37 protein-coding genes (1 of these 37 running past the window's edge) are annotated in these 57,671 nt (G+C 66.0%); 9 read left to right on the top strand and 28 right to left on the bottom strand.

The window, feature by feature from the left end; genetic code table 11:
• The 4 genes in view from RBA41_RS04015 to galT are tightly spaced (at most 2 nt apart) and all read right to left on the bottom strand, a layout consistent with a single transcriptional unit that may run on beyond the window.
• Positions 1-554, bottom strand: partial view of an NAD(P)-binding protein gene (locus RBA41_RS04015; protein WP_306621270.1) — the start only. Its footprint begins 2,110 nt before the window's first position; the window shows 554 of its 2,664 coding nt (coding positions 1-554); it begins with the start codon at positions 552-554; its stop codon lies beyond the left edge, outside the window.
• A 2-nt stretch (positions 555-556) separates the two neighbouring features.
• Positions 557-2,323 (bottom strand): glycoside hydrolase family 2 protein, encoded by a 1,767-nt coding sequence (locus RBA41_RS04010; RefSeq protein ID WP_306621268.1) that lies wholly within the window; start codon positions 2,321-2,323, stop codon positions 557-559.
• Positions 2,320-3,417 (bottom strand): galactokinase, encoded by a 1,098-nt coding sequence (gene galK, locus RBA41_RS04005; protein WP_306621266.1) that lies wholly within the window; start codon positions 3,415-3,417, stop codon positions 2,320-2,322. Before galK ends, RBA41_RS04010 begins: the two co-directional genes overlap by 4 nt.
• A 1-nt stretch (position 3,418) precedes the next feature.
• Positions 3,419-4,519, bottom strand: a complete 1,101-nt coding sequence (gene galT, locus RBA41_RS04000; RefSeq protein WP_306621265.1) for a galactose-1-phosphate uridylyltransferase — start codon at positions 4,517-4,519, stop codon at positions 3,419-3,421.
• A 968-nt stretch (positions 4,520-5,487) separates the two neighbouring features.
• On the opposite strand from galT, the gene RBA41_RS03995 reads away from it, so the two are divergent.
• The 6 genes from RBA41_RS03995 (at position 5,488) to RBA41_RS03970 (ending at position 9,901) form a co-directional block, all read left to right on the top strand.
• Entirely contained in the window at positions 5,488-5,886 is a 399-nt protein-coding gene (locus RBA41_RS03995) for a hypothetical protein (protein ID WP_306621263.1), read from the top strand.
• A gap of 98 nt (positions 5,887-5,984) precedes the next feature.
• Positions 5,985-7,175, top strand: a complete 1,191-nt coding sequence (locus RBA41_RS03990) for a PAS domain S-box protein (protein WP_306621260.1) — start codon at positions 5,985-5,987, stop codon at positions 7,173-7,175.
• Positions 7,070-7,999: a GGDEF domain-containing protein gene (locus RBA41_RS03985; RefSeq protein ID WP_306621353.1), complete on the top strand. Its 930-nt coding sequence runs from the start codon at positions 7,070-7,072 to the stop codon at positions 7,997-7,999. Before RBA41_RS03990 ends, RBA41_RS03985 begins: the two co-directional genes overlap by 106 nt.
• Positions 7,959-8,438 (top strand): iron chaperone, encoded by a 480-nt coding sequence (locus RBA41_RS03980; RefSeq protein WP_306621258.1) that lies wholly within the window; start codon positions 7,959-7,961, stop codon positions 8,436-8,438. Before RBA41_RS03985 ends, RBA41_RS03980 begins: the two co-directional genes overlap by 41 nt.
• 95 nt (positions 8,439-8,533) lie before the next feature.
• Entirely contained in the window at positions 8,534-9,583 is a 1,050-nt protein-coding gene (locus RBA41_RS03975; RefSeq protein ID WP_306621257.1) for a TonB family protein, read from the top strand.
• A 171-nt stretch (positions 9,584-9,754) separates the two neighbouring features.
• A complete protein-coding gene (locus RBA41_RS03970; protein WP_306621255.1) occupies positions 9,755-9,901 on the top strand; it encodes a hypothetical protein in 147 nt (48 codons plus the stop codon).
• 104 nt (positions 9,902-10,005) lie between these two features.
• Here RBA41_RS03970 and RBA41_RS03965 read toward each other — a convergent pair whose 3' ends face one another.
• Positions 10,006-10,905, bottom strand: a complete 900-nt coding sequence (locus RBA41_RS03965) for a LysR family transcriptional regulator (protein WP_306621351.1) — start codon at positions 10,903-10,905, stop codon at positions 10,006-10,008.
• A gap of 101 nt (positions 10,906-11,006) precedes the next feature.
• Here RBA41_RS03965 and RBA41_RS03960 point away from each other — a divergent pair, with 101 nt between their 5' ends.
• Positions 11,007-11,843, top strand: coding sequence for a type 1 glutamine amidotransferase domain-containing protein (locus tag RBA41_RS03960; RefSeq protein ID WP_306621253.1), 837 nt, complete (start codon positions 11,007-11,009; stop codon positions 11,841-11,843).
• On the opposite strand, the gene RBA41_RS03955 is transcribed toward RBA41_RS03960, so the two are convergent.
• The 6 genes from RBA41_RS03955 to RBA41_RS03930 are packed head-to-tail and all read right to left on the bottom strand — an operon-like array spanning position 11,779 to position 16,734.
• Positions 11,779-12,777 carry a LysR family transcriptional regulator gene (locus tag RBA41_RS03955; RefSeq protein ID WP_306621251.1) on the bottom strand — a complete coding sequence of 333 codons (999 nt, stop codon included), beginning with the start codon at positions 12,775-12,777 and terminating at the stop codon, positions 11,779-11,781. The genes RBA41_RS03960 and RBA41_RS03955 overlap by 65 nt on opposite strands.
• Before the next feature lie 60 nt (positions 12,778-12,837).
• Positions 12,838-13,923, bottom strand: a complete 1,086-nt coding sequence (locus RBA41_RS03950) for a radical SAM protein (RefSeq protein WP_306621249.1) — start codon at positions 13,921-13,923, stop codon at positions 12,838-12,840.
• Positions 13,920-14,234 (bottom strand): hypothetical protein, encoded by a 315-nt coding sequence (locus tag RBA41_RS03945; RefSeq protein ID WP_306621247.1) that lies wholly within the window; start codon positions 14,232-14,234, stop codon positions 13,920-13,922. The genes RBA41_RS03950 and RBA41_RS03945 overlap by 4 nt, the downstream gene beginning before the upstream one ends.
• Positions 14,227-14,583 (bottom strand): hypothetical protein, encoded by a 357-nt coding sequence (locus tag RBA41_RS03940; RefSeq protein ID WP_306621246.1) that lies wholly within the window; start codon positions 14,581-14,583, stop codon positions 14,227-14,229. The genes RBA41_RS03945 and RBA41_RS03940 overlap by 8 nt, the downstream gene beginning before the upstream one ends.
• A gap of 40 nt (positions 14,584-14,623) precedes the next feature.
• Positions 14,624-15,208: a hypothetical protein gene (locus RBA41_RS03935; protein ID WP_306621244.1), complete on the bottom strand. Its 585-nt coding sequence runs from the start codon at positions 15,206-15,208 to the stop codon at positions 14,624-14,626.
• Positions 15,205-16,734 carry a hypothetical protein gene (locus RBA41_RS03930; RefSeq protein WP_306621243.1) on the bottom strand — a complete coding sequence of 510 codons (1,530 nt, stop codon included), beginning with the start codon at positions 16,732-16,734 and terminating at the stop codon, positions 15,205-15,207. Before RBA41_RS03930 ends, RBA41_RS03935 begins: the two co-directional genes overlap by 4 nt.
• 233 nt (positions 16,735-16,967) lie before the next feature.
• Between RBA41_RS03930 and RBA41_RS03925 the strand changes: the two genes are divergently transcribed.
• Entirely contained in the window at positions 16,968-17,672 is a 705-nt protein-coding gene (locus RBA41_RS03925) for a response regulator transcription factor (protein ID WP_306621240.1), read from the top strand.
• On the opposite strand, the gene RBA41_RS03920 is transcribed toward RBA41_RS03925, so the two are convergent.
• The 4 genes from RBA41_RS03920 to RBA41_RS03905 form a co-directional block, all read right to left on the bottom strand.
• Positions 17,669-23,368 (bottom strand): alkaline phosphatase D family protein, encoded by a 5,700-nt coding sequence (locus tag RBA41_RS03920; RefSeq protein ID WP_306621238.1) that lies wholly within the window; start codon positions 23,366-23,368, stop codon positions 17,669-17,671. The genes RBA41_RS03925 and RBA41_RS03920 overlap by 4 nt on opposite strands.
• Positions 23,346-25,112, bottom strand: coding sequence for an ATP-binding response regulator (locus RBA41_RS03915; RefSeq protein WP_306621236.1), 1,767 nt, complete (start codon positions 25,110-25,112; stop codon positions 23,346-23,348). Before RBA41_RS03915 ends, RBA41_RS03920 begins: the two co-directional genes overlap by 23 nt.
• A 119-nt stretch (positions 25,113-25,231) precedes the next feature.
• Positions 25,232-27,010 (bottom strand): alpha/beta hydrolase, encoded by a 1,779-nt coding sequence (locus tag RBA41_RS03910; protein WP_306621234.1) that lies wholly within the window; start codon positions 27,008-27,010, stop codon positions 25,232-25,234.
• 39 nt (positions 27,011-27,049) lie between these two features.
• Positions 27,050-30,469: a CHAT domain-containing protein gene (locus RBA41_RS03905; protein ID WP_306621232.1), complete on the bottom strand. Its 3,420-nt coding sequence runs from the start codon at positions 30,467-30,469 to the stop codon at positions 27,050-27,052.
• 289 nt (positions 30,470-30,758) lie between these two features.
• On the opposite strand from RBA41_RS03905, the gene RBA41_RS03900 reads away from it, so the two are divergent.
• Positions 30,759-32,564 carry a DUF4394 domain-containing protein gene (locus RBA41_RS03900; protein ID WP_306621229.1) on the top strand — a complete coding sequence of 602 codons (1,806 nt, stop codon included), beginning with the start codon at positions 30,759-30,761 and terminating at the stop codon, positions 32,562-32,564.
• A 105-nt stretch (positions 32,565-32,669) separates the two neighbouring features.
• Here the strand turns inward: RBA41_RS03900 and RBA41_RS03895 are convergent, their stop codons facing one another.
• The 13 genes from RBA41_RS03895 to RBA41_RS03835 form a co-directional block, all read right to left on the bottom strand.
• On the bottom strand, positions 32,670-33,227 hold the full coding sequence (locus tag RBA41_RS03895) for a cohesin domain-containing protein (RefSeq protein WP_306621227.1): 558 nt from the start codon (positions 33,225-33,227) through the stop codon (positions 32,670-32,672).
• Positions 33,228-33,307: 80 nt separating this feature from the next.
• Positions 33,308-36,100 carry a reprolysin-like metallopeptidase gene (locus RBA41_RS03890; protein ID WP_306621225.1) on the bottom strand — a complete coding sequence of 931 codons (2,793 nt, stop codon included), beginning with the start codon at positions 36,098-36,100 and terminating at the stop codon, positions 33,308-33,310.
• A gap of 511 nt (positions 36,101-36,611) precedes the next feature.
• Positions 36,612-37,832 (bottom strand): DUF1302 domain-containing protein, encoded by a 1,221-nt coding sequence (locus RBA41_RS03885; protein WP_306621223.1) that lies wholly within the window; start codon positions 37,830-37,832, stop codon positions 36,612-36,614.
• Positions 37,829-38,635, bottom strand: a complete 807-nt coding sequence (locus RBA41_RS03880; protein WP_306621221.1) for an outer membrane lipoprotein-sorting protein — start codon at positions 38,633-38,635, stop codon at positions 37,829-37,831. Before RBA41_RS03880 ends, RBA41_RS03885 begins: the two co-directional genes overlap by 4 nt.
• Entirely contained in the window at positions 38,632-41,058 is a 2,427-nt protein-coding gene (locus RBA41_RS03875) for an efflux RND transporter permease subunit (RefSeq protein WP_306621219.1), read from the bottom strand. The genes RBA41_RS03880 and RBA41_RS03875 overlap by 4 nt, the downstream gene beginning before the upstream one ends.
• A gap of 28 nt (positions 41,059-41,086) precedes the next feature.
• Positions 41,087-41,617, bottom strand: coding sequence for an NADPH-dependent FMN reductase (locus RBA41_RS03870; RefSeq protein WP_306621217.1), 531 nt, complete (start codon positions 41,615-41,617; stop codon positions 41,087-41,089).
• Positions 41,614-42,840 (bottom strand): cytochrome P450, encoded by a 1,227-nt coding sequence (locus RBA41_RS03865; RefSeq protein ID WP_306621215.1) that lies wholly within the window; start codon positions 42,838-42,840, stop codon positions 41,614-41,616. The genes RBA41_RS03870 and RBA41_RS03865 overlap by 4 nt, the downstream gene beginning before the upstream one ends.
• Positions 42,841-42,872: 32 nt before the next feature.
• A complete protein-coding gene (locus RBA41_RS03860; protein ID WP_306621213.1) occupies positions 42,873-43,151 on the bottom strand; it encodes an acyl carrier protein in 279 nt (92 codons plus the stop codon).
• 1 nt (position 43,152) lies between these two features.
• Positions 43,153-44,898, bottom strand: coding sequence for an acyl-CoA dehydrogenase family protein (locus RBA41_RS03855; protein WP_306621212.1), 1,746 nt, complete (start codon positions 44,896-44,898; stop codon positions 43,153-43,155).
• A complete protein-coding gene (locus tag RBA41_RS03850) occupies positions 44,895-46,607 on the bottom strand; it encodes an acyl-CoA dehydrogenase family protein (RefSeq protein WP_306621209.1) in 1,713 nt (570 codons plus the stop codon). The genes RBA41_RS03855 and RBA41_RS03850 overlap by 4 nt, the downstream gene beginning before the upstream one ends.
• The gene (locus RBA41_RS03845; RefSeq protein ID WP_306621207.1) at positions 46,604-48,367 is read right to left on the bottom strand and encodes a fatty acyl-AMP ligase; all 1,764 of its coding nucleotides are present in this window, start codon (positions 48,365-48,367) and stop codon (positions 46,604-46,606) included. The genes RBA41_RS03850 and RBA41_RS03845 overlap by 4 nt, the downstream gene beginning before the upstream one ends.
• On the bottom strand, positions 48,364-50,055 hold the full coding sequence (locus RBA41_RS03840) for a thioester reductase domain-containing protein (RefSeq protein WP_306621205.1): 1,692 nt from the start codon (positions 50,053-50,055) through the stop codon (positions 48,364-48,366). Before RBA41_RS03840 ends, RBA41_RS03845 begins: the two co-directional genes overlap by 4 nt.
• Positions 50,052-57,647, bottom strand: a complete 7,596-nt coding sequence (locus RBA41_RS03835) for a non-ribosomal peptide synthetase (protein ID WP_306621203.1) — start codon at positions 57,645-57,647, stop codon at positions 50,052-50,054. The genes RBA41_RS03840 and RBA41_RS03835 overlap by 4 nt, the downstream gene beginning before the upstream one ends.
• Positions 57,648-57,671 lie beyond the last annotated feature (24 nt).

Raw genomic sequence — 57,671 nt, 5'->3', positions numbered from 1 at the left:
GGGAAGCAGTGCGTGTTCGGATTGCGGTCGCGCTTGGCTTCATACAGGCTCGGCCCGCCGGTGAAGACGACGTCGGCCAGGTTCAGCAGCGCCGTTTCACGTTGCAGCAACTGCTTCGGCGCGTTCCTGAACGCCGACAGCTCGTCCATGCAGTCGTACACCACCACGCGCGGGTGCACCGATTGCAGCAGCGGCAGCGCCATCGGCGTGTAGCACCAGGCGATCGGGTCTTCGCCGGCGCTCACCAGTTCGGCCAGCAGCGGCTGCAGCAGCGGGATCTGGTCGTCGTGAAAGCCCTGCGCCGCCACCGGCGTGTGCGGCTGGTACAGCGTCAGGTTCGGCGCCACCTGGCGGCTCTTGAGAAAACTGTCCCCCTCGTGGAAGACCGGCTCCTCGACCACCAGCACCTTGAAATGCTCGGCCAGGCGCGAGAGCAGGTGTTGCGGGCGTTGATACACGAAGTCCCAGCGCAAATGGCAGAACACGATGATGGTTTCAAGGGCGCTTCCCTTGGGGGCGTGGGCGGGAGCCCCGTTTTGTAGTTGGTCGTTCATGCTTACTCTCCTGGTTGAATATTGCGCGTTGCCGCATTGATTTGTTCGATTGGCACCTTGGGGGTGCGGTCCGCGCACAGCAGCCCGTTCGTCTCCTGGAACGTGTCGGCGAACTGGGTGTAGCAAAATCCGCTGAACAGCAAGGTGGTGTTGACCACTTCCAGCAGGCGCCGGTAGTGGTCGATGAAGCCGGCTTCCGAGTCGGCGCGCGAGTAGCCCCAGGTATGCTGCGCGGTTGCGCTCTTGTCGAAGGCGATGCCGCCGAACTCGGTGAGCACGATCGGCTGGCCGCGGTGCGGAAAGCCGTCCAGCGTCAAAATGCGTCCGGCCGGGCGGCGCTGGTCGAACAGGGTGCGCGCCGGTTCGGTCGTCTCGTAGCGCGAGCGCAGTTTCTCCGGATCGGCGTCGTAGTCGTGGATGCCCAGGATATCGGTGGCCGAGGCTTCCCAGCCATCGTTGCCGATCACCGGGCGCGTGCCGTCCAGGGTGCGGGTCAGGTGGTACAGCGCCTCGACGGCGTTGCGGTGGGCCTGGGTCGAGGTCAGGTTCGGCACGCCCCAGGACTCGTTGAACGGCACCCAGACGATCACGCACGGGTGGCTGTAATCGCGCTCGATGGCCTCGGTCCACTCGTGCACGATGCGGGTGATCGCCTTGGAACTGAAGCGGTAGGCCGACGGCATTTCTTCCCACACCAGCAGGCCAAGCCGGTCGGCCCAGTACAGGTAGCGCGGGTCTTCGATCTTCTGGTGCTTGCGCACGCCGTTAAAGCCCATCGCCTTGGCCAGTTCGACGTCGCGCCGGAGGGCATCGTCGGACGGCGCGGTCATCAGGGTCTCGGGCCAGTAGCCCTGGTCGAGCACCATGCGCAAGGGATACGGGCGGCCATTGAGCATGAAGCGGTCGCGCGTGATCGCCACCGAGCGCAGCGCCGTGTAGGAACGCACGGTGTCCAAGACCTTGCCGTCGTGGTGCAGGGTCAGTTCGGCCGTCAGCAGGGTCGGACGCTCGGGGCTCCACAGCAGTTCGTTGCGCGAATCGTCGATGCCGGGATCGGACAGGGCGATCTTGCGGTTCGCTTCATGGCCGATCAATTTATAGTGGTCGTCGGCCAGCAGGTTCTCGCCGTGCCACAGCTTCACCTCGACGAACAGGTCGTCCAGGATGTCCCCGCAGGCAAAAATCTCGCAGCCGATTTCGTAGCCGTCGAAGATCGGGGTCCAGCGCAGCTTCTGGATGTAGGTGCTGGCCACCCGTTCCACCCACACGGTCTGCCAGATGCCGGTGGTGCGCGGATACCAGATCGAGTGCGGATCGACCAGCCAGTCCTGCTTGCCGCGCGGCTTGGCCAGGTCGTGCGGATCGTCGATCGCGTGCACCACCACCGTTTGCGGACCCTGCTCCATCAGCGAGCCGCTGATGTCGGCCGAAAACGGCGTGTGCCCGCCTTCATGCTCGACCACCAGGTGGCCGTTGACCCAGACCCGCGCGGCGTAGTCGACGGCGCCGAAGTGCAGGATCACGCGGCCTTCGCCGGGCGCCATGTCGAAGTCGCGCCGGTACCAGCAAGAACGGTGAAAGCCGGTGTGGCCGATCCCGCTGGCCGCCGCCTCGGGCGCGAACGGCACCGTGATCGACATGTCCCAGCCGATCGGGTCGGACGGCAGGTGGAACTGAAGGTCGTCGTCGAAAGCGAATTGCCATTGGCCGTTGAGCGATAACCAGTTATCGCGTTCAAGCTGGGGACGTGGGTACAGAAAATCGCTCAAAGCTGCGCTCCTTGATGTGATGCGGCCGGCATCAGGACCCGCCCTGCCCGGCCGCTTGCGTTGTTGTAGTGGGTGAGAACCGCTTCCCCGGCCGCCGCCGCCGTGCCGGCGTCGCACAGCGCCACGCAGGCGCCGCCGAAGCCGGCCCCGGTCAGGCGCGCGCCATGCACCTGCGGCTGCGCGCGCATCAGGTCGCACAAGATGTCCAGTTCGACCGTGGACACTTCGTAGTCGTCGCGCAGGCTGGCGTGCGATGCGTTCATCAGCTGGCCGAATTCGGACGCGCCGACACCCTGGACCGCGCGCGCGACGCGGGCGTTTTCGGTGAACACATGGCGCGCGCGCCGGCGGAACGGTTCGTCCACGCGGGCCAGCTGGTCAAGGCTGGCCAGGTCGCGCAGCGATGGCACGCCGGCCGCCAGCGCCGCCGTGCCGCACTCGGCGCGCCGCTCGTTGTATTTGGTGGCCGCGAGCGTGCGCGCGACGCCGCTGTCGATGACCAGCACTTCCGCATCCGCAGGCAGCGGCAGCACTTCGCGCACCAGCGAGCGGGTGTCGAGAAACAGCATGTGCGCTTCGTCGCACAGGCTGGCCGCCATCTGGTCCATGATCCCGCACTGCACGCCGGCGTAGGCCACTTCCGCCTTTTGCGCCAGTTGCGCAATCTCGACATCGGTCAGCGCCAGGTCGAGAAAGGTGCGCAAGGCGCGCAGGGTGGCCACTTCCAGCGCCGCGCTCGACGACAGCCCCGCGCCCATCGGCACGCTGGAGCGCACATGCACGCGCAGCGGCGGCACCTCGTGGCCGCGCTGCTCCAGCAGGCGGATGCAGCCTTCGATATAACGCCCGTAGCCCGACGCCAGGCGCGCCTGCCTGGCCAGCACCACCTCCTTGCCGGTTTGCGCCGAGTAGAAGTGAAAGGCGTCGTCCCTGCTCGGCGCCAGCGCGACATGGGTGCGCATGGGCGTGGCGACCGGCAGCACGAAGCCGTCGTTGTAATCGGTGTGCTCGCCGAGCAGGTTCACGCGGCCCGGCGCGGACTCCTCGACCGGCGCCGCATCGTCAAAAAACGTCTCGAAAGTCATCATGGCCATGTCATTCATCCAGTGTGATTGGCACCATCTGCAGCTCTTTTGCCTTTTCCTCGGGCAGCACGTCCATCGCGAACATGCCGGCGCCCAGTTCCGTCCCGGCCAGGAACTTGAGGCGCTCGCGGGTGCGGTACGGCGGGTAGAACTCGGCGTGCAGCTGGGTTTCCGGATGCGCCTTGCCGTCGAGCGGGGCCTGGTACCACGTCATCAGGTAGGGAAAAGGCCGCTGCCACAGCCCTTCGTACTTGAGCAGCACCGCCTTGACGGCGAGCGCCAGGGACCGGCGCTGCTCGTCGCCAAGCGCGGCGAAGTTTTCGACCGGATCGAGCGGCATGACCCACACCTCGTAGGGGTAGCGCGCACACGGCGGCACGAAGGCGAGCGCATGCTCGTTGCGGTAGACGATGCGCAGGGCGTCCTCGATTTCGGTGCGCGCCATCCGGCACAGCAGGCTTTGTCCGTGCTCGGCGAAGTACGCCTGCTCGCGTTCGAGCATGCGCTGCGGGATGGGCGGCACGAAGGGGTAGGAATAGATCTGGCCGTGCGGGTGGTGCAGGGTCACGCCCACCTCCGCGCCGCGGTTCTCGAACGGCAGCACGTAGCGGATCGTGCCGCTGCGCGCGGCGCGCGTGGTGCGGTCGGCCCAGACCTGCAGCAGCAGGCCGATGCGCGACACGCTCAGGCTGTGCAGGGGCGCGCCGGGGTCCTGGGTGAACACCACCACTTCGCAGCGTCCGTTGGCCGGCGCGCTGGCCACGTGCAAGGCCGGCGGATCGTGCGAATCCGGGGCCAGCGAGGGGAAGCGGTTGTCGAAAACGGCGATCTCGTAATCGCCCCGGGGCAGCTCGGTGGGATTGGCCGGATCGGCATTGACGGCCAGCGGGTTATATTCCGGCGGCGGCAGAAAGGGGCGATTCTGGCGGAATGCGGCATAAGCGACCCATTCACCACGCAGGGGATGCCAGCGTAAATGCGGATTGGCCTGGATCGACTCCGTCGATGGACTCGGCGCCGGGTCGTGCGCGGTAATTGGCGCACTGCTGTATAAGGTCAGCGAGCGCCCGTCAGGTTTTGTCAATTCGATGAAATGCATAGGCAGCCGCATTAACTTGCGCCTCTGATAAAGGTGTTTTAAAAATGTAAGGAAATGTTAGCATGCGTCTCTTCCGTATTATTTTTAACACAACGAAACATTTCCGATTGGAATCGCAGATAAGTAACTTACAGTTATCTTTACGCCTGTCAGATTGAGGTTTGCAAGAGTGAAATCGGAATGAACGTTCTGCGACCTCATTTCACAATAAGCAGCAAAATGTGAGATTTGTCTTACACTAAAACGAGGATTCTTCTGGCAAGCACGATTCGCACCAGGGGTCCGGTAGATGTGCCGATGTCACATTTTTTCCCTTGACCGGGCGCCCAGGCGGATCGAAAAAATCTTGCAACCTAACCAAGAATGACTATTTTGAACGAAAACGCTTATTTACTTTCGCATAGCATTTTTTCAATATCTTAAATGAAATAGCGAATGTGGAATAACTCTGCGCTTGAGCTGTCATGGTTTGCGGTGAACTGGTTTTTTAATGCCGTGGCGGGCGTCGCAACACGATGCTCCATGGAAATACAAAGTCGTCTTTTTGAAATGTCCGTGAATCTCTCCCGGAGATAGCATGCTGGATGCACCAGCAATCGGGATCTCCATATTTCCGCATCGTCACACTGCTTATCCGTTGGAGAATAATCGACTGAATGTGGAGGCACTGTGGGGGGATAGTGAAGTTCGGAGCCAGCAAAATCGCCCGGTCTCCGGGTCGCCATCGCGGTGCTGGCGTATCTTATCGGCGTGCTGTCCCGCCGTTGCCACCAGATGGCCGCAACGGCCGGGCATGACCTTATAACGATTTCTCAGGAGAATCCTATGACCACGACAAACAATGCACAACGCAGACTGCTGCTACAGGCCGCCAGCTCGGGCTCGGTAGCGCCAGTGCAGCCGCGCTTGCGCCGGCGGCAAGCGGCAAGCCCGGCGATTTCGATTTCCTGTCGGGCGAATGGACCATCCGGCACAAGCAATTGAAGGAGAAGAACTGGGAGTCGTTCGAGGGCGAAGCGACTGTGATCGGCATGCTGGGCGACCTGGCCAGCGTCGAAGAATTGCGCATTCCGGCGCGAAACTTCAGCGGCATGGGATTGCGCATTCTCGATGTCGAGAAAAAGCTGTGGGCCGACCACTGGTGCAACAAAAAGAAGGGGGTGCTCAATCCGGCCTCGTGGGGCAGTTTTATCGACGGCGTCGGCACCTGGGACAGCACCGATATCGACGACGGCAAAACGGTCATCACGCGCGGCGTGTGGGACCGGATCACGCCCAGTTCATGCCGCTGGTACCAGGCCGTCTCGCGCGACGGCGGCGCCACCTGGGAAGAGAACTGGATCATGGATTGGCAGCGGGCCCCGACTCGGCTGCCGTGAGCGCCGACATGATCCGACTGAATTTGCTATGCTCGCCTGACCAGGGCGACGCATTGCTGTGCTGCCCGCCGTCGACACGAGATTGGATGACGCTGGCCATGCAAACGGTTATTGACGATGTGGACGATGCCGCACGCGTACGCGCGCTCGAAGCGCTGGCCCTGCTCGACACGCCGGCCGAAGAACGTTTCGACCGGCTTACCCGCCTGGCCAGCGCGGCGTTCGACACGCCGATGGCGCTGGTATCGCTGGTCGACCTGGAGCGGCAGTGGTTCAAGTCGCGGGTTGGTCTGGCAGTGGCCGAAACGCCGCGCTCGATGGCTTTCTGCAGCCATGCGGTGGCCGGGCGCGAATTGCTGGTGGTGCCGGACACCTTGCGCGACGCCAGGTTTTGCACCAATCCCCTCGTCACCCAAGCACCCAAGATCCGGTTCTACGCCGGCCAGCCGATTTTTTCCCTGGACGGCCATGCCGTCGGCACCCTGTGCGTGCTCGACACGGCAGCGCGCGCGTTCGGCGCCGCCGAAGCGGTCTTGCTGCGCGACCTCGCCAGTCTGGCGGAAGATGAGCTGAACAAAAACACCCTCGTAAGTGCGCGCCAGGCCGCCGAACAGGCGCTGCAGCAATTCAATGCCGAACTGGAAGCGCGCATCGGCGAGCGCACCGCCTCCCTGCAGGAAAGCAACCGGGCACTGACGCGGGAAGTGGCACAGCGCAAGGCCATCGAAGACACCCTGCGCCGGAGCGAAGCGCGCAACCGCACCATCATCGAATCGTCGCTGAGCGCCTTCGTCAGCATCGACACGCGCGGCTGCATCGTCGACTGGAATGCGGCGGCCGAACACACCTTCGGCTGGACCCGGGCCGATGTGATCGGACTGGACCTGGCCACCATCATCATTCCGCAACGCTTTCGCGCGGCCCACCATGAAGGCATGGCGCGCTACCTGAGCTCGGGCGTGGGCCGCGTCCTGAACCAGCGCATCGAACTTCCCGCCTGCAAGAAAAGCGGCGAGGAAATCACCGTTGAAATGACCATCAGTGCGTTTCCGACCACCGAAGGCGTGCTGTTCGGGGCGTTCTTGCACGATATCTCGGCCCGCCTCAACGCCCAGGGCGCCTTGCAACAGCAGCAGAAACAACTCGACGCCGTGCTCGACACCATCGATGTCGGCGTCGTGGCCTGCACGGCGGACGGTTCGATATCAGCGAGCGCAAGGCCAGCGAAATCCGCCAGCGCGACAGCGAGGAACGCCTGCGCACCATTACCGACAACCTGCCCGTCCTGATTTCCTACATCGACCGCGATACCCGCTTCCAGTTCGCCAACGCCATGCACAAGGAGTGGTACGGGGCGTGTCCCGCGGAGTTGATCGGCAAGACCGTCGAGGAAGTGTTCGGACGCGAATTTTGCGCGCCGCGCGAAGCGTATTTCTATCGCTGCCTCGAAGGTGAGACGGTGCAGCTCGACATCGCCATTGCCAACGAAACGACAAACCGCCTGGTCAACATCCTGTTCATCCCGCACAAGCGCGGCGACGTCGTCCAGGGCGCGTATGTGCTCTCGACCGATGTGACGGCAACACGGCAGCAGGAGCACCAGCTCACGGAACTGGCCAATACCGATGCGCTGACCGGCCTGCACAACCGCCGCCATTACGAAGCGCTGCTGGCCGCCGCCATCGAGCGCGCCGGCCGCAGCAAGCGGCCAATGGCGCTGGTGTATCTGGACATCGACCACTTCAAGACCATCAACGATACCCTGGGGCACGGCGGCGGCGACGAGGTGCTCAAGGAATTCAGCCGCCGCTTGACCGGTGCTGTGAGGAAAACCGACACCGTCTGCCGCCTCGCCGGCGACGAATTCACCATCATCCTGGAAAACGTGGATTCGGTCGCCGAATGCGAGACGGTCGGGCAAAAACTGGTGGCGGCGATGGCGCTTGCGTTCGATATCCTCGGCCATCCGTGGAACGTATCGGCCAGCATCGGCATCGCCTGGTGCCCGCATCAGGCCGCCACAGCCCACGTGCTGGCCACGCATGCGGATGCGGCCCTGTATGGCGCCAAGCATGCGGGCAAAAACCAGTATCGCGTGGCCGGCGTGCCCTGACGATGGCAGGCCGGCGTTGTTTATCTGCTCTTCTCAAGGCGGCATCATGACCGTTTTCGCGGATTTTCTGGCGCAGATCGCCGATCCACAGCATCGTGAACGTACCCAAGCCGTTCTCGATCGGGTAGCTGAACAGTTTCCGCATCTGGACCGGAAAATCGCGTGGAACCAGCCGATGTTCACCGATCACGGCACCTTCATCATCGGCTTCAGCCTCGCCAAGCGGCATCTGGCGGTCGCCCCGGAAGCGGCTGCGATCGATCATTTTTCCAAAGAGATCGCCGCGGCTGGCTATGGGCACACCAGCCAGTTGATCCGCATTCCCTGGAAGGACGAGGTCGATTTTTCCCTGCTCGAGAAAATCATCGATTTCAATATCGTGGACAAAGCGCGGTGCGACACGTTTTGGCGCAAGCGGGCAAAGCCGGCTTCTTCCTAGCCGGAGCCGGATGCGCGGCATGCAGGGCCGCCGCAGTTTGTCCGCCCATCCCGGCACGCTGTAAAATTGACATATTGCAATTAACCTGACCCCTCATGACCATTCCAGCCGCATTTCCCCCGCTCCGGCTTTCACGCCGGCTTGCCGCACTGATTACCGTCCTGGCGACCGTGTGCGCGCACGCGCATGCGCAGCAAGACGGCGGACAGGACGTTGCGTCACCCGCGCCTGCCCCGCCTGCGCAAAGCGCCAAACCAACACAGGCCGTGGCGGATTTCAACACCTGCGCCAAGCCGGTATATCCCAGGGCTTCCCTGCGCGCCGAGCAGGTAGGCACCGTCATGCTGGCGTTCCTGATCGGCAGTGATGGCGCGGTCAAGGATGCCAAAGTAGTCAAGTCGAGCGGATTTCCCTTGCTCGACATGGCTGCGCAGGACGGCGTCCGGCGCTGCAAATTCAAGCCGAGCCGGGTCGACGGACAAGCTGTGGAAGCATGGATGAAAATGCAGTACGTCTGGTCTCTCGGTGGGCCGGACCCAGCCCACGCTGCGGCCGCGCTGGCCGCAGCCCGCGCCGGTGCGGAACGCGGCGAGCCCGCATCGCAGCACCGGCTGGGGTCGATCTATATGGATGGCGCGGGCATCGCGCGCAATCGCGCCGAAGCCGCCGCATGGTGGCGCAAGGCGGCGGAGCAAGGCTATGTCCCGGCCTACCTCAGCCTGGGGATGGCGTCGCAAACCGGATACGGCGCAGAGCCAGACCCGGCGCAAGCCATGACCTGGTTCCGCAAGGCCGCCGATCATGGCATGCCCGCAGCGCAGCACATGCTCGGATTCATGCTGGTGGGCGGCGCCGGCGTGCCAGGCGACAAGGAAGCGGCGCGCGAGATGTTTCGCAAGGCGGCTGCGCAAGGCTGGGCGCCTTCCCAAGCCTACTACGGCATGATGCTGCTGGAAGACAAGGTTCCGGATTCGCTGGAGCAAGGCCTCGCACTGCTGCGCAAGGCGGCGGCGCAAGGCGATAACACGGGGCAGTTTTTCCTCGCGCGCTGCCATGAAACGGGACACGGCGTGCCGCTCGATCTGGCCAAGGCGGCGGCGCTTTACGAAACGGCGGCATTCGGCGGCAACACGCCATTGCCCTGATGTACGAACGCGGCCAGGGCGTCACAGCCGATCCTGTCAAGGCGGACCAGTGGCGCAAGGCCGCGGAAATGCCTGTCCCGCGCCCACGCTGACTGCGTGACGGATGCCCCGGCCCTGGCGAATCCGTGGCGCGGGCCGCTTTGTTTCTCAGCAACATCGACCGGGGTTGTCTTGCCGCGAAGAACACTGAACGGCAACAAGCCGGCGCAGCAGTCCATCGCCACGATGTCCGAACGTGGCCAGGGCGTGGCGGCCGACCCGGTCAAGGCGGCCAAATGGCGCCAGATCGCGGACAAACCGGTCCCGGCTCCGCGCTGACCCCGGACACGCCAGTCGGGCACGCGATTGCCGCCGACGTCCACGCGCAGGCTTGCCGGCGAAGGCCGCGTGGATGATGCCAACCGCTGGTGCCAGGCCGGCCGCTAGCGCGCGGCGCTGAGCGCGCCGATCAGGGCACGCGCGGCGGCCGACGGGCGCCGGTGTCCGGCATAAATCGCGGAAAACGCGCGGGTGCGCCCGCGCAGTTGCGGCAGCAGCTCGACCAGTTCGCCACGCCCGATGCGTTCGCGCACGATGAAGTCGTAGCTCTGGCACACCCCGAGGCCATGGGCGGCCAGCGAGACCACGCCGAGCACATCGTCCGAGACGGTGACGCGCGGCGCCGGCGACCAGTCCACGTCGCCACTGGCATCGCGCAGCAGCCAGGGCGACACGCGCCCGGTACTGGGCATGACGAAACAGATGCAGGCATGCTGCCGCAGTTCCTCGAACGACGCTGGCGTTCCCGCGCGCTTGAGGTAGTCCGGCGACGCCACCAGGCACAACGACGCGTCTTCCAGCTTGCGCGCCACCATGCCGCTGTCCGGCAAGTCGCCAAGGCGCACCGCCAGGTCGAACCCTTCGGCCACCAGGTCGACGTTGCGGTTGGCGATGTTGAGTTCCACCCGCACCTGCGGATACTGGCGCGAAAACGCGTCGAGCAAACGGGGCAGCCGGTAATGCGCATACGTCGTCGGCACGCTCAGCCGGACCCGCCCCGCCACATCGTCGGCCTGCCCCAGGATGGCGCGCTCGGCGTCGTCGATCAGCGCGAATGCGGCCAGGGACTGTTCCAGGTACAGCTGGCCGGCATCGGTCATGCTCAGGCTGCGCGTGGTACGCCTGAGCAGCTGACTTCCCAGGTGCTGCTCCAGCCGGCCCAGCGCGCGGCTGACGACCGACGCCGTGGTTGCCAGCGCCACGGCGGCCGCTGTGAGCGAACCGTGCTCCGCCACCGCCAGAAAGATCTCCACATCGCCCAGGTGTCCGTAGCGCCGCGCCATTTTTGCCTTTAAAGAATTAATCATTGTGACGGCAGGTAGTTTATCTCCTTTGAAGGCTTGAATATAGTCTTACCTACGCCAACTACCGATGGAAACTGACCATGAATCGACTAAAACCCCTCATCGCCGCCCTGCTGCTCACCCTGGCAGGCGCCAGCCAGGCCGCCAACGTGCTGGTTGTGCTGTCCGACTCGGACCGCCTCGACTTAAAAGATGGCAAGACCTACCCGACCGGCTTTTACCTCAACGAGCTGGCCCAGCCGCTCAAGCTGTTGCTCGACGCCGGCCACGAGGTGACGTTCGCCACGCCCACGGGCAAGGCGCCCACGGTCGACGCCACCTCGCTCGATCCCATGTATTTTCAAGGCGATCCAGCCCAGTTGAAGCAGCACCAGGATTTGATCGCAAAGCTCGACATCACCTCAAGCCAGCGCTCCCCGGTCATCAGCCTGGCGCGGGTCGAGCAGATTGGCTATGCGCGCTACGACGCGGTATATGTTCCAGGCGGCCACGCGCCGATGCAGGATCTGATCCGCAGCGCCGCGCTCGGGCGCCTGCTGACCCATTTCCACCAGGCCGGCAAAACCACGGCGCTGGTCTGCCACGGCCCGGCGGCGCTGCTGTCGGCACTGAACAAGCCCGAAAGCGCGATCGTCCGCATGGAACAAGGCAGCAAGGCCACGCCGCCCGGCTGGATCTACGCGGGCTATCGCATGACCGTGATCAGCAATCAGGAGGAAGCGCTGGCGAAGGCGGCATTGAAAGGCGGGACCATGAAACTGCTGCCCCAGAGCGCGCTGGAGCAGGCCGGCGCGCGCTACAGCAGCAATGCGGCGCCATGGACCAGCCATGTGGTCACCGACCGTGAACTGATCACCGGCCAGAATCCGGCATCGGCCTTGCAAGTCGGCCAAGCCCTGGTCGAGCGCCTGAAGTAGCGCGGGAAGGCCGGGCGCCGAGCGCCGCGCGGATGGCCTCGACCTTGTCGAGCACCGCCGCGCGCGTTTCGTGCGCGCGCGAGACCACCTGCACGTCGATCGACAGCAAGCGCGCCAGTGCCGGCGGCAGCGCGCGGTAAGCCACGCCGATGCGCGAGGTGGCCTGCATCGACTGCGGGCACAGGGCCACGCCCTCGCCCGCCGCCACCGAGGCCAGCAGCATCGTGAAATCTTTCGGTTCGAGGCGGCGCGGGGCCGCGTAGCCGACATGCCTGAAGCTGCGCTCGCACTTGTCGTAGAAGGCGGGATTGTCGGTGCGCGAAAACCAGAACAGGGGCGTGGCGCCAAGTTCGGCCAGGTCCACCTCGGTCTTCGCGGCGGCCGGGTGGGACGCCGGCAGGACCACGATCATCGGTTCGCTGCCGACCGTCTCGACCGCCAGGTCGTCGGTAGGCGTAACGATGTCGCCAACGATTGCCAGATCGAGCTCGCCGCCGCGCACGCGCTCGACGAGGCGCTTCGACCAGGCGCGCTCCAGCGCCCGCCCGCCGGTGAAGGCCGGATCGGTGACAAGCGCGTTCAGCCCGGGAATCAGGGAATGATTGATCACGCTGGTCAGGCCCATGCGCACCATGGCCGCATCGTCATCGTGAACGCCGGCCCTGGCGCCGGCGACGGCCAGGTCCAGCGCCAGCAGGATCTTGTACGCCTCGTCCTTGAAAACTTCGCCGGCCGTGGTCAGGCTCACCTGGTGGGTGTCGCGCACGATCAGCTGCACCCGCAGCATGTCTTCCAGGCCCTTGATCTGGCGCGACAGCGGCGGCTGCGACATGTTCAGCAGCTCCGCGGCACGCCGGAAATTGAGCTCCTGCGCCACCGCCAGGAAGCACTGCAAGGTTCTGGTGCTCGGTAAGTGCTTCGACAGCATGAGCATGACAACGCCTCTGGAACCGGTTCTTCGTTGCCTATTATCCCATCCTTCCGCTGCGGCCGTTCAGCTCGGCGTCATCGCCGCCTCCTGCGTTGCGCGGCGGCGCGGCAGGGCCGCGCCGATCCGATGCGAGGCCAGGCGCAGCACATCGCTGGGATTGAACACGGACGGACCGGATTGCGCGGCAAGGTCCGCCAGCAGGCCGCGCCCCAGCTGGATAAGCCGGCGGTAGCCATCGCCCAGCCAGGGTTCCCACATCGATCCGAGCGGCCGCTCCAGGATGTTCCCCAGTCCGTACAGCGGCCCGAAGCCGAAGCTGACCGGATTGACCGTGCCGTCGGGCTCGAGCACAAGCACGCCGAGCAGGTCGGCCGGCCGCGCGCCCGCGTCGCTGGCGCGGGCGGTGCGGGCGTAGATCGTGCAGGGCCGCGCCATGACGCAGTTGCGGTGCACCAGGTCGGTGTGAACGCCCATCTTCCCCGCGTACGCCGCCGCCAGCAGCGTGCCGGCGAGGTACAGCAGGTTGGCGTCATCGGGCCCCAGCACCGCGTCGGCCATCGTGGTGCGCGCGCGCCCCGCCGCCGAGATCGGATGCAGCTGGAGCGCCGCGGCACCCCGCCCGCACGCCAGCGCGGCCAGTTCATCGACGTCGTCAAGGTTCTCGCCGCTCACGCCGCAGATGATGTGAAAGCCGATGCCGGCATCGGCCAGCAGGCCGAGGGAGCGCAACACGCCGGCGAAGGCGCGCGGCCGCCGGCGCAAGGCATCGTGCGCGGTGCCCAGGCCGTCGACGCTGACCGCCACCGTGCCGACCTGGCGCAGGATATCCAGGTTGCCCCGGTGCGGCACCAGCAGGCCGTTGGTGACGAGGGCCGTCCGCATGCCGCAGTCCGACGCCAGCGCCACCACATCGGCGAGCCATGGGTAGAGCAGCGGTTCGCCGCCCGAAATCGCCAGTTGGGTGTAGCCCCACGCCGCCGCCTGCCGGATCGCCCCGGCCGCCTGCTCGAAGCTGAGCAGGCCGGCGGCGTGCGGCGCACTGTCGGAATAGCAGTGCGCGCACGCCAGGTTGCACCTGCGCAGAGGATGCAGGTGAAAGATGGCGCTGGCGGTCGGGCCGGCGGCAGGCGTGGCGGCGGCGGCGGTCATTTCAGGCCGACCCTGACATGCACCCGCCACAGATCGCGCATCGGTATGCCGTAGGGGAAAATCTCGATACGGCGCAGCTCGGGATGCTTCTGGATCTGCAGTATCGCCGCCCCCAGCCCGGCCATGGGCACCGAGGTTTTCAGGACCAGGGCGTCGGGCTTGAGTATGCCGTCCGGGAAGATGTCGTCGAATTTGAACCCCATGCCATGCAGCTCGGCCACCGAATCGGTCAGGTCGGCAATCTGCTCCTTGGTGTAGTGGTAACGCAGGCGCGCCGTCAGCGCGGTGTTCAGGTCGTTTGGCTTAGACATGTGCGGGCTCCATGATGGTTTTGGTGATAAGGACCGACAGATCGGACAGCAGTTTCAGCACGGCATCATATTTTTCAATGGTGAAAACCAGCAATTGCAGCGCGTCGGTCAAGGCTTTGGTACGCGACACCGTGTCGGCCGACGGCGGCCGGATCTGTATTCTTTCTTGCAGGATGTCGATGATGGCGTTGTTGACCGTGTTGCGGCGCTCGCGCAACTTGGCCAGCACCATGTACACCTTCGGCCGGTCCTTCAGGCTGGCTGTTTCGTATTCGATGGTAACGTCGGCGATGGCGCGCTGCAAAATGGTTTCGATGCTTTGCAGCCAGGGAATTGCTGAGTCGGACATGATGCTCTCCTCGTTGGTGGATTGGATACAGTGGTGGCGGCTACGGCGTGGCCGGGGTCGTTGGCAGCTCCTTGGCTGCGGTAGCGGCGAGCTCGGTTGCCGCAGCCTGGTTTTTCTTTGCTTCCTCGCGCACTTCTTCAAAAAACGATGCCGCCAGCGCGGCGCGCTCGGCAAACGGCAATTCCTTGCCCAGTGCGCCGAACGCCTTGCCGGTCGCGCCGAGAGCCTCGCCGACCGGAGGCAGCGGCGTCACCAGCTGGCTGATCAGTTCCTCGACGTGGGCCACGCCCGCTTCCTTCGCCGACACGGCAACGCTCAGCAATGCCACTCTGCCGCGCAACTGCCTGAGCGCCGCCAGCCGTTTGGTCTGGCCGCTGAACTCATACAGCTGATCGTCTCCCGGCAAGTCGAGCAGGCGCGCGTTGTAGGTCTTGATGTTGTCGCCGAGCTGCTCCTTGCGCATGTCGTCGACGGCGGCCTGGCGCCTGGCGTACAGCGCCAGCTCGTGCTTGAGCTGGGTGCTCAGGGAAAGGCCGTGCTGCGCTTCTTCCAGCGCCACCGGTGAGGTGGCGCAACCCGCGAGAAGCAGCGCGGCCGTCATGCACGGTAAATAGCGGATCATCATTTGTTCACTCCTTGTCCGATCCAGAGCAGGGACAGCGCCTGGACCAGGTCTTTGTAATCGGACGCTTTCTGGCCCGACGCCGCGTACGCCACCGCCTGTCCCGCGGTGGCATCGATGAGCACCGCCCATTGGCCGGCGTTAGCCTGGGCGAAGGCGAGCTGCCGTTCGCGCTTGAGGTCGCGGCGCAGTTCGTCCAGCCGCCATGTCCGGGCACGCTGGTCGCCGATCGCATACGCATAGCGGCCGGCGGCTTCGTACAGCGCTGCCCGGCTGTCGGCGTCGTCGCAGGGAGGATTGACCTTGACCGCCGGGAAGGCGATGGCGTCGAGGAAGCTCATGCTCCCGTAGCAGGGTTTGAGTGTGTCGAGTCGTGAACGGGCCACCAGCAGCTCGACTGCCTCGGCCACCCTGGACGCCTGGGCGGCCCGCACCAGCTCGATATCCTTGCGCACAAGGTCCGCCTGGACCGTGGCATGGTCGGCGCGGTTTTTCTCCAGGTCGCGCCGGATAAGCAGACTCATCGGAACCAGCGGTTTTTGCAGATCGGCGAGCACCTGGACATCGTCGGCCACGCGCGTGACCAGCACCGCCGCCAGTTCGGCGCGGGTGGCGTCCTTGCCGGGATCGGCAGTGGTTCCCAGCCTGCGCAGGATGGCGTCGATGCGCTTGACGCGGTCGTTGGCAAGCGCCTCGTTGCCGAGCACGTTATTAAGCGTCGCCATCTGGGCCAGCGCGGCGCGCACCTTTTTGCCGAGTTCGGTCAAGCGCACGGAAGGAGCGGTGCCGGGCTGGCTGGCGCGCACCGCCGCGGTATACTCCTCCAGCGAGGCGAGATACTGCGCCATCGAAGTGTCGGCCTCGGCACTGAGATCAGCATGCTTTTTCTCGAGATCGACGGTGTTTTTGGCGCTGTCGAGCAGCGAGCCAGCGGGTAGCTTGGCGATCAGCGCGTCCTGCTGGCCTGCGAGCGTTATTTCGCTTGCGCACAGCTTGCGCAGTTCTCCAAGATACTCCGCGGCATACTTGCTCAGCTCGCCGCTGCCGGCAACATTGACCGCGCGGCAGGATGGCGCGTCGGCACCTTCCGCCTTGAGCAATTTGCGGTATGCGGTTTGCCTGGCCCGGTTCGCCTGCAATTGAAGTGCCAGGCTCTTCCATCTTTTTACCGCGCCCAGGAACCCGCCGGCGTCCGGCGTGGCAGCGAGCCCATTGAGCTCGCCGTCCAGTATCGAATAGAACGTTCTTTCGTCGGCGCGGCCCTTGCCGACCCGAGCGTCGAGCAGCAACACCAGCGCGCTGTCGACCTCGGCGCTGCGGGCGCCGGCGATCGCATCGATATCCGCCTTGAGCAGCTTCTTGCGCTGCTCGTGCATGGCCGTGAAATAGCTGTTCAGGTCCACCTTGGCCCACGCCGCCTTCAAGTCCTTTCCTTGCTGGTCGCGTTTCTCGCTGTACAGGTGCATGCCGGCGCAGCCCGATAACGCCAGGCACAGCGGCACGCAACCCAATCGAAGAAAAGTATTCATGTTGATTCCCTTGTCCGGATCCGATGAAAGAGAGTCCGGTTGGCTTCGCAGTCCGCCGCCCGGTGCCTGGAGCCAAGTATAGGAAGTTGCACCTGCGAGCGAAATTGTCCGAATGGCCAGTCCGAGGGCCCATTCCGGAAGCACAATGTGCTAGCCTTACAGGGTCAACTGGCCATGTGGCCAGGGTGCCGGACACAGCAATAGTCCAGGCGATTTCTTCAAAGGAGCCAGTCGTGCGCTTGCTGCTTGTCGATGACCACAAGATGTTCACGGAAAGCCTGACAATGGCGCTGGACCGCCTGCAGAAGGGCAACACCCTGTTTGTCGCGCAAAGCCGTGAGGAGGCGCTGGAGTACGCCAGCGCCGGCCAGCGCTTCGAGGTGATCTTGCTCGACCTGCACATGCCCGGCAACGACGGCATGGACAACCTGGCCATCCTGCGCAAGACCTACGATACGGCCTGCATCGTGATCGTCTCCGGCGAGACCGATCCCCGCATCGTGTTCCAGACCATCGATCATGGCGCAGCCGGCTATGTGTGCAAGGCGTCCGACCTGCAAACCCTGCTTGAGGCGCTGGACACCGTGCTGCACGGCGGCGTTGCGCTGCCGAGCAAACTGCCGCGCCCGCAAATTCAGGGCGCGCAGCCGGCACCGCGCCCGCCGCCCCCGCACAATCCGGTGCTCGATGCGCTCTCGCCGCGCCAGAGGCAAGCCCTGTTCAGCGCCATCCGGGGTCAAAGCAACAAGGTAATTGCCCGCGAAATGCAGGTGACCACGAGCACGGTCAAACATCACCTGGCCATTGCGTTCAAGGTGCTTGGCGTGCTCAACCGCACGGCGGCGGTGTACGAGGCGAACCGCCTGCAACTGTTTCCCGACATGCAGTCGTGCCAAGCGAGCGCCCGCCCGCCGGAGCACAGCCGCAGCGCCTGCTAAGGCGGGGCACGGTCGAAACTGCAGTCGATGTTCCAGCGGCCGGCGCGCTGTTCGGCCGTCACGAGCGCGAAACCATCGCCTTTTGCATAGGTCACCTCCACCACTGTGCAGCCGAACTGCCCGGGAAACGCTCCGGCCGGATCGGCGAAGCTGAAGGTCTCACCGCTGTCGGCCAGGTCCTCCGGTATCGAATTGGCGAACGGATAAGGCGCGTACAGGGCTGAACTGTGAAACGATCGCACGGTGACCGCCGGCTTCGTGCCCGGCGGCTGGATCAGCAAGGTCGCATTGCAGGAAAGGTGTTCGTCGCCGGACAGGAACACCACGTTGCCGATGCCATGGCCGCCGATGTGGGCCAGCAGCCGCTGCATCGACGCCGGGTAGCCGTCCCAGGCGTCGGAGCGCAGGCAGTGCGCGCCCGGGCCGCCGTGGACCGCGCGCAGCCGGCGCGGCACCAGGATCGATGGCGATGCAATGAATTTCGGCCGGTCCGCATCGGCCTCGTGCTGGGCCAGCAGCCAGCCGAGCAGCAGTGTGAACTGGCGCTCGCTCATGATGGACGCGCTGCCGGCCGTGCTCGCGGAACGCGCCGTGCGCTCGGTGCGGGTGTCGGCGATGAAGAAGGCGAAGCCATGCAGGGGCGTCCCCGTCTCCAGGCTGTGCGGGGCTTGCGCCGTCCCCAGCGACGGCACCAGCGCGTTCGTGCGCTGAAACTGCAGGTAGCCCGAGCGGCCCGCCGTCAGGTTGGGGTCGACCCGCCGCGCATGGGCCAGCGGTTCCCAGTTATCCATGATCTCGTGATCGTCCAGCATCATGAAGGTGGGCAGGCGCCGCATGACCGACTTGACGTGCTTGTTCGCAAACAGCTTCTCATAGGGCCGGACATAGCGGTCGTCCAGCGCGCTCGGATCGAACAGGCCGGCCGTGGCGTCGCTGTAGATCTGGTCGCCCAGCAGGAGCAGGAAGGCGGGCGCCGTGCCGTCATCGTCGTCGAGCCGTCCGGCCAGGCGCTGGAAGGAAGCGAACGCCGGCCCCTGGTCGAGCAGACCGGCCGGATACTGGCAGCTGCCCATGGCAAAGCACACGCGCGATGGATCCCTGCCGGCGGCCCCGGTGCCGAAACTGACCAGGCCCGGCGCCAGCTTCCCCACCTTGCTGGCCGCCAGTTCGCGTTCGATGTTGCGGGTGATGTCGTCGAAAATCTTGTCGACGAAATCGAGCAGTGCGGCGAGGATCGCCGCCAGCGCGAGCGGGTTGCCCGGCAGGATGGGCGGCGCGGCCATGGCGCGCCGGTCTCGCAGCAGGCCCATCAGTTCCCTGCCGCGCAAGGAAGGATGATGGAACTGCGGCGACGCATCGCTATCGAAGAAGGTGGGTTTTTCGTCATAGAAAAGCAGCATCAGCAAGCCGTCCGGGCCGCCCGGTGCGGCGGCCGTCGGCGGCACCGGCGCGAACTGCATCCAGCCATGCTCGTCGCCGGCGCCGGCATACAGCTGCAAGCCGCGCAACAGCGCCTCCCTGGGAGCCTCGCCCGGCGTTCCGGACCATATGCGATAGTGTTCGCCATCCGTCGTGACCGGAATGAAGGCGACCAGCACCGCCCGCGTGTACGCCGGGTCCGATCCAGCCCCGACCTGGAAGCCGTTCGGCGTGTCGAGGCTGGTGCGCACCGGCCCGCTCCAGGGCGTGCGCAGCGACCAGCGGTCGGGACCGGGCGCATCGCTCATCTTGTAATCCGCCAGCGAGGTCGTTTCCGGCCCCAGGAATGCGTCCACGGCCGCGAACACCTTGTGCGCGTCGCGCCCGATAAAGCAGTCCTGGTGGCCGAATCCCTCCATCGGCCGGGTGACGTAGGCGAAAAAGGTGTCCTTGAACATGGCGTCCATGCGGCCCAGGGTGGCCGGGTCGGACAAGCCGTTGTCCATGCCATGCACACTCATGGTATCGAATTTCCAGCGCTTCTTGATGTCTTCGCGTGACACATAGACGTTGCGCCCGGCGCGGTTGGTGATGGTTTTCAGGCGCGCGAAATGCATGGCCTGCGACACCGTCTCGATACTCAGCGGGCCGAAAAAGTCGTCGATATGATCTAGCACCGGCCGGTCCACATTGCACAGGCTGAAGTCGCGTCCGTACAGCGCATCCATCCGGTGGCGCGTGCGCACGAAATCGGCCTTGCCCCATGGCCACCACGGATTTTCCAGGTGGAATTCTTCCATCGGGTACGGCGTCGTGGCCAGCAGGCGGTCGATGAGTTCGTCCATGAGGCCCGGTTCGCCCTCGACCCGGAACGCGAAACCGCGCAGCGGCAACAGCTGGCGCAGGAAACCGAGCAGATAGGCCCGGAAAATATTGGCCTGGCTGAACACCACCAGCGGCCCCACCTGCGACAGCACCAGGCCCCGGATGCTGTTGCTCATCGCCAGCCGCTCCGCCGCGAAGCGCTCGCCTGCGCGCGGCTCGGCCAGGATGGCCATGCTGATCATGGCCGCGCCCATGCAGTGGGCGACCACGTCGACATAGCCGGCGGCGCTGGCGCGGCAGATATGCGCGATCGCGGCCGGAATGTCGGCATGCGCCGCATCCTCGAACGTCCAGGGATGGCGCGCGTGCGGCATGCCGCTGCTGGTGCGCAGGTCGACGATCCAGACGTCGCGCTTGCGCTTCCACAGGTAGCTGGCCAGGTTCGGCTTGACCACGGGATGGGCGAAGGTGGTACCACTGGCGCTGTAGCCGTGGATCATGACCACGGGTGGATAATCCATATGGACTTCGTCGCACCGGTAGCGCGTCAGGCGCACATGCACCGGCGTGCCGTCCGCGAGCTGGTCGACTTCAATCTCGGTGATTTCCGGACGCGGCAATCCATCGATGATGCCCGGCAGGCGCGCCGGCACGCGCATCGGCGTCGCATCGGGCTTGCGCAGGCTCCACATGTGGATGCTGAGCAGCAGGCGCAGCAGGTAGGCACCGAGCGACACCACATCGGCCAGCGCGGCCGGCTGGTCCTGCTGCCCCAGGATGCGAAACAGCGCCACGTTTTCGCGCACCAGGAAATTGGTGTCGAGCTCCAGTTCGGGCCGGGTGCCTGCTCTCAGGCAGGGAAAGGAGTCGACCTCCATGCGCATGAGCTGGTTCCACGGGTTCGAGGCACGGGCGTAGGTGAAGCGCTTGGTGCCGAGAATGCACTGACCGCTGAACTTGTTCGCGTCCAGGCGCAAATCGGCCACGTCGCTTGCGCCGATATCGATGGCGTACTCGAACAGGCGCACTTCCCCGGCGTGCGACGCGAGGGCCATGGCGTTGTCGTAGCGCGTGCGCAAGTCGCCCAGCAACTGGCGCGCCGTCTCGCGCGTGAACGACAGGCTGCCCTGCGACCAGCGCTCGGCGCCCCACTGCCAGGTGTCGCGCAAGCCCCGGTTGAGCAGCCAGGGCAGCACACTGTTCGAGCGGCGCTGCGCCGGCGTGGATGCTTCGCGGTGGAAGAAATGCAGCGTTCCCGCCACGGCGGCCTTGAGCAATGGACGCGGCGGCGTTTCGCCCGGCACTTCCCGCCGCAGCTTCCAGTCGTCCCACTGGGTGGCGTCGAACAGTTCGAGCATGCTCGCCGCGGGATCGATCTGCAATGCGCGCTTGATCGGCACCGCCTGGCCAGCCGTCGGCAGCACCAGGCTGGCCAGGTCGATGGCGGAAAAATGCAGGCTCAGCTCGATCATGCAGTGCAGTTTGACGCCGTGGCGGTCGACCAGCGTTGCCGGGCCGGACATGCGCTCGATGAACTGGGCCGTGGTCGGGCGTGGTGTCTCCGGTGCCTGTTCGGCCCGGAAGCGCGGCCGGGTCACCGGCAACGGCGCGGCGGCCGGCGGCGTATCCCACTCCCATTTCTGTTTCAGCTTGTCGATCGCGCGCAGCGCCAGCGCCGTGATGGTCAGCGCCGGATTGACGCCGAGCGCGTCGGGGAGGATGGCGCCGTCGAGTACCATCAGGCCTTCGTGCACGGTGTCGTCATCGCCGGTCAGCGCGCGGAACACCTCGCCGCAATCGTTGACCACGCCCTTATCCACACTCGGGCCGATAGCGCAGCCGCCCAGCGGATGCACTGTCAACAAGGGCCCGCGCCGGTTCGAGAGCAGGAATTCCATCGATTCGGGCAGCATTTTCCACAGCGGGTTCGGGAGGATGGTCCCGTTCGGGCCGGGCCCGGGATTGCCGCTATTCGCCACACCACCGAGTGCCCGCACCTGGTGCTGGAACAGGCCATGGTCGCGCAGCCCCGGCCAGCGTACCCGAATCGCGCCGTCGCCGCTGTCGTCATCCTTGCCGCCGACCAGTTCGAGCCATCCGCCGGCGCCATCGTCCCCCATCACGGCCAGCAGCGCACTGCGCCCCAGCCGGTCGCGGTCGACCGCGCACGGGTCGCGCTCGCCGGGCAGGCCGGTGTGAACGCTGGCGTCGAGCCGGCCGAGTTCATGCAGGGTGTTGGCGGTGGTGGCCATTTCCTCGAACAGGCGGCGCAACGGTCCCGGCACCGCCATGTCCTCGATCAGCAGGTCCGAGGGCGTGCCGGGCAGGTCGACCATGCCGGTGATGGTCGGCCCAACCTGGCGCTCGCGCGGGGGTGTGGCTTCGTCCGCCACGCCGTTGACAGGATCGGGGCCATCGTACGCGACCGCGATCATGTCGCCGTTGCTGGAAAACTTTTGGCCGATCTTCGATGAGAACCTGAGCTCGTCGCTCTGGGAGCGCAGCAGGATTTCGGTGGAGCCGAAGGTGCCGGCCGCCAGGATCAGCTTGCGCGCACGAATCTTGTACGGCAAGTCGCGCCGCGCGCGCAGTTTGGCGTCGGTGTAGTTGACGTGGACGCACCAGGCGCCCAGCCTGGCGTCGCGCTCGATGCGCAGCACCGTGGCCCCGGTGTACAGCTTCGCACCCTGTTTCCATGCCTTGTACAGCAGGTTGGTGTCGAGCGACTCCTTGGCGTTCAGGTTGCAGCCGGTGGCGCAGTCGCCGCACATGGCGCAGGCGGACAAGCCCACGCCGCCGGCGCTGGCGCGCTCGCGCATGGCGACCGTGATGGGGGCCGGGCTGAACACGCCATCGCCCGGTTGCAGCCGGCCGGCCATCTTGCGCAGGGCCTCGTATTTGGCCGGAGGCGGCCCGGCGTGCTTCTCGATCGTATTCGCCTCGCCGCCGACCTGCGCGCCGAGCGCATCGAGCGCCCTGACGAAGTACGGTTCCAGGTCGCCCACCAGCGCGGCCAATTTCTTGAGCGGGGCCCCACGCGGGCGCACCATGACGCCCGCGTTGATCAGCGATCCGCCACCCAGGCCATTGGCGACCAGCGCGCTGACATCGCCGCCCACGCGCACATCGAACAAGCCCTCGCGCTCGCCGGTCGGCGCGGCCCCGTTCGGCATGCTGACACGCACGTGGCCGGCCAGCTCGCTCATACGGCCGGGGAAGGATCCCGGCAGGTATTCCTTGCCGCGTTCGAGCACCCAGACCGTTACCGGCTTGCCATCCTTGACGCTGCCGGCCAGCCCGGCCGCGGCCACCGCGCCGCCGTAGCCGCTGCCGACGATCAGCACGTCGACGTCGATCGCCGGCTCGCCCTCCTCTTTCAGCGTGGAAAACAGATGTTCGACGCCTTGCGAGAGCCATGCCGGCGCCCGTTTACCGCTGTTCGTCTGATCCATGGCAAGCGCTCGCTTGAAGTGCGCTCGTGTCGCTCAGAGCTTGCCTGAGGACATCTGCAGCGACGGGTTTGTGTAGCAATGGGAGGCCGGCGCTGTTGGCTTCGCGCAGGCGGTCGGGCGCGGTGTCGCCGCTGATCAGGATAGCGGGCAGCGCCGGGTACAGCTGGCGCAGCGCCGCCACGGTGGCCAGGCCGTTGTCGCCGTCGCGCAGGCGAAAGTCGACCAGCAGCAGATCCGGACAGTGTTGCGCAACCGCCGCAAGGGCTTCGGCGGTGCTGCCGGCCAGCGTCACTTGCGCGCCCAGTCCGTGCAGCAGCGCTTGCATGCCGGCGCGGACCGAGGCATCGTCGTCGACCACCAGGACGTGCCGGCCGGGAATCGGCGCGGCGGGCGCAGCTGCGGGGCGCGCGCCGGCGGCTTGCTGGCCGGACTGCTCGCATACCAGGTAAAAGCTGGTGCCAGCGCCGGGGAATGACACCATTTCGAGGCGCATCCGCAGCAGGTCCGCCAGGCGGCGCACGATCGACAGGCCGAGGCCAAGGCCCTTGCTCTGGTCGCGCTCGGAGTTGCCGATCTGATAAAACTCCTCGAACACGCGATCGTGCTCGGCGAGGGGAATGCCGCTGCCGCTGTCCACCACCGCCATGACCACCTGGCCGCCCTGCCCGCTCAGGCTCAGGCTGACCGAGCCCTGCGTGGTGTACTTGATCGCGTTGTCGACCAGGTTGCACACCAGCCGGCCCAGCAGCACCTCGTCGGTCACGATCAGGGGTGCGCAGTCGCACTCGAGCGTCAGCTGCAAGCCCCGCGCCTGCGCCGCGGGCAGATATTCGTCGTACACGCAAGCAAGAAAAGGCGCCAGCTCCAGTTCCGCCGGGCGGACCTGGACGATACCGGCGTCGAGCCTGGAGACGTCGAGCAAGGCATCGAGCTGGCCCGACAAGGTTTGGATCGCCTGCCCCATGTGACGCGCGATGTCGCGGCTGTCGTCATCGAGCGGCTGCATGGCGAGTGCGCCGGCGAACAGGGATAGCGCGTGCACCGGCTGGCGCAGGTCGTGGCTGGCCGAGGCCAGGAAGCGGGTCTTGGCGCGGTTGGCCGCTTCGGCCGCGCTCAGGGCAAGGTTGAGCTGCGCGTTCAGGCTGGCCTGCTGCAGGCGGATCTCGAACGATTCGCGAAACAGGCGGAACGAGTCGCTGGCCAGGGCAATCAGCACCGCACCGAACAGCGTCAGGATGAGCGCGGTGGCGCCGCCGACCCAGCCGCCATGGCCCATCAGCGCCCACTGGGCCACCAGCGGCGCCATCACCGGCAGCAGGAACGCGAGAAACACCGGGCGATAGCCGGCGGTGGTGGCAACCGAGCCGGCGCACAGTCCCACCAGCAGCAGGGACTGGATGGCGCGCTGGAATTCGGGCAGCGCCGTGAAAAACAGCAGCGACAGCGCGTGCGTGCAGCCGTTCAGGGCGCTCAGCGCGATACAGATCTGAAGACGGCGCGCGTCGCTCAGGTCGGCCAGCGCCGGCAGGCGGCCCAGGATGAGCCAGCGGGCCACCAGCACCAGCGCCACCAGCAGCAGCCAGGCGCCGAGGTACACGCTGGGGACGCGTCCCCACGCCAGCGCGGCGATCATGACGGCGCCGAGGAAGACCGGGATGGGCACGCGCCGGCCCTGGCGCGCGAGCAGGCGGAGAAGCTCGGCTTCGAGGCTGTGTGCGGTTGCAACCCTGACTTCTGAAGTCATCCAAGCCACCCTTTGGCGAACGCATCACAGACGCAGCGGCGCCCCCGGCGGCGCGAATTTCATGACATTACAGCAAGCCGTTTGAAAAGCCAACTGGCCAATTGGCCAACCGGCCGGCGCTAGTTCGTCGGCAGCATGCCTTTAAGGATCGAACTGGCCTGCTTCGCCAGCGGGCCGGCAGTGCTATCGAGCTGCGCCGCCGCCTTTGCCGTATCCTGCAGGCGCCGGTAATACAAGGTTGCCATGCCGAAGGCACCGGAGCTGCAGTTTACCTGCGGGTCGTAGCGCCATCCTCCGGTCTGTGCCTGCAGCACGCAGCGCCTGGTTGCCGGGACGCGTAACCACAACAAGGCCCTCAAGTCATCCTTGGCCAGTTGGGCGAAGTTGCGGTGTCCCAGCCAATCCGCTTGCGCCTTGGACGCATCGACCACGTCCAGATACGGGTGTGACTTTACACCGCCATCGCGGTCGCCAGCGCGGCGTAAATTATCGCTATTGAACAGTCCTGCGCGAATCAACTCCGACAGACTGAGAGGAATGTCGCTCCCTGCCGTGTATAGCGTCATTCTGCTCGCCTGGCTAAAGGTCTTGCCGACCATCGTTTCGAACTCATTGCTTTCCACGTCGGGCGAGGCAAAGATCACACTATCGAAGCGCCGCTTGTCACCGCTGGAGGGCAAGAGCTGCAACGCGTCGAGCAGCAACCGGTTGCCCATCGAGTGAGCGATTACGTAGACGCTCTTTGCACCAACCGAGCTGGACACGTCGGCCAGCAATTCTTTAAGGGCATCCTTATTGATCAGCGCATTCGATTCATCCATGTCTGCGACGTACTTGAGTACATTCTTCTTGGAGGGCCAGGCGTACGAGACGACGCTGCCGTCGATTTCCAGATCGACAGCCAGCATGCCCGCTGTTTCCATGCCATCCTGGAACGATTGATTGAAACCGTGGATGTAGACGAGCGATTCCTTGCGGGCAGAGGCGTTCATTTTCTCTGTGATGGCCTTGAGGAAGCCTGCCCTGCCGTCATAAAGGGAAATCTCCTTCAGAATCACATGGCGGTTCGGATCGGTGCTGAAGTCCAGCTTGAGGATGGATGCGTGCGGAATCGTGCCGCTTTCGCGCTGGCGCGGCACGCTGACGTAGGAAACGCCATAGCTGCTTGCGCCGGCGCGCTGCGTGCCGAAATACGCTTGGGGATCGTCGTTACCCGTTTTCTTGCGGGTAGTCTGGAAAAAGACTGGAACCAGTTGATAGGGCTTCGATTCAATCGCGGGCGGAGCGCTCGCCAAGACGCTGATACCCCGGATCGATGCTGGCGCCACCTTCTTCAGGTATTCCGCCTTCTTCTTCAATTGATCGGCGCGGGCAGGATTGCCTTTCGCTGCGTAGCTTTGGCCCAGATCGCGCATGACAAAACGGCTGGCCGGGTCATCGGCACCATAAACGATCTCGGAGACGCGCAGCGCGTCGGTCAGCAGAGTGACGGCACGGGCACGCTCCTGGTAGTGCAAGCACACGCGCGCAGCCAGGCGCAAGACGGGGATTACCCTGGCGCTGTCCCTTCCGTAGAGTTCACGTGCGTCTTCAACAACCGCTATCGATAGCGCCAGCGCGGCCTCTTTATGATCTTGCGTTTCATTGTTCAAGTAGCGCTCGAGGACGTCCTGTTTCAGCCCGAGCACCACGTCTCGCTCGTCCTGGTTTTTTGGCTCCGCCGTCAAGATGATGTGCATCAGGGTAGCGGTAGGCACCTCACCGTCTTTGATATTGTGCTTGATGAGGATATCCGACACTGTTGGTGCGGCCTGGGCCAGACACATGCCACTAAAAAACAGAGCGGCGGCAGCTTGCCGTACGTATGTATTCGCATTCCTGCTACGGGATGTGCTCATGCGATGTTCTCCTTAATGTAAAGAACGCTAACCTCAGCTTCAGCGGCCCGAACCGACCAGCGTAAATTGGGACCAATACGCAGGATGGGCCCACACATATCGATCGCCCTCGGCACATGCCATGGAATCGTTTGCGCAACGGACATCGGCTGCGGCCATCTGCAACGCCATGGCACTGGACTTCTTGCCGTCCCTGACATACTGAAGGAAGTGCACCGCGAAGTCTTCCGCGACGGCCGGATCAACCGGCAAATTGGTGGCCACCACTGAATCGGCGCCTGCGAAGAAAAATGCATTGACCAGTCCTGCATACGGCTGCGCATTGTCTATCGTGCGGCCACCCGCCGTCTCGCATGCAAGCAGCATGATCAGCCTGAGCGACAGTTTCATCGACATCACCTTCGTTGGATCGAGAAAATCGGCGAGGTCAGGCTGGCTTGTGGGCGCCAGCAAAATGGCCGGCTCCTGCGTTCCGTATTTTGCGCTCTCGCCGGCCGCCAGTGCGTGGGAGTTGATCAAGGCGATATCCGCACGCGACAGAATTCCACGATTGCCGGCCGCGAGCAAGCCTCCATAGCTGGCTTGGGCGCGCAGCAGAGGCGCCGGATCGCCGGGCTTGCGGACCCTGTTGAGCAAGCGGGCGGTGTCGGGCATCGGCGATAGACGAAGGTCGATCAGCATCTGCGCGGCCACCTCCGGGTCGCCGACGCCGAGTAAACTGGGCGTTTCCCGATTGCTTACGGCGGCGGTTTTAAGCAGCGAATGCACTGAGGGAAGCGAGACGAAGGCGAGCTTGTCTCCGAGCCACTGCAACCGGCGGTATGTCGAGAAGTCAACGGCCGACTGGGCCGGCGGTGTCGATGTGACCAGCGCGGAGAATGGAATCAGGGCCAGATCTTCACCTGCCACCAGATACACCGTGCGCACGCCAGCGAGCCAAGCCTCGATGGGTTTGAACAATTGCTTGTAGAGCTGCCAGGCGATGTCGGCGCGATAAGGGGGAGGCAAGCGTGTACTCTGCCGCGAGAGAAAATTGGTACTTGCCTGCAGTTCGGCCACGGCACTTTTCATCCCCTTGCGCGGGATGCTGGCCGACCGCACTCTGGCGGAATCTTCCCGCACGACGACCGATACCAGCCTGCCGTCGAACAGGGTCAACAGCATGGCCGCGTCGCCTGCTTTTAGCATCTTTTTTACTTCATCCAGCGTGGCAATACTTTGATTCCTGAGTTGCGCATAGGTTGCGAATTCTTCCGGATAATTCATCATGCTCGACAGCATTGGTTCCAGGCCGCCAGCCTGGTCCGCGGAGATCAGCTTTACCATTTCCGATAAGTTATAGTGCTTGGCCGACGCGTTGAACTGGTCGGTAAGTCGTGCCATGCCAATTTCCGCCCCCTGGATACTGTTGCGAACATCGCTGCTGGCAAAGACGGATCGGGCTGTCGCGGACGATATGCCGTTGTGCGCCTGCATGATGGACGCTGCCTGCAACAGCACGAAGTCCTCGTTGTTGATCACCTTGCCGTGCTGCTGAAACATCCCGCTGTCCGACAGCAAGGCGAAAATGGACGCATTCAGGGTTTGGCGCTCCTTGCTGCCTTTGTTGACGAAATCGTAGCCCAGGCGCTCGACGATTTCTGGACGCGCGAGCAAGCATTTGGCCGCCTTGGCAAGTCGCGCGTGCGCATTTTTATCGCCTGCGAATACCTTGCTGTAGTCAGGCCAGCTCGAGATAAAATCCGAAGGCAGGAAAGCTTGATGTTTCTCGTTCCTGCTGGATGTTTCTGCGAGCAGTTCGCGAGCCTCGTATTCCATGATCGAACGGACCGCCGCTATCGGCATCCGTTCGCCCATTCTCAGGCCGATCCTCATTTCGATCTTACTTAATAGATACTGGTTGGCGGACATGACCGGATTCGCGGCCTCGTTCGGCACGAAGCTTGCGGCTGAGTGGCAACTTGAAAGAACGTTCAAGGGCGCTGGCCCGGCATCAATTTGTGGCGGGCTGAATGCGGGGTTGCTCCGTATTTTCTTTGCGAGTTCGCGCGCCTCTTTCAGCCTGTTGGCGCCGTACAGCGCGCCAACCTTCATGAGATCGACGGGAACGAGGTCGCTATCAGCCTCGTTTTCTGCGGCGTGCGCGGCCATTAAATCGCGTATGCCGTTTATCGCTGTCACTAATGCGTCGTAATCATTCAGTGCGATGGAACTCAAATAGGCGCCGACGATTAACACTGATGCCCAGTCCTCTTCGGCGAATTCCTCATCCCTGGCCTCTGCCATCGCTGTTGCAATCCGGGGGAAGTTCTTGCCGTCAGCTCGCGCGATCCAGTAGCCTACGGCTTGGGCTTGCATCACGCCGGCCGCCATCCTCTCCATCTCGTCGAATTCCCAATTTCCTTCATCGCCATCGATCAAGCTGTCCATGTTGGGTATGTGGGATCTCAGTTCCACAAGCGCTTTTTTCCTCCTTTCTGTCTCTGTTCCGGCCACCGCACTCATGGACATGGTTGCCAGCCGCAGTCGCCGATGCTCACCGAGTGCTTTATCCAGCTGCCGCAGCGTAGCGCCATAGGCGGCGGTATCACCGAGCCGGTAATAGTTGAAGGCCGTCTGCGTTATGACAGTGAAGCATATAAAACTGAAATTTTCCGCGTCAGCGCAGTACTTTGCCAGGTACATGCTGCCGAGGCGATTGGCAAGCGCGTAGTTGTTGCCGTAGAACGCGTACAGGCGATAATAGTCGTACGCCGGCCCCTTGGCTTCAAGCAGGTAAGACATGATCTGCGTATCGAGCGACTCGTCGGAGATTCGCCCGCTTCGGTGCAATGTCCCCAGCATCTGGTACAACATTGCCCCGGTTTTGGCTGCCATATATCGATTGGCGAAGGCTTCGCCGGCTATCTGAGCACGTTCATTTTTCAGCTCATCGGCAATATCGTCCAGGGTCTCGCCGCTGATGGGCTGCCCCTCCTTGGCGGCTGGAGGCGCTTTGGTTGGAGCTGTCTTCGCCAAGGCCAGCAGATCGTCGAGAATTTTCATGCCCTGCGAAACCAATTCGGGCGCAACGAAAAACTCCATTCCCATGTTCAGCTCAGCGGAACGAAGCCGGGCGCGCATGCCAGGTTCGTTGATGACTGCCGCGTACACTTCCGGTTCGTATTCGATCAGCCCACCGAGCGCATAGCCGGCGTTTTGAATGTCCCGTTCCGTGAGGGCAGGAATTTTTGAAAATTTCTCGAGCCTGGTCCGCAGGCGCCCGATGGCATTGCGCCGATCGCTATCGGGCGCGTAGCCTGGAATACCCTCCGTATGAAGCTTCCCGGCTGCCGCCTCGATGTTCGCCGCAACGTCCATGGCAAGCGCACGAAACTCGGCGTACTTGTCCGGCTCTGTGGAAGCGCGCGCTGTAAAGGCAAACATGAGCAAAAGAAACGGGAGTGCAATACGCCACATTTTTTCTCCAATTCAGGAGTCGCGTTCATCCTGACGCCAGTCTTGATACCCAAGAAACTATCGAACTGCAACGATTTCAACAATAGACCGCGATGCTGTGTGCGGTTGCGGTCATGGATTCTGAAGCGATCCAAGCCACCCTTTAGCGAACGCATCGCATTTGCAGCCGCGTCCCCAGCGACGCGGAGCTTAGACATTACAGCAGGCCATTCGAGAAGCCAACTGGCCAATAGGCCAAGCCGTTCGGCCAGCCCAGCGGCGTTGCGCTCGCCTTCCGAGCATATGTGAAATGCGTCGTTCTGTTAACGACAAGCACAACCGGCAAGCTGGCCACGCGCTCGGCGCCACGCCGCTGGGGCCTGAAAAGTCGGTGAATCTGGCGCTCGGCGCGGTTGCGCGGCTGGGGCCGGTCAGCCTGACGGTCGATGCCTACCGGATCAAGATTCGCGACCGCATCGTGCTCAGTGAAAACCTGACGCAAGCCAACGTGCGCCAGTTCCTCAGCGCGCGCGGCTACGCCGGCGTGGGCGGCGGGCGCTTCTTCATCAACGGCGTGGACTCGACCACCAGCGGGGTGGATGTGGTGGCCAATTGGCCGCTGCGCAGCACCGCCGGCCGGATCGTCTCGCTCAACGCCGACAATGCCCTGCGCACCAACGTCGCCATGTCGGGCTTGCAGACGTCGGAAACCATCGTGGGCATCGATTTCCGTGCGGTCGACGGCCAACTGTACGGCGTTGGCAGCAGCGGACGCATTTACACGATCGCCCCGTCGACCGGCGCGGCGGCCGTCAGGTCGACCATCGTGGCCGACCCGGGCGACACCAGCGCGCCCTTCACTGCCCTGCGCGGCGCCGACTTCGCAGTCGACTTCAACCCGGCGGCCGACCGCTTGCGCGTGGTCGGCGACACCGGCCAGAACCTGCGCATCAACGTCGACAGCGGCGCCGCCACCAGCGATGGCGACATCAACGGCGGCCCGGCCACGGCGAAGATCACTTCGGCCGCCTACACCAACGGGTTTGCCGGCACCGCCAGCACCACGCTGTTCGTCATCGACGCCGCCAGCGCCATGCTCTACACCCAGGCCCCGCCCAACAATGACACCCTGAGCGCACCTGTTGCGCTGGGCGTGCCGGCAACCGCCGTCGGCGGCTTCGACATCGACGCCCGCACCAACCGCGGCCTGGCCGCGCTGACCGTGGGCGGCAAGACGGGGCTGTACACGATCAACCTGGGCGCCAGCGCGAATGCCGCGACGCTGCTCGCCGCGCTCGACCTGACCGACAGCGTCAAGGGCCTGGCACTGCGTACGCCGAAGGTGCCGGTCGTGTTCGGCCTGACCGATGGCGCGCGCCTGGTGTCGTTCAAGGCCGCCACCCCGGCCAAGTTCGACACCGACGTCGCCATCACGGGCCTGAACAGCGGTGAAAAGCTGCTCGGATTCGATATCCGTCCAAAAGACGGCCTGCTGTATGGTATCTCGTCGGCCGGCCGCATCATGACGATCGACACCACCAGCGGCGTCGCCACCGCCAGGGCCACGCTCGCCGCCGACGTCGCCGATCTCACGCTACCCTTCAGCATCATCTCGGGCAGCGAGTTTGCGGTTGACTTCAATCCGGTGGCCGACCGCCTGCGCGTGATCAGCAATGCCGGCCAGAGCCTGCGCATCAACGTCGATACGGGCGCCACGACCACCGACGGCAGCATCAACCGGGCTGGCGCCAATCCGGTGGTCACTGCGGGTGCCTACACCAACAGCTTCGCCGGCACCAGCGCGACGATGCTGTTCGTGGCCGATACCGGCAGCGACAACCTGGCGCTGCAAAACCCGCCGAACGATGGCACCTTGACCAATATCGGCGCTTTCGGTGTCGATGTGCTTGGCGACGCAAGCATGGATATCGCGGGCGGCGCCAACGGCCTGGTGCTGGCGGCCTTGCGTAGCACGGCCAGCGGCCCGAACACGCTGTACCGGGTCGATCTGGCAACGGGAGCGGCAGTGCCGGTGAATGGCGCGGCGAATGCGGCGGCCTCGGTGATCGGCAGCGGTGGCGCTGCCGTGGTCGATATCGCGATATCGTTGAAGTAAGCTGGTCGCATCACGACAGCGCAGGGAACACGGCAATGTGATCCTGCGCATGCCTCTGTCGTGATGCATTGTCAATGCCGGCGGTTACCCCGCCGGCACGATGAATCAGGCGCGCGCGCCCAACTGGCGGCGCCGCATCGCGCCCAGCGCCAACAGGCCGACGCCCATCATCATGTAGGTTGCCGGCTCCGGCACGACCTGGACCGAACCGTTATCGGCCGTCACCACGATCTCGTTCTGGTTGGAGTCGAGGAACAGCACGTCGGAGAAGGTCAGCGCCGCACTGCCCGCGGCGAGCGTATCGAAACTGATGTGCGCCAGGTCGCCGCTGCCGAAGGCGCCCGCACCCGCCCCGAGGCGCGTGTTGAACACGAACGAAATCAGGCCGGTCGCGTTGTCGATCGCGCTGACGCCGCTGGATGTCGGGCCTGCGGTGCCCAGGAACGCACCCTCGGTAACGCTGTTCGCCTTGAGCAAGGCCGAATCGAAGGTGAGCGTGAACTGGTAGCCGTACAGGTCCGCCACGTCGGAAATTCTCACGGCGAGGTCCACCGTCGAGCCCACCGTGGCCGGCGAGGCGCTCAGCGACAGCGTTGGAAGTGCAAAAGCCTGCGTACTGGCGGCCAGCAGCATGGCAGCCAGGCATTTCTTCAAAATCGTCATCTTGTTTATCCTATTACCCCGAAGGGCGTGTTGTACGGTAACAGCCGGCCGGATGCGCACACCCGGCCGGCCGCGTTTGGTTAATTGCAGGCGGTGCCGTTCGGCAGGCGCTGTGCTACGTAAGTCAGGTCGCGTGCGTTGACGACGCCGTCGGCATTCGCGTCGGCCCGGACGTCAAAGCCCGGCTGGCCGGTGCGCTTGCCGATCGAGGCCTTGACGATGGCCAGGTCGGCGCAATCGGCGGTGCCGTCGTTGTTCAAGTCACCCGCCACACGGATCGCAAAATCCGCGTTCGAGACGTCGAAGAACACGTTGCCCACCGCTTCCACCTTGATCCGCGCCGCTTTCGTCGTCACCGACGGCAAGGTGACGCTGGCGCTGCCATTGTTCGGCACACCTTCGGCCAGCTGGTGCGGCCAGGTTTTGCCGCCGTCGAGCGACAGCGCAATGTTCACACTGGCCGTGTTCACTGGCGCCACGTTGGTGTTGGCGACGTTCCAGGTGACCTTCTGCACCGAGCCCGAATCGAGCACCACCGCCGTGTCGAACGACGTGACCAGGAACGGTCCGGTATTCGCCGCCAGCACCAGGCTGGTGCTGGCGCTGCTGACGCCGCCCTTGCCATCGCGTGCCGTGAGCCTGAAGTTCAGCGACGCCGGCGAGGCGTTGGTACCGGCCAGGCCCACGTAATCGGCGGTCGGCAGGAACTCCGAGTAGCAGTCGATATCGGCCACGCTCGGCGGCGTCGCGGCAGCGGCGCAGGCGCCCGTGACCGCATTGGTGTTGTTGGCCAGGATCTGCACCATGTCAGGGAACACCCGCGTCGGATCGGCCGTCGTGTGGTTCTCGCCCGCCGAGTTGTATTCGAGCGAGTCGGCTTTGGACACGACTGCGCGCGTGCCGAACTGGCGGAACAGCGGGCCATTGAGCTTGACGTTGTTGGTCAAGCCGGTCCCGCTGGAAGCGCCGCGGTCGTTCTGCTCCCACATGTAGGTGATCAGGTCGCCATCGGCATCGGTCGCGTTGCCCGTCAGCGCGAACGGCGTACGCAGGGGGATCGTGTAGCCGGTCGGCACCGTGACGACAGGGGCGATGTTGCCCGCCGCCGACACGGAGCCGCCGCGCGTGGTCAAGCCGCCCTTGGCGACTTCACCAACCAGGCCGCTGCAGCCATCCGTGCATTCGACCAGCTGGAGCGAGGCGACATTGGTGCCCGCAAGCGAACCGTTGAACGTCACGGTAAACGCCGTGTCGGACAGTGCGCTGACCGACACCGCGGCGCCGGCTGGCCAGTTGGGGCTGCCTTCGATCGCGGCCTTGACACCGGCGGTGGTGTAATTGGTGCCGCGCACGACAGGCGCCGACAGGTTGCCGTTGACGTTGATCCGGAATTGCTGGCCTGCCTTGTTGAACCCCCTCATTGCCACAAACTGGACTTCATTGAGGTTCGATTCGGCGCTGGAGGTGTAGGCCACGATTTCGTCGAAGCTGCGCTGCGACCAGTACGGGTCGCTGTGCGGCTGCAGATTGTCGGTGCTGCAAATGCCGGCATACGCCATGATCGACGAGCCGCTGCCCACTTCCACCGAGGTGCCGCCATTGCGGTTGCCGCCGCTGCAATTGGCGGTGACGCCGTTGAAGGTGTGGTTGCCGGCAAACTGGTGACCCAGTTCGTGCGCCACGTAGTCGACCGCGAACGCGTCGCCGACCGGGTCGGGCACGCCGGTGCAGCCCTGGGCCTTGGCGTTGCCGCCGACGACGCCAAGACTGGCGATGCCGCCGCCGTTCAGGCCAAACGCAATGTGGCCGATGTCGAAGTTGCTGGCCCCCGCCAGCAGGCCGGTGACGACGCGGGTGCGCGACAGGGTCGAACTGGCGCAGCCTTCGGACTGCGCGACGGTATAGCACGCCGCCGCGCCGCACGGGCCGTCGACGCCGGTCATCTGGGCGTCGCTATCGAGGTTCAGTGCGTCGGTGGCGTCGATCAGCACCATGCGGATCGAGGTTTCATCCTCGTAGACCTGGCTGACGCGGTTGATCAGCGTGACCTTGGCGGCCGTGACGTTGGCCGGGCCGCCGAAGTGCTTGGCGTAGCTCGGGTCGGTGACCAGTGCCAGCCGGTAGGTGCGCAACTGGTCGCCGACGGCCGCATTGGGCGCCATGTCGCCGTCCACCACGCGGAACGGGGCGGCGCTGGTGGTCTTGCCGTCGGTCGCGCTGACCTCGAACGCGCCGCTGCGGCCGGCGGGCAAGCTGAAGGTGACCGCGCCCTTGCTGTCGGCCGTGACCGCAACGCTGTGCAAGGTGGCCGCTTCGCCTTCGCCGCGCACGCTCAGGTTAACCGTCGCCCCCGGCACAAAGCCGGAACCGCGCACCTCGACCGCGCCGCCCTCCTTGTAAAAGGAATGCGACAGCGCCAGTTGCGATCCGGCCAGCGCACCCTCGATCAGCGGGCCATGCGAGTTGATCAGGTCGACGCGGTTGTAGCTGGCGTACAGGCTCGTATCGAGGTGGTAGTACGGGTCCACATACCAGCCGCCATTGGCCGAACGCACCGAGGCGTGCAGGCCGAGCGGCGTGATGTCCATGCGCAGGGTGGCGCTCGGATCGTCGATGCCGCGGCCCTTGTAGGTCTTGATATCCGGGTGCTTGGCGGCCAGGCCGGGTTCCATGATGGGCGACTCGACCAGCGTGAAACGCTGGTAGCCGCCATCCGGGTGCGGCAGCGAAATCGTCTGGGTGCTGGCAAGCGCGCTGCTGCCGCGTTCGAGCGGGGCACCGGCGACCAGCGACTGCATGCCGGCCGCGTCCAGCGTGGCGCCACGGAAGCGCTTGAGCTTCAGGGACGGCGTGCGGGCGCTGGTGGCGCTCATCCGTTCAGCGGAAACGGCAGCGTCCTGCCAGTACGGCGCGGCACGCTGGGTGGACGCCGGAACTGTGGCGGAAGCGCCGGCCGCGGCAGCCTGCGCGAACGGCGCGGCGGCAAAGGCAAGGGCAATACATACGGCAAGAGACGACTTCTTGCATACGGCACTACGCGGATGTTGCAATCCGCCGGTATTGAACGGATTCCGAGGCTTCATTGTCATGCGGTGCCCTTTCGCGGCTTGTGAGGTTCGATTCTTTCGGTGAGATTTCTTCCTGTACTTTTTCCGGCTGGCGTGCTTTTTCTTCAGGAAAGCACTGCCCTGGTCCTGCTGCAACGAATGCAACGAAACCCCGGTAATAATATTGTCATATTTCCACTTTGCACAAGAATAATTAATTGCTTGATGCAAAGTAAGCAGACGGGGAGATGCCAGGCGGCAGAAAGCGTCTGACTTTGTATGCGCAGGGCATGAAAGTGTCGGCAGCGGCCCGCGCCGGGGCCGCACCGATGCCGGTTCAATGGAAGTAGCGCAGCTCGACGAACATTCCCCGCAGGCTACGGTTGCTGCCGAAATAGCTTGCCGGCCTGCCCACGAACAGGTCGCCGCCCACGCTCAGGCGCAGGTCGTCGCGCAGCGCGTAGGCCAGCAAGGGCCGCCAGTAACTGGTGCGCGGCTGAAAGTAGCCGTAGGCGAGCAATTCGGCTTCCAGGGTGCCGTTCAGCCATTTCTTGCCTATCCGCATGGTGGCGCCGAACTTGCGATCGCGTTCCTGATGAAAGCTGATCGCGTTGACGCCGGCAACGGCGCGGCGCTGCCCGTCGACGATGCCGGCCACGTCGTCCAGGTTGCCGTTCTGCTGGACGATCAGTTGCACATTGACGTTCAGGTCCTCGTCGAAATTGCGGTCGAGGCCAGTCACCAGGGTCCAGTTGGCGCCCGCCCCGCCCGGCTGCGCGGGATCGTCGCGCAGCACGCGCGCCAGTTCGCCACGCCAGCCGTAGCGGCCCAGGTTCACCGCCGCATCGGCCCCGAACACGCGGATGTTGGGGTAGTGCAGGATCACGCTGCCCGGCCCGGCACCGGCCTGCCACTCCGGCGCCAGCTGGTAGCCGCGATAATAGCTGAGCGACCAGTCCAGCCTGTCGCCGCGCCGGTCGAATTTGAGGCCCAGCGGCCAGCGCCCCCGGTCGGGCTGGCGATCCTCGAAAACCAGCGCGCCGGTGTCGGGCAGCGGCAGGCGGCTCGGCCGAAACGTCGGGCTCAGAAACAGGCTGACGGTGTCCTGCGGGGCCGGGAAATAATTGACCAGCAGGGCCGCCACGCCCTCGCGCTGGTCTTTCTCGTACGGCGACTGCACCCGAAAGTTCCTGGGTGTGAGGTTATCGGTCGGATTGACTCCGTCCGCCCTGCCCCACGCGACAATCTGCTTGCCCAGCTTGACGTCGACATGCTCGCCGTGCCACAGCGCGAACGCCTCGATCAGGTCGGCATTGGCCGCGCTGTCCCCGCCTTGCGGCGCGCCCAGCCTCGGCCGGGTCAGGCGCAGCAGCGCCTTGCCGCTCGCGCGCTCGCCCCAGGTGGGCTCGATCTGCAGGTCGGCCGTGGCACCGGTGGCGCCGCGCAGGTGATCGAGCCGCAGCACGGCGCTGGGCTGGAGCTGCGCGCCGGCCGCGCGGCACGCCGCAACCGGACCGCACAGCATGGCGATCAACGCACCGCATGCCGCGCCCCTCATCGCACCTCAAGCGCGCGGGTGGAAAACATCTGCGGCGTCACGCTGAAGGCGGTGTCGATCGTATCGAGCGATATCAGGGTCTTGTGGCCGGTCTGGACGTTGACCATCTCGCGGCTTTGCGCGAGCCAGCGGCCCTTGTCCGGCTCGACCAGCTTGGGCTGGCGCGCGTGCTGCACCTTGAGCAGCTTGCCGGCCAGGTCGTAATACTCGACCTTCGCTTCGAGCGCGTTATCCTTGCGCAGCCAGCTCAGCTTCTTGCTGTAGCCGCTGTCCTCGCGCACCTTGTCCGACGCCGGCACCGATTCGATCAGCACGCACTCCTGGCCCTCCACCGCCTCGCTGCGCACCTGCGTGTGGCGCCACGCGTCCACCCGCGGCGGCAGCATTTCGCCGTAACTGAAGTCCGAGCCCATGAAGCTGTCCTTCTTGTTGTTGGCGACCAGGCGCCGCACCTTTTGCAGGGCTGGCAGGTAGATCCACAGGTCGTCGTCGCCATCGGCATGCTCGACTTCGAGAAAGGCCGTGCCCTTGATATCCTGCGGATGCTGGAAGCGCACCACCAGGCTCGAATCGATGCCGTTCTTTTGCAGCTGCGAAACGGTATCCATCTTGCGCACGCGCTGCTTGCCGTCGGGCGCGACCAGGTTCATGGTCATCTGCGACTTCATCGCGCCGATCTTCGACACGTAGAAATTCTTCTCCATCATGTCGTGGGCCGTGTCGGCCCGGGCCGGCAGCAAGGCGCAGGCGATGGCCGCGCCCAGCGCGGCTCGCCGAAAGGAAAATGGCAGGGTAGGTTTCATGCGAGCTGCTCCTTGGTAAGCTGGGGCCGCGCCCCGAAAATGAAGCGCGGCTTGAAGACCATCATCATCGAGCGCAGGAACACCAGCGCGCACACACTGCTGACCGTCATGGTGACGATCACCATCAGGGCGAAGCGGATATAGAACGCGAAGCCGGTGCCGAGCAGGACGGAATAACCGCCGGCGATGGCCAGGGCCACCAGCACGATCGCCTTGCCGGATGTCATGAGCGAGGTGCGGGTTGCGCGCGCCAGGTCGCCGTCGCGCCGGAATTCCTCGCGGAAGCGGAACAGCAGATAAATCTCGTAATCGGCGCCGACCCCGATCGCCATCGACGCCGTGGTCGAGGTGCCCATGTCGAGGGGAATGCCGAACCAGCCCATCAGGCCCAGGTTGGCCAGGATGATCAGCACCAGCGGAATGGCGACGAACAGGCCGCCCACCACAGAGCGCAGCGCGATGCTGGCAAGGATGAACACGATCACGCTCATCTGGATCATGTTTTGCACCTTGTCGCGCGTCAGCGACTCGTTGATCGCGATGGTTTCCGGCAGCGAGCCGCCGATCGACACCACCACGTCGCGCGGGAAGTGCCGGGCGATGATCGGCTGCGCCATCAGGTACAGCTGCTCGGCCTTCTGGGTACTGTCTTCCTTGAGCAGTACCTGGATCACCGCATGGCGGTAATCGGTGTCGACCACGTTGTCGAGATCCTGCGGCTGGCCGGACATCGAGAACAGCAGCAGGTATTGCGCCACCAGGTCGCGCGTCTCGGGAATCTGGTAGAAGGCCGGGTCGTCGGCATGCATCGCCTGGTTCATCTTCTTGAGCATGTCGGCCAGCGAGGTAGTCTTGCCGACACCCGGCTGGCGGTTCAGGAAGTCCTGCAGTTCGGCCATGCCGCGCAATACCTGCGGGTCCTTGATGGCGTCGTCGCTCTTGCCCTGGACCAGGAAGAACATCGAATTGGTGCCGCCGAAATGGCGGTTCAGGGCGGCGTCGTTGATGCGTACCGCGCTGCCGGCCAGATGGTCGTGGTTCAGGCTATTGTCGACATACAGGCGCGATACGCCCGCCAGCGCCAGTGCGACCAGCACCAGGCCGCCAACCAGGATGCGCCAGGCGTTGCCGTCGAGCAGACGGTCGGCCAGGCGCGCCAGCGCCCGGTCGAGCAGGCTGGGACCGGCCCGCTTGCCGGCGGCCGCCGCCTTGGGCGGCGCGAACGCGGCCCGCATGGCCGGAATCAGGGTCATTTCCAGCACCAGCACCGCGATGATGCCGGAACCGGCGAACACGCCGAAATGGCGCACCACCGACACCTCCGCCAGGGTCAGCGAAAAGAAGGTCACGCTGGCGATCAGGCCGGCGGTGATCATGATCGGCGCGATCCAGGCCAGCGACTTGATCACCGCCGCCCGGTTCAGGTCCTTGTGGGTGTAGTTCTCGACCGTCTTGCCGACCAGGGCCAGGTCGGGCGCCAGCGCCGGGTCGCGCCCGCGCCCGCACAATTCGGCGTACTGCTCGTAGTAGCGCTTGAGGATCTGGATCGCATGGCCGGTGGCCACCGCCATGATCAGGATCGGGGTATTCGTGTTCATCAGGTCCATGTGCACGCCCACCAGCCCCATGAAGCCGAGCGCCCAGATCACGCTGAGCAGCCCCGTGACGAGCGGCAGCAGCATGCCCTGGAAACTGCGGAACGACAGGTACTGCACCAGCATGATGACCAGGAACGCCGCGCCCAGGAACATCGGCAGCTCCATCACATGGCGCTCGGTGGCCGCCAGGTTGACCAGCAGCCCGCCGGCCACGATCTCGGTCTGGGCGTCGCGCTCCTTGTCGATCACGGCCTGGATCTGCTGATAGATCGCCTGGTAGCTCGGTTTGAGCTTGTCCATCTTGAAGTCGGTCAGGATCGCCGCGGCATCGCCCTTGGGCGAAACCAGGGTGTTGACGTACAGCGGATTGGCCAGCACGGCGGCCTTGAGCTGCGCCAGTTGCGCCGGCGTGGTGGGAATGGTCTCCATGATCGGGCGCACCAGCATGCCGTCCGGGCCACCCTCGATCGCCTTGATCTTGCGCGCCGCCAGGCTGATGGTATTGCTCTTGATCGCACCCTGGATCTCTTCGATTCCCTGCTGGATCCGCCGTACCTTGGCCAGTACCTCCGGCTGGTAGATGTCGCCCTGGCGCGGAATGACGCCGATGACCGTGAAGTTGGTGCCGCCGAACAGGTGTTCGAGCTGCTTGGTGGTTTTCACGTAGGGGTGCGCCTGCGGCGCCCACAGGTCGGGGTCCATGTCGAGCTTGAGTTTGCCCAGGTAGCCGGCCAGGAAGACGGTTGTCAGCGCCACCAGCAGCATGACGAGCCAGCGGAAACGGACGATCCACTGGCCGTAACGGATAAACAGGGAAGATGCCATAGTCGGGAACTTTCGCGAGTGCATTCGGTTAGTCGGCCATCGCCGGCACGCCGGCCATGGCATGCAAGGCCGCCAGCAGCGGTTCTGCCAGCGCGGGATTGCCGATCATGTCGGCCTGCGTGTAGTTCTTGCCCGCCACCGGGATCACCGGCGAGGCTTCGTCGACCACGATCCAGCCCATGGTGGTGATGATCTCGACCAGCGCGGCATGGCAGTGCACCGCCCGCCCCGAGGCGTTGATCAGCGCCACCCGCTTGCCGGCCAGCTCGGTGCTGCCCACCACCCAGTCGAGCGCATTCTTGAACGCGCCCGGCACCCCGTGCACATACTCCGGACACGCGACGACGATGCCGTCGCAGTCGCGCAGCAGCGCGCGCCAGGCTTGCACCAGGGGCGGCGCGTCGTGCTCGATGTCGGGGTTGAACTGCGGCAGATCGCCAACGCCCTCGTACAGCGTGATGGCGATATCTGATGGCGCCAGCGCGATGGCCGCGCGCAGCAAGGTGGTGTTGGCCGATTCGCGCCGCAAGCTGCCCGAGACAGCGACCAGGCGCGTCATGCCCGCTCTCCTGCCGCCTGCTGCCAGGTGACCGGCATGGCCTTCAGGCCATACAGCACCATCTCGTGGCGGAACGCCAGCGCATCGGCGTCGCCGGCCAGCTGCAAGCCGGGAATGCGCTCGAACAGCGTGCCGAAGACGATTTTCAGTTCCAGCCGGGCGAAGGCGGCGCCGATGCACTTGTGCAGGCCGTGGCCGAAGCCGACATGGTTCGGGCACTGGCGCCGGATGTCGAACTGGTCGGCGTCGGGATACACGCTATCGTCGCGGTTGCCCGAATTGAGCATGACCAGCACGCCCTCGCCGGCCTTGATCAACTGGCCGCCCACTTCCACGTCTTCCAGCGCCGCGCGCGGCAGGCCGGCGTGATTGACCGACCAGTAGCGCACCAGTTCATCGACCAGGGTGTCGAGCAAGGCCGGCTCGCGCTGCAAATCGGCCAACTGGTCGGGGTGGGTCATCAGGGTCAGGGTGCCCAGGCCCATGACCTGGGCCATGGTGTCGTAGCCGCCCAGCAGCAGCAAGGCGGCGATGCCGACCATCTCCTGGTGGCTGGCGCGCTCGCGGTTGGCCGGATTGGCCACCAGGCGCCCCAGCAGGTCGTCGCCCGGGTTCTGCTCCTTTTCGGTGACGATGCGGTCGAAATACATCATCAGTTCGATGGCCGCGCCCTGCGACTGTTCCGGCGTGCTGCTGCGGTCGAGCACCGTGTCGGTGCGGCTCTGGATGAAGGGGCTGTCCTCGTACGGCACGCCGAGCAGCTCGCAGATGATCAGCGAGGCGGTCGGCAGGGCCATGACGGCGACAAAGTCGACCGGCGGCGGCAGCTTGAGCATGGCGTCGATCATGCTGTCGACGATGGCTTGCATTTTCGGGCGCAAGGTCTCGACGTAGCCGCCCTTGAATTCATCGATCACCAGCGAGCGCAGGCGCGAGTGCACCGGCGCGTCCATCTGCATGAAAAAGCCCGGCGGCGGCGCCACATCGCCCGACAGGTAGGATGGATAGCCGGGCGCCAGCGGGTCGGAGCTGAAGCGCTTGTCGGTCAGCACCGCGCGGATATCCTGGTGGCGCGTGATCAGCCAGGCCAGGTCGCCGCGCGGGGTGCGCACGCGCGCCACCGGCTGCTCCATGCGCAGCTGGCGGTATTCCGGCGGCGGGTGATGCGGGCAGGCGCGCGGAAGGGGGAATTGCAGGGCGCCGTCGGCGTCGATGTCTCTCATGATCGTCCTCTTTTTAGATTGGTGGTGTGGGTTCAGGCTTTTTCGAGCGCCATCATCTCGATCAGCACCTTGCTCAGTGCATCGATGGTGGGGTGGTCCCACATCAGGGCGTTATCGAGCGTCAACCCGAGGTAGTCCTCGATATCGGCGTTCAGGGTCAGCGCATAGACCGAGTCCAGGCCGTAATCGGCCAGCGGCGTGTCGCTGCGGATCTGGTCGGGCGTCAGGCGCACGTATTCGGCGACGCGCTCGGCCAGCCAGGTTTTCAGGGATGCTTCGGTTGGTTCGACGGTGTAGGGTGCGATGCTCATATCAGCTTTCTTGAAGGGTTGAGGAAGGATTGGCGCCCCATGCGGACAGGGGACGCCGGGTCAGGTCGAAACTTTGCGCGCGCTCGTGGCGCGCTTCCAGCTCGGCGAGCAGGAAAGCGAGGTGCTCCGGGTCGTGCTGCGCGGTGCTGCCGGACAGGCGGCCCTGCAGCCGTTGCAGCACCACTTCGAGCCAGCGCGGGTCCGCCAGAAACGCGTCGCGCTCCTGGCCAACCCGCGCCTGCTCGCGCCACCACAGGTTCAGGCAGGCCGACGCCGCCAGCACCGTCACGTAGCACCCGCACTGCGCGTAACTGTGCGGGCTGGCCATGACGCTGGACTCGGCCGGCGCCAGCGCAACGTAGTAAGCCTGCAAACGCGCCAGTTCGTCGGTGAAGCGCTGCGCCAGGACGGCCAGCTGCGGGTGGGCTTGCAGGGCCGCGCACACGGCTGGCAGTGCCGCCGCCAGCGGATCGTGGCCGGCCGCGCCCAGCGCCAAAGTCGCAAAGTCGAAAGGCGCGAGCGGCGCGCCAATGTCGAACAGCGCTTCCGGCGCGGCAGGCGAATCGTCGCGCAGCCAGGTGCGGCGCGCCAGTAGCGGCAACTGGGGCATGATCGTCATCTGGCACGTCACGCGCGCCGCATGGCCGAACGAGGCAGGTTTCAGGTCGCGCACCAGTTTCTGGAACAGCGCATTGCGCCCGTCGCGCAGGTAGAACTGGGCGCCCAGGATGGCCGACAGGCCGGTCATGGCGTCGATCAGCAGCTTGGGCACGAGGTACTTGACGGCGGCGCTGGTCACGCCGCCGGCCTGCGGTATCAGATGCAGGGTGCGCGCGGCGATGGTCACGAAGCAGTCCGCCAGCAGCAGGTCGGCAAAAGCGCCCGCCACGACCGCGCGCGTTTGCGGCAGTTCGAGCACGGCGCGCCCGTACAACTGGCGCTGGCGGGTGTAGCGCAGGGTGCTGCGCAAGCCCGTGTCGAGAATGCCCATGAACATGCCGGGCAAGGCGACGCGTGTGACCTGGAACGCCTTGAGCGCCGTTTCCAGCCCCTGCCCCGGCGTGCCGATGATGCTCTCGTGCGGCAGCGCGCAATCGTTGACGTCGATGCAGCCAAGCTGCACGCCGCGCATGCCGACGCTGGACAGCCGCGCCGGATAAGTGGTCTTGGCCCCGTCCAGCGCGCGTTTTTCCACCAGCAGTTGCGAGTGGCTGCGCCCGCCCACTCGGGTATCGGTGCGGGCGTAGACGATGATCGCATCGGCGCGCGTGATGTTCGCGATCACCTGCTTGCCGCCGTTCAGGACCAGGCCGTCCGCGCCGGGCAGCGCCTCGAAGTCGCAGCGCGCCAGGTCGTTGCCGTGGTCGAGTTCATGGTAGGCGCAGGCCAGCTTGCGGTTACGCAGCAGCAGGTCGGCCACCGTGCGCTGCTGCGCGGGCGAACCGGCGCTCCAGACGTTGACGGCGGCGATCAGGGAACTGGCGCCGTAGCCCAGACCCAGGCACGGGTCGCGCCGGAATACGGCTCGTCCCAGTTCGATCATGCTCGGAAGCGCATGCAGGCGCCCGCCCAGCGCGGCCGGCACGAATTCGGCGCCGAAGCCGAAGCGGTCGAGCGTTTCCTCGCCGGCGGCCAGCATGTCGCCACGTTCGTCAGCCGCCAGCACCTGGCCGAAGCCGCACGGATTGGCGCTGTCGCACGGGTCGCCCAGCATGTTTTCAAGAGCGCCGACGCTGGATGCGTTCATGCCGCCTCCCCTGCCGGCGCCAGGATCGATGCCCGGGGTAGGCCCGGGGCCGACAGCGCCTGCGCCAAGGTATCGTAGATCGCCATATCGTCTTCCAGTCCGGGTGCATCCGGGGTCAGTTGCGCCAGCAGGCGCACCAAGGCCGCTTCCAGCCACAGCGCGTCATGCCACAGCGGCGCGCCCTGGTTGGCGGCGCGGTTGGCCAGCCAGTAACCGACGCAGGCCGCGCCGGCGAAACACAGTTCGTAGCGGCGCGCCAGATCGAAGGCCGCAGGCGGTACCTCGCGCGGCGACGGTTGATACGCGCCGCACTGCTCCAGCGTGGCGGCGCTGGCCGCGCACAGGGCGTTCGCCAAACGCTGCACGCGCGCCGGCGCGCCGGTCAGCTGCGTGCACGTGTGCGGCAGGCTTTGCAGCACGCTGCAACCGCCCGCCGACATCATGCTCAGTTTTTCGGGTGCGAATTCGGGCAGCGCAGCGCCGGCATCGAACACAATCGCCAGGCCGCCGCGGTCGCAGCGTGCGTCGCGCCAGCCGCGCGCCAGGTTGCGGAACTGGTTGATCAGTCCATTGCGGTTGACCACCGTGCTGCCGTCGAAAATGGCGACGATGCGGTGGTCACGTTCGAGCTTCTGGAACATGCCATGCTCGAACACTTCGGTCAGGAATGCGCGCGCGCCGAGCAGTTCGCCGAGGGAGCCGATCATCTCGTCGACCGCGCTTGGCACGTGCGCCTTGGCCAGCGCGGCCACCACGCTCATTTCGCCCGGCAGCGCCGCCATGCAGCGCCCCGCCACTACGCTGACCGCTTCGGCAGCGAGCAAGGTGGCGGCGGCTTCGCCGATCACGCGCCGCACCAGCGGCAAATCGAGCATGCGCCGTCCATACAACTGGCGCTCGCCGGCAAAGCGCAGCGCCAGTGCCAGCGCGTGGTCGGCGGCGCCCAGCGACAAGGCGGAGCAGGCGGTGCGGCTCATTTGCAGGGCCTTGAGCACGATTTCCACGCCCTGCCCTTCGCGTCCGACCAGGGCGCCGGGCGTTACCTGCGCATTGGCGTAGGCGATGCCGCTGATGTCGGCGCCGCGGATGCCGTGCGTGGCTTCCTTGGGCAGGCAGCGGTAGCTCCCGGCAGGCAGGCTGCGTTTATCGATCAGGAACAGGCTGAAACCGCGCGGCCCGCCCGCCGCATCGGTGCGCGCCAGTGCGCACAGCACCTGGCCGCGGGTGGCGTTATTGATCAGCCACTTTTCACCATCCACGCGCCAGCCGGCGGCATCCGGCGTCGCCGTCAGTTCGCCGGCCAGCAGGTCGCTGCCGTGTCCGCGTTCGGTCAAGCCCCACGACACGACCGCGCCGGCGGCGACGTCGCGCCCGAGCGCGTGCGCCTGCTCCGGGTCGGCCGCCACCCACACGCAGCCGGTGCCGAGGAAGGTCTTGCCGTGCGCCACCGCCACGGTCAGGTCGCGCCGCGCCACCGCGCGCCACAGTTGCAGCAGTTCGGAGAAACTCTCCATGCGCCCGCCGTGGCGGCGCGGCACGTACCAGGCCGCCAGCCCGAAATCATCGAGCACCTTGCAGGCCGCCGCCGGAAAAGCTTCCAGGCGATCCAGCTCGGCGCTGACGGCGGGCGAAAACGGCTGGCCCTCGGCGGATGCCGCCTCCAGCACGCTTTCGAGCGCGACCAGGGCCGACAGGTCGCGCGCGCTCACGCCACGCTCCCGGCCACCGGCTCGGCATGGCGCAGCGCCTGCAGGTGCGCGTCCACGTCTTCGTACATTGGCGTGAGCGACTGCTGCAGGAAAGCGGTGCGCATGGTGCCGCGCTGGATCTTGCCGCTGGTGGTGCGCAGCACCCCGCCCGGCCGCAGCAGCACCACGGCCGATACCCGCACCCCCGCCGAGGCCATGACGGTGGCCTTGATGCCGCGCGCCAGGGCCGGCAGCACGCTCTCGCACCACTGCCCGCGCAGTTCGTGGGTGACCACCACTTCCTCGTGCGGCGCGGTGACCGTGAATACCGCGCCGGCGCCGCTGGCCAGTTCCGCATGCTCGGCGCGCACCGCGCGTTCGATGTCTTGTGGGTACAGGTTACGGCCGTGCACGATCATCATCTCCTTGTGGCGGCCCGTGACATACAGTTCGCCGCCGTGCAGCACGCCCAGGTCTCCGGTGCGGAAGTAGCCGCCCTGGCCATCCACGGTGCAGGCGCCGAAGTCGCGCGCGCTCGCTTCCGCATGCCGCCAGTAGCCTTGCGCCACGCTCACGCCGCGCAGCCAGATTTCGCCGACCACGCCGGCACCGGCCACCTCGCGCGTTTCCGGGGCGACGATCAGCACGTCCAGGTCGTGCACCACGCCGCAACTGACCACGCTGCGCGCGCCCTGCGCGCTGGGCATGAAGCGGTGGCGTTCGAGCAGGTCGGCGTCGACCGAACACACCGGCGCCACGCGAGCGCCGCTGCCGGACACGAACAGGGTGGTCTCGGCCATGCCGTAGCACGGGCAGATGACGTCGGCCCGCAAGCCCAGCGGAGCAAAGCGCTCCACGAAGGCGCTGATGGTGCGCGCCTGTACCAGCTCGGAGCCGTTGGCGGCGTGGCGCCAGTGCGACAGGTCCAGCCCCGCCACCTGGGCGTCGTCGATCCGCTGCAGGCACAGGTCATAGGCGAAATTGGGCGCGGCCGTAAAGGCGATGCGGAAGTCGGCGATCATGCGCAGCCACAAATGCGGACGCTTGAGGAAGGTGTTGGGCGTGGTCAGGATGCAGGTACTGCCGAGGAACAGCGCTGGCAGCAGAAGGCCCATCAGGCCCATGTCGTGGAACAGCGGAATCCAGCCGCCGAAGCGGGTCTCCGGACCGAGTCCGTAGGCGCGGCACAGGCTGTCGGCATTGTGCAGCAGGTTGTCGTGGCTGATCATCACGCCCTTGGGCGCGCCGGTCGAGCCGGAGGTGTACTGCAGCAGCGCCAGGGTGGCGCGGCTGACCTCGGGCATGCGCCAGGCATCGACCTCGCCCAGTGCGGCGTCGTCGCTGGCCACGCAGGCAATGGCGCCGACCTGCTGGTCGCGCGCCCATTCCCGCACCGCCTCCAGGTTGGCGCTGTCGGTCAGCAGCGCGGCCACGCCGGCGTCGCCGGCGATGCGGGCGATGCGGCGCTGCTGGTGCGGATGCTGTCCCGGCAGCGGGGCCGGCACCGCGATCATGCCGGCATACAGGCAAGCGACAAACGCCGCCGCGAAGTTCAGGCCCGGCGCGTACAGCAGCAGCACCCGGTCGCCCGGATCGGCGCGCTCCTGCAGCCAGGCGGCGATGCGGCGCGCCTCGGCGTCCAGCCGGCTGTAGCTGAGCGACTGCGCGCCGGCCGGACGGGCCGGGTCGGGCACCAGCGTGACGGCATCCTGCTGCGGCGTGGCGCGGGCATGGCCACGGATCACATCGACGATATTGCTGTGTTCCAGAAAACGGTTCATGGTGCACTACCCTTCACGTTGGCCGCAGGCAGATAGCCGGTGGCGACAAAATAATCGAGATAAACCTGGATGAAAGCCGGATCGATCGGGCGCCGTTCGATGCCGGAGCCGGCCAGCGCGGCCTGCAGGCGCTCGTCGCGAAAATGCGGCGCGCTGCCCGGGTAGCCCACGTCGGCCGAGGGAATCTCGGCGCCGAACAGGGGGAAGAATTTGGCCAGGGCGTTGTCCTCGCCGTGCTCCAGCGCCGCCGCCAGGGCGCGGTACCAGTCCGGGTACGGCACGCGTTTGAGCGGATAGCCGCACACGCCCAGCATGTCGACCAGATCGTCCCAGCGCACCGTATTGGCGGCCGGCAGGTTGAACTGGCTGCCGTGCCACTGCCCGCCCAGCGCGATGTGGGCCACCGCCCTGGCGCAGAAATCCACCGGCACCATCTCCAGGCAGACATTGAAGTCGAGCGCCAGGCCAAGCTGGATGCAGCCCTTGATCGAGGCGTTCAAGAAGGTGTCGTCGGAACAGGCGCCGGTGTCTTGCGCGCCCGTGATCAGGCCGGGCCGGTAGACGCACACCGGCAGCCCACGTTCGCCAGCCAGGGTGACGAGGCGGTCGCCCACCCATTTGCTCTGGCGGTAGCCGCCCACCACGCCGGTCGCGTCGCTCACCGCCACTTCGGCGAAATCCTGCGGTCCGTCGTGGCCCGGGAAAACCGCCAGCGAGGAAATGAAATGCACCGGCTTGATGCGGTCGCGGCAGGCCAGGCGCAGCACTTCCACGGTGCCCAGCACGTTGACCGCTTTCAGACGTTTGTACGGCAGCGCGTAGCTCGACAGCGCGCCGTTGTGGATGATCATTTCCGCTTCGCGCGCCATCTCTTCGTAGCTGGCGCGCGCCACGCCGAAATACGGCCGCGCGATGTCGCCCACCACGCCGATCAGGCGCGCGCGGTCGGCGTCGCGCGACAGGCCGTACAGCGCCATGTTCTCGACCACCCGGTCAAGCGCGGCGGCGCTGTCGGCCGCGCGCACCAGCACGTAGATGTGTGCGTCCGAGCGGTCCAGCAGTTCGCGCAGCAGGTAGGCGCCGGTGTAGCCGGTGGCGCCGGTCAGCAGGATGCGCCGGTACGGCCCGCACGACGGCGGCAGCGCGCCCGCCAGCGGGCGGATATCGTCGGCCAGCGCCGCTTCGGCAAACAGTTCGTCCGGATGCAGGCTGCGCGAATTGTGGCTGCTGTCGCCCGGAACGTCGGCTTTGCCGCTCAACATGGCCACCAGTTCGGCGATGCTGGGCCGGTCGAACAGGCGCCGCAGGCTAAGCGCCACGCCGAAGGCTTGCTTGACCCGCGCCGCCATCTGCGCGGCGGCCAGCGAATCGCCGCCCAAATCAAAAAAACTGTCGTGGATGCCCACCCGCGCCAGGCCCAATACATCACACCAGATCTGCGCAACCTGGCGCTCTTCCGGCGTGGACGGGGCCACGTAGCTGGCCGCGAGCGGCTCGTCGTGGCCGTGCAGCGGCAGCGCGCTTCGGTCGACCTTGCCGTTGGGGAGCTTGGGCAAGTGCTCCAGTACGACGAAGCGGCCGGGCACCATCGCTTCTGGCAAGTGCTCACGCGCAAAGGCGTTCAGGTCGGCACGCAGGCGCGTGGCCGAGGCGGATAACAGCGGTTCATTGGCGTACGGTACGGTCATGCTGATGTCTCCTTCAATCGTTGCTGGCCTTCGATCAGGGCGTCGAAATAGTCCATGCGGCCATCGGCGCCGACCAGCAGGCGCACCGCATAGCCGAAGCCTTCGGCCAGTTCGGCCACCTGTTCCGGGTCCACGGCGCTGCCGTCGTCGTGCTCCCAGAGCGCTTTTTCCAGGTCCCAGGCGGTGGCCACGCCATCGGCCTGGCGCAGCAGCTCCACCAGTTTCAGCGGGCGCACCAGGCGCTGGTTGGGAATGCCGGTCACGCGCAGCGCGCTCGGTCCGGCCTGCAGCGCCGCTTCCAGCGCCGCCATGCCGGCCCAGGCCATGTCAGGCGCGTCCATGGGGCCATCGGTCCGACCGGCGCCCGGCAGCACCACGTCGAAGCGGAAGCAGCTCAATTCGTTCTCGGCGTGGCCGCGTTTCAGTTGCAGGCGTGCGCCGGGCCAGCGCCGGAAGAACGCGATGGGCAGGCACAGCTCCGCCTCGGCAGCCAGCTGGCGCGCCAGTACCGAGGCGATGTCGCGCGCCGGCATCAGGGCTGGGGCCCGGTGCAGCTGGACCGAGGCGTGGAAGGCTTCGAGCAGGCCGGCGTCGCGCACGTCGCCTACGAACACCGCGCCAGTTGGTCCGGCGATGCGCACGGCGTCGCGCAGCACGCGGTCGAGGTAATCGGTGCCGGGGAAATACTGGATCACCGAATTGATGACCACGGTGTCGGCGCTTCCCGCCGCCATCTGCTCCAGGCAAGTGGCGTCGCCCTCGCGCAGCACGATGTGGGCTGGCAGGCCGCCCGGCAGCCGCAAGGACGCCTGCGCGCTGCGCAGCGCCGCCGGCGACACGTCCAGGCCGGTGTAGGCGTCGACGCGGGGTGCGAATTCGCGCAGGAACAGGCCGACGCCGACGCCCACATCCAGCATGCGCGAGGGCGCCAGGCGGTCGATGCTGCGCACTGCGTGGCCGAGCCATTCGCGCATCTGGGCCAGGGGAATCGGGGCGTTGTCGTAGCTGCTCAGCCAACCCGCGAAGTCATGCGCGCCGAGACGCTTTTCCTCGCCGTGCTGACCTTCGGCCTCGGCGTACGCGCCGTCCCACAGCGCGCCCCAGCGCGCGATGTGACCCGCTTCGGCAGCGCGGTCGACCAGCGCGGCCGATGGCGCCACAAACGCCACCAGTTCGGCCGTGCCGGATTCCTTCACGACGGCCACCACGGCCACCGACGCCACCTGCGGGTGGGTCGAGAGCACGCTTTCGACTTCGTCCGGCTCGACCCGGTGGCCCAGAATCTTGACCTGGCGGTCGACCCGGCCCAGGAATTCGAGCGCGCCGTCATTGCGCCAGCGCACCCGGTCGCCGGTGCGGTAGACCTGTGCGCCGTCGCCGCCCAGCATCGGGAAACGCTCGGCGCTCAGCTCGGGGCGGTTCAGGTAGACGCCGGAGACGCCATCGCCGCCGATCCACAATTCGCCCGCCACGCCAACCGGCACGGGACGGCGCGCGCCATCGAGCACCAGCACCTGGGTATTGGCGATCGGGGTGCCGATCGGGATGCAGCTCAACAAAGTATCCTTGCCTCGCACCAGTTCGTGCACGGTGGACCAGATCGTCGTTTCGGTCGGTCCGTACATATTGAATACACGGGTGGCCGGGAGCGCGGCCAGCAGGCGCGCTGCCAGCCCGACCGGAAACGCTTCGCCACCGACCAGCACCGCGCCGGCGCAGGATAACGCGGACAGCGCGGCCGGTTCGGCCGCCACCGCCGCCAAGAGCGACGGCGTGCCCTGCATCACAGCGATGTTGTGGCGCTTGCACAGGTCGGCAAAGGTATGCTCGCTGTCGGCGCACTCGGCGTCGTGCAGCGCGGCCAGGCGGGCGATGGCGGACAATCCGTCGATGACAGTCTCCGGCGCCGCACCAGCATCGGGCTGGTATGCCACGCAGTCGGCACCGGCGGCGGCCAGTGCATGCAGCATGTCGGCATCGCCCGGCAGCAGGCAAGGCACGGCCACGGCAACGCTGGTGCCGCCGGCGGCGCGGTAGGCTGCGGTGCGTGACGCCAGTTCCTCCAGCGACTGGCCCGGCAGCGGCGTGATGATCGCCATGCCGCGCGCGCCGGCGTCCTCGAATGCCGCCACGTCGGCGCCGGCCGCGATCCAGCGCAGCTCTTCGCGCAGGTCGTCCGGCAGCACCGGCCACTTGTTCGCCGCCGCCAGTTCGATGGCCGCGCCGCGCCAGCTGGCGGGCGTTGTCGGCAGCAGTAGCGCGTGGCGCAGCATGCGGCGGCGGTCAGCCTCGTCGCGCGCCAGGTTGCCGATGATATGCTCGGCCGCGATGACCACCTTGGCGCCGCGCGTCAATGGCCACAGCAGTTCCAGCACCGAAATATCGAACGAGACGCTGGTGACGGCCAGTACCGCTGTGCCGGGCGCGCAGGGAATGCGCGCATCCATGCCGGCGAAGAAATTGATCACGTTACGGTGGCGGATCAGCGTTCCTTTCGGCAGGCCGGTCGAGCCGGAGGTGTAGATGACATACGCCGCGTCGTCGGGGCCGGCGTCGAGCGCGCTGTCGGGCGCCAGCGGCGTGTCCGGCTGGGCGGCGATGGCGGGCGCGTCAAGGTCGACCAGCAGCACTTGCGGGCAATCCAGGTTGCTTGGGCCGCCACGCTCGGTGACGAGGCAGTCGATGCCGGCGTCCCCGGCGATGTAGGCCAGGCGCTGGGCCGGAAACGCCGGGTCCAGCGGCACATAGGCGCCGCCGGCCTTCATGATCGCCAGCAGCGACACCAGCAGCGCGCTGCCGCGCCGCAGGCTCACGCCCACCAGGCTGCCGCGCCGCACTCCGCGCTGGCGCAGTTCGCGCGCCATGCGGTTGGCGCGCGCTTCCAGTTCGGCGTAGTCGAGGGTTTCCCAGCGGTGCGCGGCGGCGGGTGCGTGCGGCTCCCATGCGGCCTGCACCGCGATCAGGCCGTGCACCGTGGCCGCGCGGTCGTAAGCGGATGCGGTGGCGTTCCAGCGCGCGATGGTGGCGTGTTCGTCCCCGCTCATCAGGTCGAGCGCGCAGGCATCCTGGCCGGGATGGTCGGCCAGCGCTTCGAGGGCGCGGGCATAGTAGGCCGGCAGGCGTGCGCACAGGTCCGCATCGAGCAGCGCGATGTCGCAATCGAGCCAGAAGCGCAGGCCGCCCTGTACCGGATCGACCAGGAAGTTGGCGGCCAGGGCGATATTGGTCTCCGCCACGCCAAGGCTGTCGAGAACAATATTGTCGGCGCCGCGCCCGGCCTGCCAGTCGAGGTGGAAATCCATGAAATTGACGTAGCTGTCGAGCTGAAGCTGGCCGCCCAGGTCGCGCTGGATCTGCCCGAACGGATAGCGTTTGTACGGCGCCGCCTGGCGCTCATGCTCGAACACCTTGCCGGCCAATGCCAGCAGGCTGGCGCCTTCGCAATCGATACGCAGCGGCAGCGTGTTGAGGAACACGCCGATCACCTGGTCGCCGCCGGCCGCTTCAAGGCGTCCGTTCGACACCACGCCGGTCAGCACCTCGCTGCTGTTGCAGACCATGCGCAGCAGCGCCACGTGGGCGGCGGCCAGGAGCGCCTTGAGCGGCAAGCCGTGCTGGCGCGCCAGTTGGCGCAACTGCTCGCCCAGGCCGGCGCGCAGCGGCACCTCGAACGCCTGCTGGCGGGTGGCGCGCTGGGCGCCTTGCTGCAGCGTTTTTCTCGGCAGCAGGGTCGGCTCGGCGCCGCGCAGCATGGTGGTCCAGAAATCGCGCGCGGCCGGTTCGCCCATGACGCGGCGTTCCTCAAGAACAAAGTCGCGGTACAGCGACGCGATGGCCGGCTGGAACAGCTCCTGGCCGGCCAGGCGCGCCCGGTAGCGGTTGACGATTTCCTGCAGCAGGGCGGCATCGCTCCAGCCGTCCAGCACCACATGGTGTTCCAGCACCGACAGCTGGAAGCTGGCAGGGCCGCGTGGATGAACCGTAAAGCGCAGCAGCGGCGCCGCGGACAGGTCGAAGCGGTAAAACTTGGCTTGCTCGACCCACGCGGCGATGGTGCGCGCGGCGCCGTCCGGGTCATCCGCGCCCAGGTCGTCGGCCAGTTCGAACGGCACCTCGACCTGCGCATGGACCAGTTGCAGCGGCTCCGAATAGCGCGACAGATCATAACTGCTGCGCAGCGCCGGGTGGCGCCTGAACGTGTCGGCCAGCGCGGCGCGCAGCGCGTCCACGTCCAGCATCGCGCCGATGTGCAGGCTGGTGACGACGCGGTACACCGCACTGTCGGCATCGAAGTCGGCATGGAACAGCATCCCGCCCTGCATGGCGCTGAGCGGATAGGCGTCTTCCAGCCCGTCCGGCAGGCGTGCGCGGTCTTCGGGGCGCAGCAGCGCGAACGGCGGCGCCGGGGCGCGTACCGGCGCGTGCTGGTCGAACGGCTGCAAACGCGCAGCCAGGGCGGCAATCGTCGGCGCCGCGAACAGGTCGGCGATGACGAAGGTGAATCCCTGGCGTTCGAGCGCGACGCGCATGCGGATGCTCAGCATCGAGTCGCCGCCCAGCGCGAAGAAGGACTGGTCGACCCCGATCTGTTCCGTCTGCAGCAGCTCGCGCCACACGGCCAGCAGCACGCGCTCGGCCTGCGTGGTAGGCGGCGCCAGCGCGGCCCCATGGTCGACCTGCGGCACCGGCAATGCGCGGCGGTCGATCTTGCCGTTCGAGGACAGGGGCAGCTGGTCCAGCATGACGATGTGCGACGGAACCATGTACTCGGGCAGCTGGCGGGCCAGGTCGGCCAGCAGCGCGCCTTCCAGGTCGGCCGGCGCACCGTCGGCGGGGGCGACATAGGCCACCAGGCGGCGCTCGCGCGCGCTGCGGTCCCACACCACGACCACCGCCTGCCGCACCGCGGGATTGGCCAGCAGGGCCGCTTCGATCTCGCCCAGTTCGATGCGAAAGCCACGCAGCTTGACCTGATGATCGAGCCGGCCCAGAAACTCGATGGCGCCGTCCTTGCGGTAGCGCGCCAGGTCGCCGCTGCGGTACATCAGGCCGGGCGCAAACGGATTGGGCACAAAACGTTCGGCGCTGAGCTGCGGCTGGTTCACATAGCCGAGCGCCACCTGCACCCCGCCGATATACAGTTCACCGGGCACGCCAACAGGCGCCAGCGCGCCGCTGGCGTCGAGCAGGTAGATCTGGGTGTTCGCCACCGGATAGCCGATCGGCACCGCGCCCTGCGCGTCTTGCGGCCGGCAATGCCAGGCGGTGACGTCGATCGACGCTTCGGTCGGCCCGTACAGATTGAGCAGGTCGATGTTGGCGGTTTCCGGCGCGAAGGCCGCGAAGAACGCGCCCACGGTGTCGGGACGCAGCGCTTCGCCGCTGCAGAACACGCGCCGCAGGCTGGTCATGGCGGGCAGCGTCTGTTCGAGGAACAGGTCGAGCATCGGCGGCACAAAGTGCAAGGTGGTGACGCCCTCGCCCACGATGGTGTCGGCCAGGTAGCGCGGATCGCGGTGCCCGCCCGGCTCGGCCAGGAACAGCTTGCATCCGGCCAGCAGCGGCCAGAAGAACTCCCAGACCGACACGTCGAAGGTGAACGGGGTCTTTTGCAGCACGCAGTCGCTGATGCCCAGGCGGTAGGTTTCCTGCATCCACAGCAGGCGGTTGACCACGCCCCGGTGCGGTACCGCCACGCCCTTGGGCTGGCCGGTGGAGCCGGAAGTGTAGATGACGTAAGCGGCGCACTCGGGCGTGGCGGCTGGCAGCGAGCCCGCGGCGGCGGGCGGCAGGCCGGCCAGCACCTGGTCGACCGCGACGGTGCGCACCGGCAGCGATTCCAGCAGCCCGGCCAGGGTCGAGCGGGTCAGCACCAGCGCGACGCCGGCATTGTCGACCTGGTAGGCCAGGCGCGCGGGCGGCAGGTCCGGATCGAGCGGCACGTAGGCGGCGCCGGCCTTCATGACGGCCAGCAACGACACCACCAGTTCCAGCGAGCGCACGTCGCACACGCCGACGCGCTGCCCGGGACCGGCGCCGAGGGCGCACAGATGCGCCGCCAGGCGGTCGCTGGCGTCGAGCAGTTCGGCGTAGCGCATGCTGGCGCCGGCCACCGCGATGGCGACCGCGCCGGGCGTGCGGCGCGCCTGTTCGTCGATCAGCTGGTGCAGGCTGGGGGCGAGGTCGTAGTCGCGCGCGGTCGCGTTGTACGACAGCAGTTGCGCATGCTCCCCGGGCATCAGCAGGTTCAGTTGGCCCAGTGCCTGGCCCGGTTCGGCCAGCAGGAAGGTATCGAGAAAGTGGACGAAGCGCTGCTGGTGCGCCGCCAGTTCGTCGCTGGTGTACAGGTCGGGATTGGCGTCGAAATAAATCTGAAGGCCGGAGCCGTCCGATTTGCCGTAAAAACCGATCAGCAGGTCGTTCACCGGTCCCGACGACAGGTAGTGCGCGGTGGTGTCGTGTTCGCCGAAACGCACCTGGTGGTCGAAGGAAATCACGTTCACGGTCGGCCCGGTGAGCCGCTCGCTGGTGCCGGACAGCTTGAGCGCCTGATGCAGCTCTTCGCCGCGGTAGCGCTGGTGTTTCAGCACGCGTCCGACCTGCCCGCTCACCTGCGCCAGCAGCTCGGCGATGGTCAGCGCACCGGGCAATGCCAGGCGCAGCGGCAGTTCATTGGCCATCATGGCCGGGGTGTCGAGCGCGGCGGGCGTCATGCGGCCCGTGACCGGCAAGCCCAGCACCACGTTGTCGTTGCCGGTGACGCGCTGCAGATAGGCGGCGGTGGCCGCCAGCACCAGCACCGACCAGCGGCAGGCGCTGCGGCTGCTGGCCGAACGCAAGTGCTCGATCGACTGCGCCGGCAACGTGACGGTGCGGCGCAGCAGCCCGCTGGACGCCATCGAGGCCACGCCCGACAGGCGTGCCGGTTCCGCGTGGCTGGCGAAGGCGTCGGTCCAGTAGGCGTGGTCGCGCGCATGCTGGGGCGAGGCGCGGTAGGCCGCTTCCTCGTCGAGCAGGGTGTCCAGGCTGCTGAACGGCGTGGCCGGCGGCATGCTACCTGCGCGCAGGGCCGTGTAAAGCTGGCCCAGCCGGCTCCAGTAGCGGGTCTGCGCGAAGCCATCCATGACGATATGGTGATAGCGCAGGTAAAACTGGTGCCGCTCCGGTCCCAGGGTAAAGATGACTTGCTTGAACAGGGGCGCTGCGCCGAAATCGGCGGCCTGCCCCAGGTCCTTGCGCATCCAGGCGGCGGCGCTGGCGTGCGGGTCGCGCTCGGCGCTGAGGTCGACCATGGTCAGCGTTTGCGGCGGCACATCCTCGATGGTCTGGCGCACGCCGCCGTCATGCTCGCTGAATCTCACGCGCAGCGCCTGCGTTTCCTGCACCGCCAGGCGGGCGGCGGCATCGAGGATCGCCAGGTCGAGCGCGCCGTCGATGTCGAGATAGCCGCCACAGTTATAGCGCGGATTGGATGGATCGAGTTGTTGCGCAATCCATACACCTTGCTGCGCCACCGATAAGGGCAAACCGCCCGGCGCCGTGCCGCTATCGGTTTGGGCGGGCCGTATTTCATGCATTGCCGACATGGACATCATACTGTTCCTTCTTCCGCCGCA

Source organism: Massilia scottii, from assembly GCF_030846495.1.
Classification (GTDB): Bacteria; Pseudomonadota; Gammaproteobacteria; order Burkholderiales; family Burkholderiaceae_D; genus Telluria_A; species Telluria_A violaceinigra.
The sequence above is the reverse complement of the archived record's forward strand: the minus strand, read 5'-3'. Positions and strand labels throughout refer to the sequence as shown.

Bases quoted from the DNA above. Each gene is read 5' to 3' on its own strand.
- RBA41_RS03835 (WP_306621203.1), bottom strand. From the start codon at position 57,647: ATGTCCATGTCGGCAATGCATGAAATACGGCCCGCCCAAACCGATAGC.
- RBA41_RS03890 (WP_306621225.1), bottom strand. From the start codon at position 36,100: ATGAGCGCCACCAGCGCCCGCACGCCGTCCCTGAAGCTCAAGCGCTTC.
- RBA41_RS03915 (WP_306621236.1), bottom strand. From the start codon at position 25,112: ATGACTTCAGAAGTCAGGGTTGCAACCGCACACAGCCTCGAAGCCGAG.
- RBA41_RS03940 (WP_306621246.1), bottom strand. From the start codon at position 14,583: ATGTCCGACTCAGCAATTCCCTGGCTGCAAAGCATCGAAACCATTTTG.
- RBA41_RS03975 (WP_306621257.1), top strand. From the start codon at position 8,534: ATGACCATTCCAGCCGCATTTCCCCCGCTCCGGCTTTCACGCCGGCTT.
- RBA41_RS03895 (WP_306621227.1), bottom strand. From the start codon at position 33,227: ATGACGATTTTGAAGAAATGCCTGGCTGCCATGCTGCTGGCCGCCAGT.
- RBA41_RS03840 (WP_306621205.1), bottom strand. From the start codon at position 50,055: ATGACCGTACCGTACGCCAATGAACCGCTGTTATCCGCCTCGGCCACG.
- RBA41_RS03955 (WP_306621251.1), bottom strand. From the start codon at position 12,777: ATGCTCATGCTGTCGAAGCACTTACCGAGCACCAGAACCTTGCAGTGC.
- RBA41_RS03905 (WP_306621232.1), bottom strand. From the start codon at position 30,469: ATGTGGCGTATTGCACTCCCGTTTCTTTTGCTCATGTTTGCCTTTACA.
- RBA41_RS03860 (WP_306621213.1), bottom strand. From the start codon at position 43,151: ATGAGCATCGCACCCTACACCGTCGAACCAACCGAAGCATCCCTGAAA.
- RBA41_RS03885 (WP_306621223.1), bottom strand. From the start codon at position 37,832: ATGAGGGGCGCGGCATGCGGTGCGTTGATCGCCATGCTGTGCGGTCCG.
- RBA41_RS03945 (WP_306621247.1), bottom strand. From the start codon at position 14,234: ATGTCTAAGCCAAACGACCTGAACACCGCGCTGACGGCGCGCCTGCGT.
- RBA41_RS03900 (WP_306621229.1), top strand. From the start codon at position 30,759: ATGCGTCGTTCTGTTAACGACAAGCACAACCGGCAAGCTGGCCACGCG.
- RBA41_RS03845 (WP_306621207.1), bottom strand. From the start codon at position 48,367: ATGAACCGTTTTCTGGAACACAGCAATATCGTCGATGTGATCCGTGGC.
- RBA41_RS03980 (WP_306621258.1), top strand. From the start codon at position 7,959: ATGCGGGCAAAAACCAGTATCGCGTGGCCGGCGTGCCCTGACGATGGC.
- RBA41_RS03855 (WP_306621212.1), bottom strand. From the start codon at position 44,898: ATGAACGCATCCAGCGTCGGCGCTCTTGAAAACATGCTGGGCGACCCG.
- galT (WP_306621265.1), bottom strand. From the start codon at position 4,519: ATGCGGCTGCCTATGCATTTCATCGAATTGACAAAACCTGACGGGCGC.
- RBA41_RS03875 (WP_306621219.1), bottom strand. From the start codon at position 41,058: ATGGCATCTTCCCTGTTTATCCGTTACGGCCAGTGGATCGTCCGTTTC.
- RBA41_RS03960 (WP_306621253.1), top strand. From the start codon at position 11,007: ATGAATCGACTAAAACCCCTCATCGCCGCCCTGCTGCTCACCCTGGCA.
- RBA41_RS03935 (WP_306621244.1), bottom strand. From the start codon at position 15,208: ATGATGATCCGCTATTTACCGTGCATGACGGCCGCGCTGCTTCTCGCG.
- galK (WP_306621266.1), bottom strand. From the start codon at position 3,417: ATGGCCATGATGACTTTCGAGACGTTTTTTGACGATGCGGCGCCGGTC.
- RBA41_RS03965 (WP_306621351.1), bottom strand. From the start codon at position 10,905: ATGGCGCGGCGCTACGGACACCTGGGCGATGTGGAGATCTTTCTGGCG.
- RBA41_RS03990 (WP_306621260.1), top strand. From the start codon at position 5,985: ATGCAAACGGTTATTGACGATGTGGACGATGCCGCACGCGTACGCGCG.
- RBA41_RS03950 (WP_306621249.1), bottom strand. From the start codon at position 13,923: ATGACCGCCGCCGCCGCCACGCCTGCCGCCGGCCCGACCGCCAGCGCC.
- RBA41_RS03930 (WP_306621243.1), bottom strand. From the start codon at position 16,734: ATGAATACTTTTCTTCGATTGGGTTGCGTGCCGCTGTGCCTGGCGTTA.
- RBA41_RS03910 (WP_306621234.1), bottom strand. From the start codon at position 27,010: ATGAGCACATCCCGTAGCAGGAATGCGAATACATACGTACGGCAAGCT.
- RBA41_RS03920 (WP_306621238.1), bottom strand. From the start codon at position 23,368: ATGGATCAGACGAACAGCGGTAAACGGGCGCCGGCATGGCTCTCGCAA.
- RBA41_RS03865 (WP_306621215.1), bottom strand. From the start codon at position 42,840: ATGAGAGACATCGACGCCGACGGCGCCCTGCAATTCCCCCTTCCGCGC.
- RBA41_RS03870 (WP_306621217.1), bottom strand. From the start codon at position 41,617: ATGACGCGCCTGGTCGCTGTCTCGGGCAGCTTGCGGCGCGAATCGGCC.
- RBA41_RS03880 (WP_306621221.1), bottom strand. From the start codon at position 38,635: ATGAAACCTACCCTGCCATTTTCCTTTCGGCGAGCCGCGCTGGGCGCG.